At 25.5% G+C, this 57,671-nt stretch carries 46 protein-coding genes, 5 tRNA genes and 1 pseudogene (1 of these 52 running past the window's edge); 24 read left to right on the top strand and 28 right to left on the bottom strand.

Annotated elements, in window-relative coordinates; translation table 11 throughout:
• Positions 1–19 precede the first annotated feature (19 nt).
• From rpoB to purH, 4 genes are all read left to right on the top strand, one after another.
• Positions 20–4,048: a DNA-directed RNA polymerase subunit beta gene (gene rpoB, locus ACOI1G_RS01200; RefSeq protein ID WP_422667507.1), complete on the top strand. Its 4,029-nt coding sequence runs from the start codon at positions 20–22 to the stop codon at positions 4,046–4,048.
• 81 nt (positions 4,049–4,129) lie between these two features.
• Positions 4,130–8,362: a DNA-directed RNA polymerase subunit beta' gene (gene rpoC, locus ACOI1G_RS01195; RefSeq protein WP_422667506.1), complete on the top strand. Its 4,233-nt coding sequence runs from the start codon at positions 4,130–4,132 to the stop codon at positions 8,360–8,362.
• Between the two features lie 501 nt (positions 8,363–8,863).
• Positions 8,864–9,142 (top strand): HU family DNA-binding protein, encoded by a 279-nt coding sequence (locus ACOI1G_RS01190; RefSeq protein ID WP_422667505.1) that lies wholly within the window; start codon positions 8,864–8,866, stop codon positions 9,140–9,142.
• A 115-nt stretch (positions 9,143–9,257) separates the two neighbouring features.
• The gene (gene purH, locus ACOI1G_RS01185) at positions 9,258–10,835 is read left to right on the top strand and encodes a bifunctional phosphoribosylaminoimidazolecarboxamide formyltransferase/IMP cyclohydrolase (protein ID WP_422667504.1); all 1,578 of its coding nucleotides are present in this window, start codon (positions 9,258–9,260) and stop codon (positions 10,833–10,835) included.
• Positions 10,836–10,949: 114 nt separating this feature from the next.
• Here the strand turns inward: purH and metE are convergent, their stop codons facing one another.
• A complete protein-coding gene (gene metE / locus ACOI1G_RS01180) occupies positions 10,950–13,217 on the bottom strand; it encodes a 5-methyltetrahydropteroyltriglutamate--homocysteine S-methyltransferase (protein WP_422667503.1) in 2,268 nt (755 codons plus the stop codon).
• 146 nt (positions 13,218–13,363) lie between these two features.
• On the opposite strand from metE, the gene metR reads away from it, so the two are divergent.
• Positions 13,364–14,287 (top strand): HTH-type transcriptional regulator MetR, encoded by a 924-nt coding sequence (gene metR / locus ACOI1G_RS01175; protein ID WP_422667502.1) that lies wholly within the window; start codon positions 13,364–13,366, stop codon positions 14,285–14,287.
• Positions 14,288–14,316: 29 nt separating this feature from the next.
• Here metR and ACOI1G_RS01170 read toward each other — a convergent pair whose 3' ends face one another.
• Positions 14,317–15,129: a Cof-type HAD-IIB family hydrolase gene (locus ACOI1G_RS01170; RefSeq protein ID WP_422667501.1), complete on the bottom strand. Its 813-nt coding sequence runs from the start codon at positions 15,127–15,129 to the stop codon at positions 14,317–14,319.
• A gap of 165 nt (positions 15,130–15,294) precedes the next feature.
• Here ACOI1G_RS01170 and ACOI1G_RS01165 point away from each other — a divergent pair, with 165 nt between their 5' ends.
• Positions 15,295–16,023 (top strand): sugar phosphate nucleotidyltransferase, encoded by a 729-nt coding sequence (locus ACOI1G_RS01165; RefSeq protein WP_422667500.1) that lies wholly within the window; start codon positions 15,295–15,297, stop codon positions 16,021–16,023.
• A 90-nt stretch (positions 16,024–16,113) separates the two neighbouring features.
• Here ACOI1G_RS01165 and rpoH read toward each other — a convergent pair whose 3' ends face one another.
• Together rpoH and ftsY are read right to left on the bottom strand one after the other, a co-directional pair.
• Positions 16,114–16,971, bottom strand: coding sequence for an RNA polymerase sigma factor RpoH (gene rpoH, locus ACOI1G_RS01160; RefSeq protein WP_422667499.1), 858 nt, complete (start codon positions 16,969–16,971; stop codon positions 16,114–16,116).
• 151 nt (positions 16,972–17,122) lie between these two features.
• The gene (gene ftsY / locus ACOI1G_RS01155; RefSeq protein WP_422667498.1) at positions 17,123–18,256 is read right to left on the bottom strand and encodes a signal recognition particle-docking protein FtsY; all 1,134 of its coding nucleotides are present in this window, start codon (positions 18,254–18,256) and stop codon (positions 17,123–17,125) included.
• 135 nt (positions 18,257–18,391) lie between these two features.
• Here ftsY and rsmD point away from each other — a divergent pair, with 135 nt between their 5' ends.
• The 3 genes from rsmD to dnaC are packed head-to-tail and all read left to right on the top strand — an operon-like array spanning position 18,392 to position 20,243.
• Entirely contained in the window at positions 18,392–18,961 is a 570-nt protein-coding gene (gene rsmD / locus ACOI1G_RS01150; protein WP_422667497.1) for a 16S rRNA (guanine(966)-N(2))-methyltransferase RsmD, read from the top strand.
• 41 nt (positions 18,962–19,002) lie between these two features.
• Positions 19,003–19,503 carry a DnaT-like ssDNA-binding domain-containing protein gene (locus ACOI1G_RS01145; RefSeq protein ID WP_422667496.1) on the top strand — a complete coding sequence of 167 codons (501 nt, stop codon included), beginning with the start codon at positions 19,003–19,005 and terminating at the stop codon, positions 19,501–19,503.
• Positions 19,503–20,243: a DNA replication protein DnaC gene (gene dnaC, locus ACOI1G_RS01140; protein WP_422667495.1), complete on the top strand. Its 741-nt coding sequence runs from the start codon at positions 19,503–19,505 to the stop codon at positions 20,241–20,243. Before ACOI1G_RS01145 ends, dnaC begins: the two co-directional genes overlap by 1 nt.
• Positions 20,244–20,256: 13 nt before the next feature.
• Here the strand turns inward: dnaC and efp are convergent, their stop codons facing one another.
• From efp to ACOI1G_RS01125, 3 genes are all read right to left on the bottom strand, one after another.
• On the bottom strand, positions 20,257–20,820 hold the full coding sequence (gene efp / locus ACOI1G_RS01135; protein WP_422667494.1) for an elongation factor P: 564 nt from the start codon (positions 20,818–20,820) through the stop codon (positions 20,257–20,259).
• A gap of 280 nt (positions 20,821–21,100) precedes the next feature.
• Positions 21,101–22,747, bottom strand: a complete 1,647-nt coding sequence (gene groL / locus ACOI1G_RS01130; RefSeq protein WP_422667493.1) for a chaperonin GroEL — start codon at positions 22,745–22,747, stop codon at positions 21,101–21,103.
• Between the two features lie 57 nt (positions 22,748–22,804).
• Positions 22,805–23,098: a co-chaperone GroES gene (locus ACOI1G_RS01125; protein ID WP_422667492.1), complete on the bottom strand. Its 294-nt coding sequence runs from the start codon at positions 23,096–23,098 to the stop codon at positions 22,805–22,807.
• A 264-nt stretch (positions 23,099–23,362) separates the two neighbouring features.
• Between ACOI1G_RS01125 and ACOI1G_RS01120 the strand changes: the two genes are divergently transcribed.
• Positions 23,363–23,435, top strand: a tRNA-Phe gene (locus ACOI1G_RS01120).
• Between the two features lie 46 nt (positions 23,436–23,481).
• Here the strand turns inward: ACOI1G_RS01120 and mnmE are convergent.
• The 4 genes from mnmE to rpmH form a co-directional block, all read right to left on the bottom strand.
• Complete coding sequence (mnmE, locus tag ACOI1G_RS01115) at positions 23,482–24,840, bottom strand: tRNA uridine-5-carboxymethylaminomethyl(34) synthesis GTPase MnmE (protein ID WP_422667491.1); 1,359 nt, start codon at positions 24,838–24,840, stop codon at positions 23,482–23,484.
• A 28-nt stretch (positions 24,841–24,868) separates the two neighbouring features.
• Positions 24,869–26,479, bottom strand: a complete 1,611-nt coding sequence (gene yidC, locus ACOI1G_RS01110; RefSeq protein ID WP_422667490.1) for a membrane protein insertase YidC — start codon at positions 26,477–26,479, stop codon at positions 24,869–24,871.
• Between the two features lie 184 nt (positions 26,480–26,663).
• The gene (gene rnpA, locus ACOI1G_RS01105; RefSeq protein WP_422667489.1) at positions 26,664–27,008 is read right to left on the bottom strand and encodes a ribonuclease P protein component; all 345 of its coding nucleotides are present in this window, start codon (positions 27,006–27,008) and stop codon (positions 26,664–26,666) included.
• A gap of 12 nt (positions 27,009–27,020) precedes the next feature.
• On the bottom strand, positions 27,021–27,164 hold the full coding sequence (gene rpmH, locus ACOI1G_RS01100) for a 50S ribosomal protein L34 (protein ID WP_422667488.1): 144 nt from the start codon (positions 27,162–27,164) through the stop codon (positions 27,021–27,023).
• 428 nt (positions 27,165–27,592) lie between these two features.
• On the opposite strand from rpmH, the gene dnaA reads away from it, so the two are divergent.
• The 3 genes from dnaA (at position 27,593) to gyrB (ending at position 32,621) form a co-directional block, all read left to right on the top strand.
• Positions 27,593–28,957, top strand: coding sequence for a chromosomal replication initiator protein DnaA (gene dnaA, locus ACOI1G_RS01095; RefSeq protein ID WP_422667487.1), 1,365 nt, complete (start codon positions 27,593–27,595; stop codon positions 28,955–28,957).
• Between the two features lie 4 nt (positions 28,958–28,961).
• On the top strand, positions 28,962–30,062 hold the full coding sequence (dnaN, locus tag ACOI1G_RS01090) for a DNA polymerase III subunit beta (protein WP_422667486.1): 1,101 nt from the start codon (positions 28,962–28,964) through the stop codon (positions 30,060–30,062).
• 150 nt (positions 30,063–30,212) lie between these two features.
• Positions 30,213–32,621, top strand: a complete 2,409-nt coding sequence (gene gyrB / locus ACOI1G_RS01085; RefSeq protein WP_422667485.1) for a DNA topoisomerase (ATP-hydrolyzing) subunit B — start codon at positions 30,213–30,215, stop codon at positions 32,619–32,621.
• A 105-nt stretch (positions 32,622–32,726) separates the two neighbouring features.
• Here gyrB and atpC read toward each other — a convergent pair whose 3' ends face one another.
• The 9 genes from atpC to mnmG all read right to left on the bottom strand — a co-directional run bounded on the left by atpC (position 32,727) and on the right by mnmG (position 41,253).
• Positions 32,727–33,134 (bottom strand): ATP synthase F1 subunit epsilon, encoded by a 408-nt coding sequence (atpC, locus tag ACOI1G_RS01080; protein WP_422667484.1) that lies wholly within the window; start codon positions 33,132–33,134, stop codon positions 32,727–32,729.
• Positions 33,135–33,158: 24 nt separating this feature from the next.
• A complete protein-coding gene (gene atpD / locus ACOI1G_RS01075) occupies positions 33,159–34,550 on the bottom strand; it encodes a F0F1 ATP synthase subunit beta (RefSeq protein ID WP_422667483.1) in 1,392 nt (463 codons plus the stop codon).
• Positions 34,551–34,570: 20 nt separating this feature from the next.
• The gene (atpG, locus tag ACOI1G_RS01070; protein WP_422667482.1) at positions 34,571–35,449 is read right to left on the bottom strand and encodes a F0F1 ATP synthase subunit gamma; all 879 of its coding nucleotides are present in this window, start codon (positions 35,447–35,449) and stop codon (positions 34,571–34,573) included.
• Positions 35,439–36,977, bottom strand: a complete 1,539-nt coding sequence (atpA, locus tag ACOI1G_RS01065; protein WP_422667481.1) for a F0F1 ATP synthase subunit alpha — start codon at positions 36,975–36,977, stop codon at positions 35,439–35,441. Before atpA ends, atpG begins: the two co-directional genes overlap by 11 nt.
• Positions 36,978–36,991: 14 nt before the next feature.
• Positions 36,992–37,525, bottom strand: a complete 534-nt coding sequence (locus ACOI1G_RS01060) for a F0F1 ATP synthase subunit delta (protein ID WP_422667480.1) — start codon at positions 37,523–37,525, stop codon at positions 36,992–36,994.
• On the bottom strand, positions 37,525–38,010 hold the full coding sequence (locus tag ACOI1G_RS01055; protein ID WP_422667479.1) for a F0F1 ATP synthase subunit B: 486 nt from the start codon (positions 38,008–38,010) through the stop codon (positions 37,525–37,527). The genes ACOI1G_RS01060 and ACOI1G_RS01055 overlap by 1 nt, the downstream gene beginning before the upstream one ends.
• Before the next feature lie 74 nt (positions 38,011–38,084).
• Positions 38,085–38,324, bottom strand: coding sequence for a F0F1 ATP synthase subunit C (gene atpE / locus ACOI1G_RS01050; RefSeq protein ID WP_422667478.1), 240 nt, complete (start codon positions 38,322–38,324; stop codon positions 38,085–38,087).
• Between the two features lie 33 nt (positions 38,325–38,357).
• Positions 38,358–39,188 (bottom strand): F0F1 ATP synthase subunit A, encoded by an 831-nt coding sequence (atpB, locus tag ACOI1G_RS01045; RefSeq protein ID WP_422667477.1) that lies wholly within the window; start codon positions 39,186–39,188, stop codon positions 38,358–38,360.
• Positions 39,189–39,363: 175 nt separating this feature from the next.
• Positions 39,364–41,253 (bottom strand): tRNA uridine-5-carboxymethylaminomethyl(34) synthesis enzyme MnmG, encoded by a 1,890-nt coding sequence (gene mnmG, locus ACOI1G_RS01040; RefSeq protein ID WP_422667475.1) that lies wholly within the window; start codon positions 41,251–41,253, stop codon positions 39,364–39,366.
• Positions 41,254–41,718: 465 nt separating this feature from the next.
• On the opposite strand from mnmG, the gene ACOI1G_RS01035 reads away from it, so the two are divergent.
• Positions 41,719–42,321 (top strand): tetratricopeptide repeat protein, encoded by a 603-nt coding sequence (locus tag ACOI1G_RS01035; protein WP_422667474.1) that lies wholly within the window; start codon positions 41,719–41,721, stop codon positions 42,319–42,321.
• Between the two features lie 47 nt (positions 42,322–42,368).
• On the top strand, positions 42,369–43,742 hold the full coding sequence (gene der / locus ACOI1G_RS01030; RefSeq protein ID WP_422667473.1) for a ribosome biogenesis GTPase Der: 1,374 nt from the start codon (positions 42,369–42,371) through the stop codon (positions 43,740–43,742).
• Positions 43,743–43,749: 7 nt separating this feature from the next.
• On the opposite strand, the gene fdx is transcribed toward der, so the two are convergent.
• The 5 genes and pseudogenes from fdx to ACOI1G_RS01005 all read right to left on the bottom strand — a co-directional run bounded on the left by fdx (position 43,750) and on the right by ACOI1G_RS01005 (position 48,012).
• Positions 43,750–44,076, bottom strand: coding sequence for an ISC system 2Fe-2S type ferredoxin (fdx, locus tag ACOI1G_RS01025; RefSeq protein ID WP_422667472.1), 327 nt, complete (start codon positions 44,074–44,076; stop codon positions 43,750–43,752).
• A 169-nt stretch (positions 44,077–44,245) separates the two neighbouring features.
• A pseudogene (gene hscA, locus ACOI1G_RS01020) lies at positions 44,246–45,766 on the bottom strand (Fe-S protein assembly chaperone HscA); the annotation flags it as partial.
• 10 nt (positions 45,767–45,776) lie between these two features.
• Entirely contained in the window at positions 45,777–46,271 is a 495-nt protein-coding gene (hscB, locus tag ACOI1G_RS01015) for a Fe-S protein assembly co-chaperone HscB (protein WP_422667470.1), read from the bottom strand.
• A 101-nt stretch (positions 46,272–46,372) separates the two neighbouring features.
• A complete protein-coding gene (gene iscU, locus ACOI1G_RS01010) occupies positions 46,373–46,753 on the bottom strand; it encodes a Fe-S cluster assembly scaffold IscU (RefSeq protein ID WP_422667469.1) in 381 nt (126 codons plus the stop codon).
• A 44-nt stretch (positions 46,754–46,797) separates the two neighbouring features.
• Positions 46,798–48,012, bottom strand: a complete 1,215-nt coding sequence (locus tag ACOI1G_RS01005) for an IscS subfamily cysteine desulfurase (RefSeq protein WP_422667468.1) — start codon at positions 48,010–48,012, stop codon at positions 46,798–46,800.
• A gap of 176 nt (positions 48,013–48,188) precedes the next feature.
• On the opposite strand from ACOI1G_RS01005, the gene ACOI1G_RS01000 reads away from it, so the two are divergent.
• From ACOI1G_RS01000 to ACOI1G_RS00960, 9 genes are all read left to right on the top strand, one after another.
• Positions 48,189–48,261 (top strand) — tRNA-Trp (locus tag ACOI1G_RS01000).
• Positions 48,262–48,460: 199 nt separating this feature from the next.
• Positions 48,461–50,314, top strand: coding sequence for a dihydroxy-acid dehydratase (gene ilvD / locus ACOI1G_RS00995; protein ID WP_422667467.1), 1,854 nt, complete (start codon positions 48,461–48,463; stop codon positions 50,312–50,314).
• A 48-nt stretch (positions 50,315–50,362) separates the two neighbouring features.
• A complete protein-coding gene (ilvC, locus tag ACOI1G_RS00990; protein WP_422667466.1) occupies positions 50,363–51,832 on the top strand; it encodes a ketol-acid reductoisomerase in 1,470 nt (489 codons plus the stop codon).
• Between the two features lie 51 nt (positions 51,833–51,883).
• Positions 51,884–53,908: a UvrD-helicase domain-containing protein gene (locus ACOI1G_RS00985; RefSeq protein WP_422667465.1), complete on the top strand. Its 2,025-nt coding sequence runs from the start codon at positions 51,884–51,886 to the stop codon at positions 53,906–53,908.
• A gap of 130 nt (positions 53,909–54,038) precedes the next feature.
• The gene (gene trxA, locus ACOI1G_RS00980; RefSeq protein ID WP_422667464.1) at positions 54,039–54,365 is read left to right on the top strand and encodes a thioredoxin TrxA; all 327 of its coding nucleotides are present in this window, start codon (positions 54,039–54,041) and stop codon (positions 54,363–54,365) included.
• A 116-nt stretch (positions 54,366–54,481) separates the two neighbouring features.
• A complete protein-coding gene (gene rho, locus ACOI1G_RS00975) occupies positions 54,482–55,741 on the top strand; it encodes a transcription termination factor Rho (protein WP_422667463.1) in 1,260 nt (419 codons plus the stop codon).
• Positions 55,742–55,844: 103 nt separating this feature from the next.
• Positions 55,845–55,918: transfer RNA gene (locus ACOI1G_RS00970), tRNA-Arg, on the top strand.
• Between the two features lie 33 nt (positions 55,919–55,951).
• A tRNA-His gene (locus tag ACOI1G_RS00965) sits at positions 55,952–56,024 on the top strand.
• 7 nt (positions 56,025–56,031) lie between these two features.
• Positions 56,032–56,108 (top strand) — tRNA-Pro (locus ACOI1G_RS00960).
• 5 nt (positions 56,109–56,113) lie between these two features.
• Here the strand turns inward: ACOI1G_RS00960 and ACOI1G_RS00955 are convergent.
• The 3 genes in view from ACOI1G_RS00955 to hemC are tightly spaced (at most 2 nt apart) and all read right to left on the bottom strand, a layout consistent with a single transcriptional unit that may run on beyond the window.
• Entirely contained in the window at positions 56,114–56,521 is a 408-nt protein-coding gene (locus tag ACOI1G_RS00955; protein WP_422667580.1) for a uroporphyrinogen-III synthase, read from the bottom strand.
• A gap of 2 nt (positions 56,522–56,523) precedes the next feature.
• The gene (locus ACOI1G_RS00950) at positions 56,524–56,871 is read right to left on the bottom strand and encodes a uroporphyrinogen-III synthase (protein ID WP_422667462.1); all 348 of its coding nucleotides are present in this window, start codon (positions 56,869–56,871) and stop codon (positions 56,524–56,526) included.
• Positions 56,868–57,671: the 3' portion of a hydroxymethylbilane synthase gene (hemC, locus tag ACOI1G_RS00945; RefSeq protein WP_422667461.1), read on the bottom strand. It continues 141 nt past the right edge of the window; only the last 804 of its 945 coding nucleotides appear in the window; its start codon lies beyond the right edge, outside the window; it ends in the stop codon at positions 56,868–56,870. Before hemC ends, ACOI1G_RS00950 begins: the two co-directional genes overlap by 4 nt.

Below are 57,671 nucleotides of genomic sequence, written 5' to 3'. Positions count from 1 at the left end.
CAAAGAATTGAGGAACCCCATGGTTTACTCTTACACTGAAAAAAAACGCATTCGTAAGGATTTTGGAAAACGTCCTCAAGTTTTAGATATACCATATCTTCTTTCTATTCAACTAAATTCTTTTAAAAAATTTATACAACAAGATATAAAAGGTCAACATGGATTAGAAGCAGCATTTAGATCTGTTTTTCCAATTAATAGTTATAATGGAAATGCTGAACTACAATATGTCAGTTATAGATTAGGAAAATCTATATTTAATGTAAAGGAATGTCAAATAAGAGGTGCTACTTATTCTTCGCCATTAAGAGTAAAACTCCGACTCATTATCTATGAAAGAGAAACATCCGAAGCAAAAGTTAAAGATATTAAAGAGCAAGAAGTATACATGGGTGAAATACCTTTAATGACTAATAATGGAACCTTTATTATTAATGGTACAGAAAGAGTTGTAGTATCACAATTGCACCGTAGTCCAGGAGTTTTTTTTGACAGTGATAAAGGAAAAACACACTCTTCAGGTAAAGTTTTATATAATGCTAGAATTATTCCTTATCGTGGATCTTGGTTAGATTTTGAATTTGATCCAAAAGACAATTTATTTGTCCGAATTGATAGAAGAAGAAAACTACCAGTAAGTATTATTTTACGTGCACTTAATTATAATACAGAACAAATATTAGATATTTTTTTTGAAAAAAATATTTTTCAAATTAATAATAATATTATTCAACTAAATCTAGTACCAGAAAGATTACGTGGTGAAACTGCATCATTTAACATTGAAAAAAATGATATTATCTATGTCGAAAAAGGGCGTCGTATTACAGCTAGACATATTCAAGAATTAAAAAAAAATAAAATTACATCTATTGAAGTTCCAATAGAATATCTTTTAGGTAGAGTAATATCAAAAAACTATATTAATAAAATTACTGGAGATATAATTGTATCTGCTAATACAGAATTGTCATTAGAAAATTTAACACAATTACAAAAACTTAATTTTTCATCTATTGAAACAATATTTACCAATGATTTAGATCATGGTCCATATATATCTGAAACACTTCGAATTGATTCTTCTTCTGATCGTTCTAGTGCATTGATAGAAATTTATCGAGTTATGAGACCTGGAGAACCTCCTACAAAAGAAGCAACAGAAAATTTATTTGAAAATTTATTTTTTTTAGAAGATAGATATGATTTATCTTCTGTAGGAAGAATGAAATTTAATCGATCTCTATTTCGAGATACAATTGAAGGACCTGGTACTTTAGATAAAAATGATATTATTGATGTTATTAAAAAATTAATTGATATTAGAAATGGAAAAGGAGAAGTAGATGATATTGATCATTTAGGTAATAGAAGAATTAGATCTGTTGGAGAAATGGCAGAAAATCAATTTAGAATTGGATTAGTTCGAGTTGAAAGAGCTGTAAAAGAAAGATTATCTATAGGTGATTTAGATACATTAATGCCACAAGATATGATTAATGCTAAACCTATATCAGCAGCTGTTAAAGAATTTTTTGGTTCTAGTCAATTATCCCAATTTATGGATCAAAACAACCCCTTATCAGAAATCACACATAAAAGACGTATTTCAGCGTTAGGATTAGGAGGATTAACCAGAGAAAGAGCAGGATTTGAAGTTCGTGATGTCCACCCAACACATTATGGTAGAGTTTGTCCAATCGAAACACCTGAAGGACCAAATATTGGATTAATTAATTCTTTATCTGTTTATGCTCAAACTAATTCATATGGTTTTTTAGAAACACCTTATCGAAAAGTACGAAATAATTTAGTCACTAAAGAAATTCAATATTTATCTGCTATTGAAGAAGGAAATTATATTATTGCTCAAGCTAATACTAATCTTGATCAAAATGGTTGTTTTACTCATGATTTAGTAACTTGCAGACATAAAGGTGAATCTGGTTTATTCAATGCAGAACAAGTACATTATATGGATGTTTCAACACAACAAATTGTCTCAGTAGGAGCTTCTTTAATACCTTTTTTAGAACATGATGATGCTAATAGAGCTTTAATGGGTGCTAATATGCAACGTCAAGCTGTACCCACATTAAAAACAGACAAACCTTTAGTGGGTACGGGAATGGAAAGAGCAGTAGCAGTAGATTCAGGTGTTACAGCAGTTGCAAAAAGAGGTGGAGTTATTCAATATATTGATGCATCTCGTATTGTAATTAGGGTTAATGAAAAAGAAATGAATTCAAATGAAGCTGGAATTGATATTTATAATTTAACTAAATATACAAGATCTAATCAAAATACATGTATTAACCAAAAACCTTGTGTAAAATTAAATGAAAAAATTGAAAAAGGTGATGTTTTAGCAGATGGACCATCTACTGATCTTGGTGAATTAGCATTAGGACAAAATATGCGAGTAGCTTTTATGCCATGGAATGGATATAACTTTGAAGATTCTATTTTAGTATCAGAAAAAGTAGTACAAGAAGATCGATTTACTACTATTCATATCCAAGAATTATCGTGTATTTCTAGAGATACTAAACTAGGACCAGAAGATATTAGTTCAGATATACCTAATGTAGGTGAAGCAGCTTTATCAAAACTAGATGAATCAGGAATCGTTTATGTTGGTGCAGAAGTAACAGAAGGAGACATATTAGTAGGAAAAGTCACTCCTAAAGGTGAAACACAACTAACACCAGAAGAAAAATTATTACGTGCTATTTTTGGTGAAAAAGCCTCGGATGTAAAAGATTCTTCATTACGAGTACCTAATGGAATGTCTGGAACAGTAATTGATGTTCAAATTTTTACAAGAGAAGGTGTGAAAAAAGATAAGAGATCTATAGAAATTGAAGAAATGCAATTAAAAAAAGCAAAAAAAGATATTACAGAAGAATTTAAAATATTTGAATGTAGCTTATTTATTCATATAAAAAAAATATTACTATCTTATAATATTAATATAGAAATACTGAATCAATTACCCTATGAAAAATGGTTTACCATAGATATCAAAGATAAAATAAAAAAACAAAAAATAGAAAAACTATCAAAACAACATAGTGCATTAAAAGCTAAATTTAATAAAAAAATTGAAAATAAACGTCGAAAAATAACACAAGGTGATGATCTTTCTCCAGGAATTTTAAAAATTGTTAAAGTATATTTAGCAGTCAAACGTCAAATTCAACCTGGTGATAAAATGGCAGGAAGACATGGAAATAAAGGTGTTATTTCTAAAATTAATCCTATTGAAGATATGCCTTATGATGAACATGGAACACCTGTTGATATCGTTTTAAATCCATTAGGCGTTCCATCTCGTATGAATATTGGGCAAATATTAGAAACACATCTTGGCATGGCAGCCAAAGGAATTGGTGATCAAATTAATGCCATGCTTAAAAAAGAAGAAAAGATATCTAATTTGAGAAAATATATCCAAAAAGTTTTTGATTTAGGTGAAAATTTAAGACAAAAAGTAAATTTAGATACATTTTCTAATGAAGAAGTACTCCAATTAGCAGAAAATTTAAAAAATGGCGTACCAATTGCTACTCCTGTATTTGATGGTGCACAAGAAAATGAAATTAAAAAATTATTAAAATTTGCTAATTTACCTTCTTCTGGACAAATTGTTTTATTTGATGGAAGAACAGGTGAAAAATTTGAAAGACCGGTTACTGTAGGTTTTATGTATATGTTAAAGCTCAATCATCTGGTAGATGATAAAATGCATGCACGTTCTACTGGTTCATATAGCTTAGTTACACAACAACCATTAGGTGGAAAAGCACAATTTGGTGGACAACGTTTTGGGGAAATGGAAGTTTGGGCGTTAGAGGCATATGGAGCATCTTATACATTACAAGAAATGTTAACTGTAAAATCTGATGATGTAAATGGTCGAACAAAAATGTATAAAAATATTGTAGATGGAAATCATCAAATGGAACCTGGTATGCCAGAATCTTTTAACGTACTCTTGAAAGAAATTCGATCTTTAGGAATTAATATTGAACTAGAAAATGAATAATATATTTTTAAAAAATATAAAATTAATCAAAAAATCATAAATTGATCACCTTAAACGTTTCACTCCGACAGGAGCTTTTTCGTGAAAGATTTACTAAAATTTCTAAAAGCTCAAACTAAAAATGAAGATTTTGATGCTATTAAAATTTCATTAGCTTCACCTGACATGATCAGATCTTGGTCATTTGGTGAAGTTAAAAAACCAGAAACTATTAATTATAGAACATTTAAACCTGAACGTGATGGATTATTTTGTGCTCGTATTTTTGGACCAGTCAAAGATTATGAATGTCTTTGTGGAAAATATAAACGATTAAAACACAGAGGTGTAATCTGTGAAAAATGCGGAGTAGAAGTAACTCAAAGCAAAGTAAGACGAGAAAGAATGGGGCATATCGAACTATCCTCTCCTACTGCACATATTTGGTTTTTAAAATCTTTACCATCACGCATTGGTCTATTATTAGATATGCCATTAAGAGATATTGAAAGAGTTTTATATTTTGAATCCTATGTAGTTGTTGAAACAGGTCTTACTAATTTAGAAAAGCGTCAAATTCTTACAGAAGAACAATATCTAGATGCAATTGAAGAATTTGGAGATGAATTTAACGCTAAAATGGGTGCAGAAGCAGTTCAAATTTTATTAAAAGATATAAATTTAATTCAAGAATGTGATTTATTAAAAATAGAATTAAATGAAACCAATTCTGAAACAAAACGAAAAAAATTAACAAAAAGAATAAAATTATTAGAAGCTTTTATACAATCAAATAATAAACCAGAATGGATGATATTAACTGTACTACCAGTATTACCACCTGATCTCAGACCATTAGTTCCTTTAGATGGCGGACGTTTCGCAACATCAGACTTAAATGATTTATATCGGCGTGTAATTAATAGAAACAATAGATTAAAAAGACTATTAGATTTATCTGCTCCAGATATCATTGTAAGAAATGAAAAAAGAATGTTACAAGAAGCAGTTGATGCTTTATTAGATAATGGAAGACGGGGAAGAGCAATAACAGGATCTAATAAAAGACCTCTTAAATCATTAGCAGATATGATTAAAGGAAAGCAAGGAAGATTTCGACAAAATCTTCTTGGAAAACGTGTAGATTATTCAGGACGTTCAGTTATTACAGTAGGACCTTACCTGCGTTTACATCAATGTGGGCTACCAAAAAAAATGGCATTGGAATTATTTAAACCATTTATCTATGGAAAATTGGAAGTACGTGGTTTAGCTACAACTATTAAAGCTGCAAAAAAAATGGTAGAAAAAGAAGAATCAATTGTATGGGATATTTTAGATGAAGTCATTCGAGAACATCCTGTATTATTAAATCGAGCACCAACACTACATAGATTAGGTATTCAAGCATTTGAACCTATTCTTGTAGAAGGTAAAGCCATTCAATTACATCCTTTAGTATGTGCAGCTTACAATGCTGATTTTGATGGTGATCAAATGGCAGTACATGTTCCATTAACTATAGAGTCTCAATTAGAATCACGTGCTTTAATGATGTCAACAAATAATATTCTTTCACCAGCAAATGGAGAACCTATTATTGTACCATCTCAAGATGTAGTTTTAGGATTGTACTACATGACACGTGAAAAAATTAATGGAAAAGGCGAAGGAATGATTTTAAATGGACCAAATGAGGCAGAAAAAGTATATCGATTAAATTTAGCTGAATTACACTCCTTAGCTAAAATTAAAATTATAGAATATGAAAAATGCGACAACAATAATTTTACTAAAAAAATAACAATAATAAATACAACTATTGGAAGAGCAATTCTATGGATGATAGTACCAAAAGGACTACCATTCAGCATTGTTAATAAAACGTTAGGTAAAAAAGATATTTCTAAAATGCTAAATACTTGTTATCGTATTTTAGGATTAAAACCAACAGTAGATTTTGCTGATCAAATAATGTATACCGGTTTTGCATATGCCGCAAGATCAGGCGCTTCAGTTGGTATTGATGATATGGTTATACCAGCAAAAAAAGAAAATATTATTTATGAAGCAGAAGAAGAAGTAGCAGAAATCCAAGAACAATTTCAATCAGGATTAGTTACAGCAGGAGAAAGATATAATAAAGTCATTGATATTTGGGCTGCTGCTAATGAAAGAGTCGCTAAAGCTATGATGGAAAATTTATCCACAGAATCTATTATTAATAAAACCGGAAAAAAAGAAAAGCAAATTTCTTTTAATAGTATATTTATGATGGCAGATTCAGGAGCACGCGGTTCTGCTGCGCAAATTCGGCAATTAGCAGGAATGCGGGGTTTAATGGCTAAACCAGATGGATCAATTATAGAAACACCTATTACAGCTAATTTTAGAGAAGGATTAAATGTATTACAATATTTTATTTCTACTCATGGTGCAAGAAAAGGTTTAGCTGATACTGCATTAAAAACTGCTAATTCTGGATATCTTACACGTCGTTTAGTGGATGTAGCACAAGATTTAGTCATTACACAAGATGATTGTAAAACATATGAAGGTATTGTAATGACATCTTTAATTGAAGGTGATGATGTTAAAGAACCTTTACATGAAAGAGTATTAGGTCGAGTTACTGCAGAAAATATTTTTATACCTCATACTCAGAAAATATTAATACATCGTAATACATTATTAAATGAACAATTATGTGATCTTTTAGAAGAAAATTCTATTGATACTATAAAAGTACGTTCTGTAGTTAATTGTGATACTAATTTTGGTATATGTGCACACTGTTATGGTCGTGATTTAGCCCGTGGAAATTTAGTAAACAAAGGTGAAGCTATTGGTGTCATTGCAGCACAATCTATAGGAGAACCTGGAACACAACTTACTATGCGTACATTCCATATTGGTGGTGCTGCATCTAGAGCAGCTGCAGAATCTAGCATACAAATCAAAAATAAAGGTATTATTAGTCTAAACAATGCTAAATTTGTAACTAATTCTACTGGGAAAATAGTTATAACTTCACGTAATGTAGAATTGAAAATAATTGATCAATTCGGAAGAACAAAAGAAAGTTATAAAGTTCCATATGGAGCTATTATGGCTAAGGGACATGGAGCACAAGCATATTCTGGAGAAACTGTTGCTAAATGGGATCCACACACTATGCCTGTTATTACTGAAGTTAATGGATATGTCCGTTTTATAGATATGATAGATGGTCAAAGTATTACTAGACAAGCTGATGAATTAACAGGATTAACATCTATAGTAATATTAGATACTGCTGAAAGAATGTCAATTGGTAAAGATTTAAGACCAGCATTAAAAATTATAGATAAAAATGGTAATGATGTACTTATTGCAGGAACAGATATGCCTGCACAATATTTTTTACCAGGAAAAGCTATTATTCAGATAGATGATGGTGTTAATATTAGCTCTGGTGATACTTTAGCAAGAATTCCACAAGAATCTGGAGGAACTAAAGATATCACAGGTGGACTACCAAGAGTTGCTGATTTATTTGAAGCACGACGACCAAAAGAATTGGCAATTTTAGCTGAAATTAGCGGAATTATATCATTTGGAAAAGAAACTAAAGGAAAAAGAAGATTAGTCATTACACCCATCAATGGAAATGATCCTTATGAAGAAATGATTCCTAAATGGAGACAATTAAATGTATTTGAAGGTGAAAGAGTAGAACGTGGTGATGTTATTTCTGACGGACCAGAATCACCACACGATATTTTACGATTAAGAGGCGTTCAAGCTGTAACTAGATATATTGTAAACGAAGTACAAGATGTATATCGATTACAAGGTGTAAAAATAAATGATAAACATATAGAAGTAATAATTAGACAAATGTTACGAAAAGCTACTATAGTTAAATCTGGTGATTCTAATTTTTTAGATGGTGAACAAGTAGAATACTCTCGTATCAAAATATCGAATCGTCTTTTACAAAAAAACAACAAAAAAATAGCTACTTTTTCTAGAGATTTATTAGGTATAACCAAAGCATCTCTTGCTACTGAATCTTTTATCTCTGCAGCTTCTTTTCAAGAAACAACACGCGTTTTAACAGAATCTGCAGTAGCAGGAAAAAGAGATGAATTAAGAGGATTAAAAGAAAATGTTATTGTTGGCCGTTTAATTCCTGCAGGTACAGGATATGCATATCACAAAGAAAGGTTAAATCGGCGCCATACAAATAATGACAATTCTTTAGTACCAAATACATCCATTAGCGCTGAAGAAGCATCTGCTAACTTATCAGAACTATTAAATTCTACCCTTATAAATAACAAAAAATATTAATATTTTATATTTTATAAATTAAAAATGCGACAAATAAAAACCAGATAATAAGTATAAATTTATATTTGTTATTTGGTTCATAGAAATATAATATATTTTAAAATAATATTAAAATCCTACGTAATTTTATCATTAAATAAAAAATGTTTCTAATATATTTGTTATGTTATTTTATATAAATCCAATATAAAAATTTATAAATGATCTGATTAATACAATATTTTAAAAATATTTATATATAATAATATATTTTACTTTAAAATTATTACTTATAAATTTTATTTACATTACAAATAATTAATAAAATAATTTAATTTTTTACTCTGAAAACATGGTCATGTAATAAAAATATTTTTATTATATATATCTATCGTATATAAATAATAATATATATTTTATTGTTTTTTCTTAATTTTTATATCATCTTAATATTATTAAGATGCATAAATTTAAATATTAAAAATTATTTATGTTATAAATATTATATAAAAGAGAAAAAAAATGAATAAAACTCAATTAATTCAAGTAATATCTGAAAAATCTAATTTATCTAAAATACAAATAAAATCTACCTTGGAAATGACTTTATCTGCCATTATTGAATCTCTAAAAAAAGGTGAATCTGTTCAAATTCTTGGATTTGGAACGTTTAAAGTTAATTTAAGACCATCTCGTACAGGAAGAAATCCACAAACAGGTGAAGAAATTTGTATACCTGCAACGAAAGTACCAAGCTTTGTATCAGGAAAAACATTAAAAAATGTTATTAAATCATTCTAAGAAATTTTAAAAATTTTTGAAGGGGTATATATATCATGCCCCTGATATACAATATAAATATCATTATATATTAAAATTAATAAAAATTTTTATATTACAATAAAGAAAAAATATTATGTCATCATTGAACATTATTCAAAACGCTTTAATTAGTGTTTCAAATAAATCTAATATTATAGAAATAGCAAAAATATTAATAAATAATAAAATTAATTTATTTTCTACAGGTGGAACAAAAAAAATATTTGATCAATATAATATACCTGTAACATCAGTATCAAATTATACACAATTTCCTGAAATTATGGATGGACGCGTAAAAACATTACACCATAAAATTATGGCAGGAATTTTAGGTCGAAGAAAAAAAGATCAAAAAATTATGCATTTACATAACATAATTCCAATAGATATAGTTATAGTGAATTTTTATCCATTTCCTGAAAAAAACCAAGAAAATTCAAAAAATATAGATAATTTTATAAATAATATAGATATTGGTGGTCCAACATTAGTACGCGCTGCTGCAAAAAATTATAAAGATGTTATAATAATAACAGATCTTTTAGATTTTCAATTAATTATGAATGATATTAATCAAAATATAATAAATTTAGAACATCGTTTTCACTTGGCATGTAAAGCCTTTAAATATACATCATTATATGAAAAAAAAATTGAAAAATATTTTAATAAATATGATGTATTCAATAAAAAAAATAAAAAAAATATTTTTCCAGAAAATTTAAACATAAATTTTATTAAAAAACAAAATTTAAGATATGGAGAAAATCCCCATCAAAAAGCATGTTTATATGTAGAAGAAAATAAATCTCTTTCTGGAACTATCAGTGGATCTTATCAAATTCAAGGAAAATTATTATCTTATAATAATATATCTGATTCTGATATAGCATTAGAATGTGTAAAAGAATTTCAATATCCAGCATGCGTCATTGTTAAACATGGAAACCCATGTGGTGTTGCCATGAGTAAATCATTATATACATCATATTTATCTGCTTATCATGCTGATAGTATTTCAGCATTTGGAGGAGTGATTGCATTTAATGATAAATTAGATACTCTCACACTTGAAACAATTATTCATAATCAATTTGTTGAAATTATTATAGCAACTGATATTGAAGAATCTGCTATAAAAATATTAAAAAATAAAAAAAATATACGAGTACTTATTACAGGAAAGCATAAATATACGAAAGATGGAATTGATTTTAAAAGAATTAATAATGGATTAATAGCTCAAGAATACGATATCTATGATACCACTTTAGATACATGGAATTTTGTTACACATCGATTACCAACATCTGATGAACTGAAAGATTCTATTTTTTGTTGGAAAGTTGCTAAATTTATAAAATCCAATGCAATAGTATATGGAAAAAATAATATTACTCTTAGTATTGGTGCTGGACAAACTAGTCGTATTGATTCAATAAAAATAGCTAATATGAAAATCAAAGAAAAAAATAAAAATATTATAGGTGCAACTATGTCTTCTGACGCATTTTTTCCTTTTAGAGATGGTATAGATGATGCTGCTTCAATGGGTATCAGTTGTATTATTCAACCAGGAGGATCCATACGTGATAAAGAAGTAATAGAAGCAGCTAATCAAAAAAATATTACAATGATTTTTACAAAAATACGCCATTTTAAACATTAATATTTAATTTTTAATTAAATAACAATATTTTAAAATAATTATTAAATCATCATTTAGATTGTAGTAAAAAAAATAATCTAAAAGATGATTCAATATTTATTATTTTTATAAACATTAACTATTATCTATAGTATTTCTAATTTTTTTAGTCATTGTCATCATATTTTGTAAAGATAAAATGGTTTCTTTCCAACTTCGTGTTTTTAAACCACAATCTGGATTAATCCAAAGACGTTTTAAGGGAATATAATTCATCGCTTTTAATAATCTATTTTTCATTTCTTCTATACTTGGTATATTCGATGAATGAATATCATATATTCCAGGACCGATTTCATTTGGATATTGAAAATTTTTAAATGCTTCTAATAATTCCATATCTGAACGAGAAGCTTCGATAGTAATTACATCTGCATCTAATAAAGCAATAGAACTAATAATATCATTAAATTCACAATAGCACATGTGCGTATGAATTTGAGTACTATTTTTTACCCCTGAAGAACTTAATCGAAACGCATTAACTGCCCAAGATAAATATTCATTCCATAATTCTTTACGTAATGGTAAACCTTCACGTAATGCTGGTTCATCAATTTGAATAATATCTATATTTGCTTTTTCTAAATCTTGTACTTCATCACGTAATGCTAACGCTATCTGTTCAGAAATATTTTTTAATGAAATATCTTCTCTTGGAAAAGACCAAAATAAAATTGTAACTGGACCAGTTAACATACCTTTTACTGGATTATTAGTTAAAGATTGAGCATATTGAGACCATTTTACAGTCATAGTATTATGGCGACTAATATCTCCAATAATAATAGGAGGTTTTACACAACGAGATCCATAACTTTGCACCCAGGCATGCTCAGTAAATACAAATCCATCTAAACATTCACCAAAATATTCTACCATATCATTTCGTTCAAATTCTCCATGTACTAAAACGTCTATATCTAATTCTTCTTGTATAGAAATAGCTTTTTTAATATTTTTTTTAATATTTAATTCATATTCTTCAGTGGTGATTAATCCTTGTTTTAAATTATTTCTTAATTGTCTTATATTTTTAGTTTGAGGAAAAGATCCAATAGTTGTTGTAGGTAAAATAGGCAGTTGAAATTTTTTTATTTGTTCTTGTGAACGTATATTATATGTATTTATTCTATTATAATCTTTAGGAAGAATATTAGATAATCTTTCTTGAACATCTTTTTTATGAACATATTTTGAAAAACGTCTTTCATAAATAGGAGAAGTCCAATCTTTAAGCATACTATGATCATTATTATTTAATGCATTACATAATAATGATAATTCTGAACATTTTTGAATTGCAAAAGAAAACCAGCTTTTTACTTCATTATCTAATTTAGTTTCTAATTCTAAATCAATTGGAATATGCAATAAAGAACAAGATGAAGCAATTAGTAATTTTTTACGATCTTTAACAATAGTCATAATAGTATGAAACCATTTTATAAGATCAGAACGCCAAATATTACGACCATTTACTATACCTAAAGATAATATCCAATCTTTTGGTATATAATTATTTAAATCAAATATATTATATTTTCCATAAATAAGATCAATATGAATTCCTTGTACTGGAATTTTACAAATCCAATCAATATTGTGTAAAATACTACTAAAATAAGTTGTTAATAACAATTTAATTTTATTACATAGTCGAGAATATGTATATTGATACGACTTTTTCCATTTTTTTGGTAAATCTAAAACTAAAATAGGTTCATCTATTTGAACAAATTTAATTCCACGATTATATAATTCTTTCAATATATCTTGATATATTGGAATAATTTTATCTAATAAATCTAAACGATCAAATAATTTTCCTTTTACCTTTCCAAGCCATAAATATGTTATAGGACCTAATAATATAGGCTTAACCTTATAACCTAATAATAATGCTTCATCTACTTCTTCTAAAATTTGCTTCCAAGAAAATGTAAAGTTTGATTTTTCAGTAAATTCAGGTACTATATAATGGTAATTTGTATTAAACCATTTTGTCATTTCACAAGCTGCAATATCTGGTGATATACCTTTTGCCAATCCAAATAAAATATCTAAATTAACATGATTTCCATTTGATCTATATCTTTCAGGAATATTACCTAACATCATACTAGTATTAAGAACATGATCATACCAAGCAAAATCACCTACAGAAATATAATCTATACCAGATTCTTTTTGTTTTTTCCAATTATCTTGTCTTAACTGCGATCCAATATTTAATAGTTCTTTTTTTTGAATTTTACCATTCCAATATTTTTCTTGTGCTTTTTTTAATTCCCGATGTAAACCAATTCTTGGAAAACCCAATATATGAGATAAAATTGTCATAATTTATCCTATTATTATTATAAATTTTTATAAAATGATATTTATAAAAATTTATCATTGATTTGTATTTAAAACATACTCTATAATTCTAGTATAAAATAAAATTTACAAGCGTAAATAGTTCATTATGAATATGAAGGAACCTCATGATTGAAATTAAACATCTTCGAACTCTTCAAGAATTAAAAAATAGCGGTTCATTAAGTGCTGCCGCAATTCAATTACATCAAACACAATCTGCAATATCACATCAATGTAATCAATTAGAAAAAAAACTAGGATTTAAACTATTTATTAGAAAAAGTCATCCAATGAAATTTACTCTTCAAGGTAAAATTTTACTAAAATTATCTCAAGAAATTCTACCTAAAATACAAAAAGCTATAAAACATTGTACTAATTCACATCCTATGATGCTACGTGTAGCAATTGAATGTCATAGTTGCATTCAATGGTTAACACCAGCATTAAAAATTTTTCAAAAAAATTGGCCAAAAGTTAAAATAGATTTCTATTCAGATATGATATTTAGCCCACAATTAGCATTACAACAAGGTAACCTAGATCTAGTTTTAACTTCTGAAGTATTACCGAGAAGTAATTTATTTTATGCACCTATATTTGATTTTGAAGTTCGTTTAATTTTATCTCCTAATCATCCTTTGGTAAAAAAAGAAGATGATATTTTACCTAATGATTTAGCTTCTGAAATACTAATGACTTATCCTGTTCAACGTTATAGATTAGATATATGGAAATATTTTTTACAACCAGCCGGTATTATACCTATTTTTAAAAATGTAAATAATACTTTACTTTTAATACAAATGGTATCAGCACAAATGGGTATTACCGCTTTACCACATTGGGTAGTAGATAATTTTGAACGGCAGGGTTTGATAGTAACAAGAAAAATAGGTAATGGAATATGGAGAAGATTATATGCAGCAATACGAAATAGTGAAAAAAAAGAATTAGTCATACAAAATTTTATTAATTACATACAATTACATACTTATACAAATTTAACATTAGTACGAAATGTATTGAAACCTCATTTTTTAAAATAATATATTTTTATAAAAAATAATACTAATAATTATATTGAATTATTTTTAAGAAATGTATTATATAAAAATAAAGCTACACCATCATTGACATTACTTTCAATAATTTCTATATTAGGTAGAATCATTTTTAAACGTGGATCTCCATTTTTCATAATGCATCCTTTTCCAGATATACTAAGCATTTCTTTATCATTCATACCATCTCCAAAAGATATAAAATTTTTTAAAGATACTCCTAAAAGAGAAGATATTTTTTTTAAACCCTCTCCTTTTGATGTTTTTCCTGATACTATTTCCAAACAACCAGGCATAGAATAACTTGCATTAATATTATCACCCCACAAATGTATAATTTCTTCTTCTAAAATATTCATTTTATTTATATTGCAACTAGTAAAAAAAATTTTACTGATATTACTATAATTTAGAGAATTAGGTTTAAAAAATCTATATTTTAATGATGAAAGAGATGGACAAAATTTATTATCAATTTCATTATTATTAATATACCAATTATCATCACAATATACTTGAGTAATAATTTCATTATCAAAATATTTTATTTTACATAAGTTCTGAGCAATATGTATTTCTAAATTTTTTTTAAATATTAATTTTCTATTAAGATCATATACTCGAGCACCATTTGAAGAAATAATAAAAGTCTTTATCTTTAATTTATCTTGAATAGAAGTAATATCTATATAATGTCGTCCAGATGCAAAAATAAAATAAAAATTTTTTTCTATTAAACTTTTAATGATCTTTTCAGTATAATTTGTTATTTCATATTTTGGAGATAACAAAGTACCATCTAAATCCAATGCAATAATTTTGTACATTAAAAAACCTTAAAAATATTAAATATTTATAATTATAATTATTATATAAAATTTTCATTGATAAATCTATCCTCGTTTTATATTATATTTTAAAATTAATACATAATTTAAAAATCATATTATTATAAAAAATTATATAAATAATATAAAAAAAGGATATTTATATTGAATAAAGAAATGAGTATAATTATACTTGCTGCTGGAAAAGGAACAAGAATGGAATCTAATTGTCCTAAATTATTACATAAATTAGGTAATAAAACTATTTTACAATATGTCATTGAAACAGCTCAAAAAATCAATAAAAGAAAAATATTTTTAATTTGTAATCAAAAAATTTTACCAATATCATCTTGTATTAAAGATCATTCAATTGAATGGATTCTACAAAATAAACCATTAGGTACCGGAGATGCAGTTAAACAAGCTGAAAAAAAAATTCTCGATAATGAAGATATATTAGTATTATCTGGAGATGTACCATTAATTTCAAAAAAAACAATAGAAAGATTAAGACAATATAAAAAACAACATAAAATTATTTTATTAACAATGAAAATAAATAAACCATATGGATATGGAAGAATTTTACGTAAAAATGGAAAAATAATAAAAATTATAGAAGATAATGAACTAAATATTAATGAAAAAAAAATAAAAGAAATATATTCAGGAATTTTTATAGTTAATGGAATAGATTTGAAAAAATGGATACAAAAAATTAACAATAATAATTTAAAAAAAGAATACTATATTACTGATATTATTTCATTTGCAGTACAAGAAGGATGCTTTATTCCAACTGTACAACCATATAAAGATCAAGAAATATTAGGTATTAATAATCAATCACAACTTTCTTTTTTAGAAAAAAATTATAAAATAATCACATGATTATTTTTAATAAGAGTAATTTTTAAAAAATATAATAATTTATTACCAACAATGAGATCTTTTAGTATTTATTAAATATATATATTAATATTAATTTTCTATAGCTATTTTTAATTTTTTCATAGCATTTTTTTCTAATTGACGTACTCTTTCTGCAGAAATACCATAATCTTTTGCAATATTTTGAAGAGTATTTTTTTTATTTTCATCTAACCAACGCGCATGAATGATATTTCTACTACGTTCATCTAATCGTAATAATGCATGACTTAATTTAGAAGTTGCATATTGTTCCCAATTATCTTGTTCAATTCCATAAGAAAAATTAGATGTTTTATCTTGTAAATATGGAACAATTCTATGATTTTTTCCGTCTATTATATCTTCTTCAGGAACAGGATTTAATGTTACATCTTGAGCGGACATTCGACATTCCATTTCTTTAACATCTTCACTACTTACACCTAATTCTCGAGCAACTATATCTATTTCTTCTTGATTGAACCAACCTAGTCTTTTTTTTGTTTTTCGTAAATTAAAAAATAATTTTCGTTGTGATTTAGTTGTTGCAACTTTTACAATTCTCCAATTTCGAAGAACATATTCATGTATTTCAGCTTTTATCCAATGTACAGCAAAAGATACAAGACGTACTCCTATTTCTGGATTAAAACGACGAACAGCCTTCATTAAACCAATATTACCTTCTTGTATAAGATCTGCTTGTAATAATCCATATCCTGAATAATGACGTGCAATATGTATCACAAAACGAAGATGAGATAAAATTAAAATTTTCGCAGCATCTAAATCGGTATCATAACGCAAACGTTTAGTAAGAGCTTTCTCTTCTTCTAATGATAGCATTGGCCAAAGATTTGCTAATCTAATATAAGCATCCAAATTACCAATTGGTGTGACAGATAAAATCTGTACTTTGTTGATCATTTTGATTCCCGCATCAAATAATTATTTTTATATCATATATGTGGGATAATATCATTATACTTGAATTAAAAAATAAAATCAAAAATTTATATGTGTAAAAAAATATAAACTATTTTTTATTCTATATCAAAATAATAATATTAAAAAAAAATTATTCTATTTTAGAATCAAATATTGCCTGAACAAAATCTTGGCTATTAAATACATCTAAATCTGTTGATTTTTCACCAATACCAATATATCGAATAGGAATAGAAAATTGATGTGCTAATGCAAAAATTATTCCACCTTTAGCAGTACCATCTAATTTAGTAATAACAATACCTGTTATTTTTAATGCTTGATTAAAAATTTCTGTTTGTTTAATTGTATTCTGCCCATTGCATGCATCAATAACTAACATTATTTCATGAGGGGCAGATGCACTGATTTTCTTAATCACCCTGACAATTTTTTTTAATTCTTCCATTAAATGCACTTTATTATGTAATCTACCAGCAGTATCAATTATTAATACATCCGTCTTTTTAGAGATTGCAGATTTTACTGCATCAAATGTTACTGCTGACGGATCTGAACCAGATTGATGAGATATGACTGGAATATCGTGTAATTCACCTAGTTTTTGAAGTTGCTCTATTCCTGCTGCTCGAAAAGTATCTGCTGCAGCTAACATAACCGATTTTTTTTGCAATTTATATTTTTGTGCCAATTTAATTACTGTTGTTGTTTTTCCTGTTCCATTTACTCCTACTACTAATATAATAAAAGGAATATTATTATTTATATTTAATGGTAATTCTACTCTATATAAAATAGATTTCATTTTTTTTTTTAATAAATTATATACTTTCTCTGAATCACATACATTTTTATGACTTATCTCATCTATTAGACTTTTAATAATATAATTAGTTGTATCTATACCAATATCAGCTAATAACATTTTTTCTTCTAATTCCTCAAATAAAAAATTATCAATTTTTTTTGATAGAAAAATACTACTAATTTGATCACTAAAAATTTTTTTTGTTTTTATTAAAGTGTTTTTTAATTTTAAAAAAAAATTGCTTTTTATAATTGTATGACAATCAATATTATCTTTATTATCACATAATTCTTTTTTTATTTTATTAGAATTATTAACAAGATTATTATTTTTAACAAAAAAATCATCTTTTTTTTGTTCTATTTCTGTATTATATTGTATCTTTTCGATTGTTTTATTTGATTTAATTTTTGACTTTAACCAAGAAAAAAAATTTTTCTTTTTATCATTTGTCATGATATTTTTTCCTATTTTTTATTAATAAATCAAGTTTTTATTTTAATAAAATATTTTTTAAGAATATAAAAAATAATTTCCTATATATATTCATAATATAATCAATTATATCACTAACACTAATAATCTAAAAATATGAATAATTATTTTTTTAAAAAAAATTATGTTTCTATTACTGCTGGACAATTTAAAGGAAAAAAAATATTTTTTTCTAATACATCTAATGTACGTCCTACTATGAGCCGTATACGTGAAACTCTATTTAATTGGTTATCAAAAAACATTAAAAATGCTCATTGTCTTGATTGTTTTGCAGGCAGTGGTGTACTAGGAATAGAATCTATATCTCACTATGCTAAATCAGTTACATCATTAGAAATAGAAAAAAAAACAGTATTAACATTATTGAAAAATATACAAAAATTAAAAATTAATAATATTAATATAATACATACTAATTCTATATATTGGCTAAAAAAAAATGGAACACCATATGATATAATATTTATAGATCCACCTTATAAAATGAATTTACTTAATAAAACAATTATATTATTGAATAAAAATAATTGGATTAAAAAAAATTCAATTATTTATATCGAAAAAGATAAAAAAACACCACTAGTAATACCTAAAAATTGGATTTTACATAAACAAAAAAAAACATCCAAAATAGAGTTTTTTCTTTATATTTTTAACGTATAAATTATTAAAAATTATCATAATAAAAAAAAGGTAAAAATTTAATGAATATATTCATTTCAAAAAATATTAATATTGATCTATTTTGTCAAAACCCTATAAAAATATTAGAAAAAAATGAACATAATATTATTACGGTATTAAAAAAAAATAAACCTATATTTTATGTAATTAATCCTAATATTTTTAAAGATTTTTTTAATATAAATTCTTATTTAAATAATAGTGATCTACAAAAAAAACAAGAAAAATACATAAAAAAATTTTCCATGCATACAGAATGGACTCCTGATAAAGACTTTATTTCTCAATCAAAATTATGGGGTATTCATCTTACAAAAGAAGTATCATCATCTGAATTAGCATATTTTATTTCTTATTGGAAAGCAGAGCGTTGTCTTTTTTATCATGTACAATGGCAACAAAAATTAGCTAGAAGTTTACAAAAAAGTAGATCTATAAATTATTTTAAAAATAAAAAAAGAAATATAAATGAAATACCTATTCCAGATCAAAAAACTCCTGATGGATTTAGAGGTGAATAATGACATTTTATACAGAATTTTTTAAACGTCTTCAACGCATGATGCCACATCATATTAAACCTAAATTTGATAATGATGAAGAATTACTAGCTTGGAATCAAGAACAAGGAAGATTATCTTCTGAATCAATATTACGTGAAAATAAAGCTATGAAAATGCAACGTGTTTTAGGTAGATCAGGTATTAGAGAATTATATATGAATTGTTCATTTGAAAATTATAAAATTGAAAATGATGGACAACGAAAAGTACTAGAGGCTTCTAAACGCTATGCAAAAAATTTTAATAAAAATATTGCTAGTTTTATTTTTTCTGGAAGACCAGGGACAGGAAAAAATCATTTAGCATCTGCTATTGGCAATTATTTAATTTTACATGGAAAAAGTATACTTATTGTTACAGTAGCAGATTTAATGTCACATATGAAAGGCACTTTTAATGGTGCCAGTAATATTACTGAAGAAAATTTATTACATAATCTTAGTAGTGTTGATCTTTTAATGATTGATGAAATTGGAATGCAAACTGAATCACGTTATGAAAAAGTAATTATTAATCAAATTGTAGATAGACGTTCATCATCAAAAAGATCTACAGGAATGTTATCAAATTTAGATCATAAAGGAATGAAGTATCTTTTAGGAGAAAGAGTGATTGACAGAATGCGTTTAGGTAATAGCCTATGGCTAACTTTTGAATGGGATAGCTATCGTCAATATATTAAAGGAAATGAATATTAAAAAATATTAGTTATTAAATTCTAGATACATACTCACCAGAACGAGTATCTACTTTAATAAATGATCCACTATTAATAAAAAGAGGTACTTTAACAACAACACCAGTGCTTAATGTCGCTAATTTTGTACTTGTATTAATAGTATTTCCTTTTAATTTTACTTGTGTATTAATAACTTTCATTTCAACAAAAATATTCGGTGTAACAGAAATTGGTTGGTTATTCCATAATGTAATAACACAAGTATCTTGTTCTAATAGCCATTTTTTTTGAATACCAATAATATTTTTTTCTACAGATATTTCATCAAAAGTATCATTTCTAATAAAATACCAAAAATCATTATCATTATATAAATAAAAAACAGTATATTCTAAAATATCAGCTATTTCTAAAGAATATGTAGACTTAAAAGTTTTTTCTATTAATTGTTTTGTTAATAATTTTCTTAACTTCACTCGAACAAATGCTTGACCTTTACCAGGTTTGACAAATTCACTAGACTCTATTAAACATGGTTCATTTTCAAAAATAATTTTACAACCTAAACGAAAATTATTACTATGATATAGTGGCATAATATCCTCATATTATTAAATAAATATTATTAAATATAATTATTTATTATCTAATAAAAATAAAACATTTCAAATATATTTTATAAATTAATATAATTAAATTATATTTTTTAAAAATAAAAAATATAAAATTTTGAATTCATATTGATAAACATTTTCATTTAAAAAATAATTATAAAAATTTTATTTTGTTAATATGAAAATAAAAATTTCCTCAGACTATATACGTCTGAGGAAATAAATTTGGTATAAATATAAAAAATGTAACAGTAATACAAAATTACATCATTCCACCCATACCACCCATGCCTCCAGCAGGAGCGGAACCTAAATCAGAAGATTTATCTTCTTTAGGTAAATCAGTAACCATACATTCTGTAGTTATCATTAACCCAGCTACTGAACCTGCATATTGCAGTGCAGAACGAGTAACTTTGGTAGGATCTAAAATACCAAAATCAATCATATCACCATATTCATCAGTAGCTGCATTATAACCGTAATTACCTTTTCCATCTTTTACATTATTAGTAACAACAGAAGGTTCTTCACCAGAATTTGAAACAATTTGACGTAAAGGCGCTTCCATAGCACGTAAAGCAACTCGAATACCTACATTCTGATCTTCATTTTGACCGCGTAAATTAGATAATTTTCCAGCTACTCGAACTAAGGCTACACCCCCACCAGCTACTACACCTTCTTCTACAGCAGCACGAGTTGCATGCAATGCATCTTCAACACGAGCTTTTTTCTCTTTCATTTCTACTTCTGTTGCAGCACCTACTTTTAATACAGCTACTCCGCCTGCTAATTTTGCTAAACGTTCATTTAATTTTTCTTTATCATAATCAGAAGAAGCATCTTGAATTTCTTGACGAATTTGATTAATACGCGCTTGAATAGCGTGTTTTTCTCCAACTCCACCAATAATTGTTGTCGTATCTTTACTAATAACAACACGTTTCGCTTGACCTAAATCTTCTAAAGTTGACTTTTCTAATTCCATAGCTAATTCTTCAGATATCACTGTTCCATTAGTTAGAATAGAAATATCTTGTAACATAGCTTTACGACGATCACCAAAACCAGGTGCTTTTACTGCTGCAACCTTAACTATTCCTCTCATAGAGTTCACTACTAAAGTAGCTAATGCCTCTCCTTCTAGATCTTCTGAAATAATTAATAATGGTTTTCCAGATTTCGCAACAGATTCTAATATTGGCAACATTTCACGAATATTAGATATTTTTTTATCAGCCATTAAAATATATGGATTTTCTAATTCAACAATACCAGTCTCTGATTTATTAATAAAATATGGAGATAAATATCCTCGGTCAAACTGCATACCTTTTACGACTTCTAATTCATCTTGTAAACCAGTACCTTCCTCTACTGTAATAACTCCATCATTACCTACTTTTTCCATAGCTTCTGCAATTAAAGAACCAACCTTTTCATCTGCATTAGCAGAAATAGTACCTACCTGCGTAATGGCTTTAGAATCAGAACATGGAACAGATAAATTTTTTAGCTCTTCTACAGCACTAATAACAGCTTTATCAATACCACGTTTCAGATCCATAGGATTCATTCCAGCAGCTACTGCTTTTAAGCCTTCATTTACTATAGATTGTGCTAATAAAGTAGCCGTAGTTGTTCCATCACCAGCTGCATCATTTGCTTTTGATGCAACTTCTTTAACCATCTGTGCACCCATATTTTCAAATTTATCTTCTAATTCAATTTCACGGGCTACTGATACACCATCTTTAGTAATACTTGGAGCACCGAAAGACTTATCTAATACAACATTTCTACCTTTCGGACCTAAAGTAACTTTTACTGCATCTGCTAATACATTTACTCCACGAAGCATTTTTATACGGGCTTCATTTCCAAATTTTACATCTTTAGCAGCCATTTGATGTTTCCTCAAATATGTTTATATTTCTAATGGATATAATATATGGAATATAGATTACTCTTCAACAATTGCTAAAATGTCACTTTCAGTTAAAATTAATAGTTCTTCATTATCAATTTTTTCTGTTTTTGCACCATAACCTTCATTAAAAATAACAACATCACCAATTTTTACATCTAATGATTTTGTTTCTCCATTATCTAATATACGACCTTTTCCTACCGCAATAACAGTACCACGAGTAGACTTACCTGCAGCAGAACCTGTTAAAACAATTCCACCAGCTGATTTTAATTCTACTTCTTGGCGCTTAACAAGCACACGATCATGCAACGGACGAATTTTCATACTGATAATACTCCTGTGAATAATCTTGTTTCATTGTTTTAAAAATATTTTAATATTTTTTATGACTATATTATCTTACTTTTAAATATATGGATGCTTATTAAAACTTTTCAAGGGTAAAAATATTTTTTTATTTATTTATTTTTATATTTTTAAAATAAAAATTAAAATATCTTAAAAAGATAAAAATAAATCGTAATGCAATCATCATTATATAAAAAAATATTGACAATGTTTTATCTTTGATGATTTAATATAAAAATTGCCCGGATAGCTCAGTCGGTAGAGCAGGGGACTGAAAATCCCCGTGTCGGTGGTTCAATTCCGCCTCCGGGCATATTTATTAAAAATATTTAAAAAAATAGATTAAAAAATATATTCAATTATTTTCCAATACAAAATTCAGAAAAAATACGATTTAATAAATCATGAGATTTAAATTGACCTATTATTTCACCCAATAATTGACTAATAATATTTAATGAATTAGCTAATAATTCAATATTTTTATTATTTTTCCATTGTTTTTTAGCCATATTGAATTCATTAAAAGATAAATCTATTTGATGAAGATGACGTCGACGAGCAATAAAAATAGATTCGTTATTTTTATTTTTTTCAATATTATTTAAATGATTACGTAATAAATCTATTCCTTGACCTGTATGAGCTGAAATAGTAATAAAAAACATATCTTCTATTTTTTCTATTTTATATTGATCTTTTACAATATCATTTTTATTTAAAATAAAAGTAATTTTTTTATCATTTGAAAAATTTTTAATAAAGTCATCACATATCTTTTTCTGTTCCAACTTATTTATTGTATTATCAATCACAAATAAAACATGATCAGCTGTTTTAATTTCGTTCCATCCACGTTTAATACCAATACTTTCTACTTCATCTTTAGTCTCACGTAAACCAGCCGTGTCAATAATTTTTAATAACATGCCATCAATATTAATGTATTCATATAGTACATCACGTGTAGTTCCAGGAATTGTTGTTACAATAGCTCTATCAGAATAAGATAAAATATTAAATAAACTAGATTTTCCTGCGTTAGGTAAACCAGCAATAACTATATTTTTACCTTCTTTTAATATTTTTCCATTCTGAACTAATTTTCTAATTTTTTCAAATTTATCGTATAATACTTTCATTTTAAGTGATATAATATTTTCCAAATTAATATTAATATCTTCTTCTGAAAAATCTATATCAACTTCAATATTAGTACGAAGATCAATTACAATAGACATTAAATCTTTAATGTAAAATGAAAATATGCCTTGTAAAGAATTTAATGATGAACGTACAGATTCTTCTGTTTCTGAATTAATTAAATCATCTATTGCCTCAGCTTGAATTAAATCTATTTTTCCATTTAAAAATGCACGTTCAGAAAATTCACCTGGTTTTGCAAGCCTAACATTATTAATTAATAAAATTCTCTTTATTAATAAATCTACAATTATTGGACTACCATGTCCTTGTAATTCTAAAATATCTTCGCCTGTAAATGAATTCGGCGAAGGAAACCATATTGCAATACCTTGATCTAATATTTTTTTGTTTTGATCTAAAAAATGTGAATACGTTGCTAACCGAGAAAATGGTATCTTTCCTAAGACAGCTAAAGCTACTTTATGTGCTTGAGATCCTGATATTCTTAATATACTAACAGCACTTTTTCCAGAAGCAGTGACTAAAGCAATGATGGTATCAGTATGGGTCATAAATTTTTTCTTCTTTATAAAAATATATTTATTTATTTTCTTTTTTATTTTTTTTATCCAAATTGGACAAAATAAATCTTTGTTGTATAATAGTAACTATATTACTAACAATGTAATATAAAACTAATCCAGAAGGAAACCATAAAAAAAATACAGTAAAAATAACAGGCATAAAATTCATAATTTTTTGTTGTAAAGGATCAGAAATATTATCAGAAGACATTTTATGAATAAAAAACATTGTGAAACCCATTAATATAGGCAAGATATAATATGGATCTTCGCTAGACAAATCTTTAATCCATAATATAAAAGGTGCATGACGTAATTCTATAGAACTCATAAGCATATAGTATAAAGCAAGAAAAATAGGCATTTGAATTAATACAGGTAAAAAACCGCTTAAAGGATTGATTTTTTCTTTTTGATACAAAAGCATAACTTCTTGACTTAAACGTTTTTTATCATTTTTAAATCTTTCTTTTAAAATGTTAATTTTAGGTTGTAAAATACGCATTTTAGATACAGAAATATATTGAGCTTTAGTTAAAGGATATGTTATAGCTCTCATGATAAATGTAATAAAAATAATTGAAAAACCCCAATTACCTATAATTTTATATAAAAAACTTAATAAATTAAATAAAGGTTGTGATAAAAACCAAAGCCACCCATAGTCTACTGTTAAATCTAAATTAGGCGCAACTAATGCCATTTTATTCTGAATTTCTGGTCCAATCCATACAGTTGATCCTATTGTTTTTTTTGAATGAGCTAAAATATTAATAGAAGAAGATTTATATCCAATTGATACTGTTCCATCTTCTAAATAAGAAGTATATAAAGTATTTTTATAAAAACTATTGGGAATCCAAGCAGTAGAAAAATATTGCTGTAACATTGCAACCCAACCATTTTGGGTTATGACATGCAAATTTTCATTTTTTGCAATTGTATCAAATTTATATTTTTTGTATTTTTCATTAATACTAGAATAAGCAGCACCTCGAAAAGTTTGAAGAACAAAATTACCACTATAAGCATTTCTTGTTTTAGGTACATGCATTGTTTGTTTTAATTGACCAAACATATTTAATTCTAATTTTTTATTTGTAGAATTATATATATCATATTCAACTTTAACATCATATTCTCCAGATTTTAAAATAAATCTTTTAATATATACAATACCGTTTTTTCCAATATAAGTAATAGGAACAGATATTGTATCATCATCATATGATAATTCAAAAATGCGTTTTTTTGAAAAATAAAGAGGTCTTTCATTATTATCTAAATGATCTATACCATCTTTTCCCGATAATCCACTTTGAGCTTGATAAATAAAATTAGATGTTGTTTCTAATAATTTAAAAGGCTTTGACGTATATAATTTTTCTTTATATGCTAATAAACTTGCTTCCTCTATATCACCTCCATACATATTAATCATTAAATTCATTACATCATTTTTAATAAAAATATAATTTTTTTTCTTATTTTTATTTATTAAATAAGATGATGAATCATTTTTTTTATTATTTTGATTGTTTAATATTAACTGATTTTGCCATGCTTGCCATAATAAAAAAGAAACAAATAAAAAAGCAAAAATAAAAAAATTACGTTGACTTGACATAATTAATATTCGCTTTTATCTTTAATCTTTATTGACATATAATTAAATTTATATATATACAAAAATTGATGAATAGAAAAATATCTCAATATAAATATAAACTGTCTAATAATATTATATTTATATAAAAATAAAATTATAAAACATTGATTAATACACATTATATAAAATAAAATAAAAAAAACTATCGACAATAATGCAACCATAAATTCCCCAATATATTTAGTATTCTTTTATTATTTAAATAAATAATATTTTTTTTTGCAATAACAATAAAATCCATAGACACTAATTTATATTGCAATAAACGAAATGTTTCACGAATTAATCGTTTAATTAAATTACGCTGATAAGCATATTTAATATTTTTACGGGATATGCTCAACCCTAATCTTGGATATCCTAAGATATTATTTCGTCCCAAAATACATACTTCAAAAGTATTTTTTTTTAAAGGCTTTTCAAAAACATATTTAAATTCTGTAGAATGGAGTAAACGTAACTGTTTACTAAAAAAATAATTTAACACTATATTAACCTATTATTTACTAGACACTGTTAAACGTGTTCTCAATTTAGAGCGTCTACGTGATAAAATATAACGGCCATGTTTTGTCGCCATACGAGCTCTAAACCCATGAGAACGATTACGTTTTAATATCGATGGTTGAAAAGTACGTTTCATTGAAATTTTTACCTAATATGTTTAAAAATATGATATTTAAAAATTAATTATTTATAAAAAACTATTCTTATTTTGATATAATCAACTTTACCCTAACTTCATCGATCTACAACAGATTAATCTATATTAATTCAAAATAAACTTATTCAAAAAAAATATTTTTCATATTTTTATTCTGATATAATATTAAAATATTTATTTAAAATAGTAAAAACATATTCTAATATCACTTCTGTAACATATATCACAATCTAAAAATATATATTATATCCTTTTTGTTATACTCACCCATCTTAGATTGTATAACTTTTAATGTAAAAAAATATTATTTTTTATATTATTTTATATAAAAATATAAAAATATATATAAAAAAAATAATATTTTTAAATTTTAGCTATTTATTAATTTTGTTCGCCTGGAGTCTACCGTGTCACTTTCTCTTTGGAAACAATGCCTTGACCGGTTGCAGGATGAGCTACCTACTACAGAATTCAGTATGTGGATACGCTCTCTGAAAGCCGAACTAAAAAATAATATTTTAGAAATATATGCTCCAAATAAATTTGTATTAGACTGGATTAAAGAAAAATATTTAATTTATTTTCAGTCAATACTTCAAGAATTTTGTGGTATTAATATGCCATCTATTCAGTTAAAAATATATAATAATTCGATCAATAAAAAGCATAAAGAAATTATTTCTTATTATTATCCAGATGATAATATTAAACCCATATGGGATAAGATACCAGTTTTTAAAAAATCATCCTTCTCCTCTAGTATTAATATAAAAAATACTTTTGAAAATTTTATAGAAGGAAAATCAAATCAACTTGCACGTGCTGCAGCATATCAAGTAGCACATAATCCTGGTAACTCATATAATCCATTGTTTATATATGGAGGAACAGGGTTAGGAAAAACACATTTACTACATGCTATAGGAAATAATATTTTACAAGATAAATATAATATTAAAATTATTTATATGCATTCCGAACGTTTTGTTCAAGACATGGTTAATGCCCTGCATAATAATACTATTGAAAAATTCAAACTATATTATCGTTCAGTCAACGTATTATTAATTGATGATATTCAATTTTTTGCTAATAAAGAAAGATCACAAGAAGAATTTTTTCATACATTTAATGCTTTATTAGATGGTAATCAACAAATTATTTTAACTTCAGATAGATATCCAAAACAAATTAATGGAGTAGAAGATAGATTAAAATCACGATTTGGTTGGGGATTAACAGTATGTATTAATCCACCAGATTTAGAAACCAGAGTAGTTATTTTAATTAAAAAAGCTCAGGAAAAAAAAATTCTCTTATCTAATGATGTAGCTTTTTTTATCGCAAAAAAATTAAAATCTAATATACGTGAACTAGAAGGTGCTTTAAATAGAATAATTGCAAATTCTAACTTTACTCATCGTATTATTACCGTAGAATTTGTTCAAGAAGCTCTTCAAGATATTTTAGCATTAGAAGAAAAAATTATTACTATTAATAATATTCAAATAAAAGTATCAGAATATTATAAAATTCAAATTTCAGATTTACTTTCTCGGAAACGATCACGTTCCATAGTACGACCTAGACAAATAGCAATGGCAATAGCAAAAAAATTAACTAATCATAGCTTATTAGAAATCGGACATGCTTTTAATGGAAGAGATCATACAACAGTATTACATGCTTGTCGTACAATTAAAGAACTATGTGAAAAAAATCATAATATTAAAGAAGATATTTTATATTTAATTAGAACCATAGAAGAATAATTTTATGAAATTTACAATTCAAAATACAATATTAATGAAACATTTACAAAAAATAAATCGTTTATTAATCAAAAATATTTCTTTACCTATACTAGAAAATATATTATTTGAAATAAATGATGGAATATTATCATTAACAGCTAGTAATTTAGAAATAGAATTAATTTCTAATATTATAATCAACACACACTATGAACCAGGAAAAATTACTATATCTGGTAGAAAAATATTAGACATTTGTCGAAATATACCTAAATATTCTAATATTACTATGGAATTAAAAAAAAATAAAATGTATATTAATTCCAATTCCATCAGTTATATATTAGCTACATTAGCATCTGATAATTTTCCAAAAAAAAAACAATTTCAATGTATTTCTGAATTTTTTATAAATTCTAGTATTTTAAAAAACATGATAACAAAAACAGAATTTGCCATGGGAAAACAAGATGTTCGACATTATCTAAATGGTATGCTGTTTACAAAAAAAAATGAAACACTTTATAGTATTTCTACTGATGGTTATCGTTTAGCTTTATCCAATACTACCATACAAAAAAAAATAATTGATTTTTCAATAATTATTCCTCGAAAAGGAATAATTGAATTATCTCGTTTACTTAATATAGAATCAGAACCAGTACATATTATTATTGGAAATAATAATATCAGATTACATATTAAAAAATTAATCTTTACTGCTCAATTAATAGACGGAAAATATCCAGATTATAACAGTGTATTACTAAAAAAATTAGACAATCCTATTATATTTGATACTTTTTTATTAAAAGAATCATTATCACGTGTTTCTATTTTGTCACATGAAAAATTTCATGGTATTGATATTTATATTCATAATGGTAAATGTAAAGTAATGTCTTATAATCAAGAAGAAGAAATAGCAGAAGATACATTTAAGATAAATTATTATAATGATAAAATAGAATTTTCTATTAATGTTTACTATATATTAGATATATTAAATGTTATAAAAAATAAAAATATTATATTATTTGTAAATTTATCTCAGTCTTCAATACAAATTATAGAAGAAAATAATACTTCCAGCCTTTATGTTATTATGCTTTTAAAACGTTAATTTATATATAATACAATCATACTATTAAAATAGTATGATAATTAATATTTATTTAACAATCTATTTACTTAATAATATTATATTTATATTTCAAAATTAAAAAACTAATATATTTTTAATAATATCCAATTATGAATCTAAGGACTATATATGCCCAATCTGTATAACTCTTCCAGTATAAAAATATTACGTGGATTAGATGCTGTTCGTAAACGACCAGGCATGTATATTGGTGATACTGATGATGGAAGTGGACTTCATCATATGGTTTTTGAAGTTGTTGATAATTCTATAGATGAAGCATTAGCTGGTTATTGTAAAGAAATTATAGTTACTATTCATGCTGATAATTCTGTTTCTATACAAGATGATGGTCGCGGTATTCCAACTGATATTCATCCTGAGGAAGGTATTTCAACAGCAGAAGTAATTATGACTGTCTTACATGCAGGGGGAAAATTTGATAATTCTTCTTATAAAATATCAGGTGGATTACATGGTGTAGGTATATCAGTAGTGAATGCTTTATCAGAAAAACTAGAATTAATTATTTATAGAAATAAAAAAAAATATCAACAAATATATAAAAATGGAAAACCTAAATCTGATTTATCTTTGGTTGGTACGACTAATATTACTGGAACATATATAAGATTCTGGCCAAGTTATAAAACATTTACTAACAATATTACATTCCAATTTGAAATTTTATCAAATCGATTACGTGAATTATCTTTTCTTAATTCTAATGTTTCAATTAATTTAAAAGATAAACGCACTAATATACAAAAATGCTATTATAATAAAGGTGGATTAAAATCTTTTATTAAATTTTTAAATAAAAAAAAAATACCTATACACATTCATATATTTCATTTTCACTGTATAAAAGATTCTATAGAATTAGAAGTTGCTATGCAATGGAATGATTCTACACAAGAAAATATACATTGTTTTACTAATAATATACCCCAAAAAGATGGAGGAACACATTTAGCTGGTTTTCGTTCTGGAATGACAAGAACATTAAATCTTCATCTTGAACGTGAAGGATATAATAAAAAAAATAAAACTACAATTATTGGAGAAGATGCTCGAGAAGGATTATCTGCAATTATTTCTATTAAAATACCTGATCCCAAATTTTCCTCTCAAACAAAAGATAAACTAGTATCATCAGAAGCAAAACCTATTATAGAATCATTAATTAATGAAAACCTTATTGAATATCTTCTAGAAAATCCTATTGATGCAAAGTCTATTATTAATAAAATTATTGATTCTGCTAAAGCACGAGAAGCAGCACGGAGAGCACGAGAAATCAATAAGAAAAAAAATATGTTAGATTTAGGTGCTTTACCAGGAAAGTTATCTGATTGCCAAGAAAACGATCCAAAATTATCAGAAATTTATTTAGTAGAAGGTGATTCAGCAGGAGGATCTGCAAAACAAGGAAGAAATCGAAAAAATCAAGCTATTCTTCCTTTAAAAGGAAAGATATTAAATGTTGAGAAAGCTACTTTTGACAAAATGATTTTATCTCAAGAAATTACTTCACTTATAACAGCATTAGGATGCGGAATAGGAAAAAATGAATATAATTTAAATAAATTACGATATAATAGTATTATTATCATGACTGATGCAGATGTAGATGGTGCACATATTAGAACACTACTGTTAACTTTTTTTTATCGTCAACTACCAGAACTGATTGAAAAAGGATATATTTATATTGCACAACCACCTTTATATAAAGTAAAAAAAGGTAAACAAGAAAAATATATTAAAAACGATGAAGAAATGAAAAAATATCAAACTAAAATTGCTTTACATGGAATTACCTTAAAAAAAACAATTAATTCAAATAATGATCAAGATATTAAAAAATTAAAAAAAATTATATTAAAATACAATGATATTCACATGAGAATGAAAAAAAATAAATATTTTTTTCCAATCTGTATATTAGATGCACTAATATATCATTCACAAATAAATGATTTCACTCATGAAAAAGAAGTAGAAATATGGATTACTCAATTAGTTAAAAATTTAAATCAAAACAACAATAATTTTTTTTATACAGCAATAGTGAAAAAAAATATTAATAAAAACATTTTTGAACCAACTATACAAGTATCGACATATGGATACAATAAAGAATATGATTTAAAATATAATTTTTTAACAAGTCAAGAATACCTTTCAATGACATTATTAGGAAAAGAATTCAAATATTTTTCTACAAATAAAATGTTTATCCAAAAAGGAGAAAAAATATGTTTAATAAAAGATATTCAAAAAATATTAGACTGGCTAATATTAGAATCTAAAAAAGGATTATCAATACAACGCTATAAAGGATTAGGTGAAATGAATCCAGAACAATTATGGCATACCACTATGAATCCAGAAACAAGAAATATGTTACAAGTAACTATTCAAGATGCCGAATCAGCAAATAATTTATTTAATACATTAATGGGTGATGCTGTAGAACCTAGAAGACAATTTATACAAATCAACGCTTTAAAAGCAGAAAATATTGATATATAAAATACATATATTATTAATATTTTTAAATTAATCATATTTTTTAAAATACCTGCGGCAGGAAAAAACCAGCCGCCAAATGTTATATATTACATGATTCCAATGATTTTATTTTTTTATCATATCTAAAATACGTAATTTTTCTTTTATTTTAGATAATTCTAATAACATATGCTCTTTGTTTATTTTAATAGATGTATTTTGAATATTTTCTTCAATTTGTTTTTTTTCTTCCAATATTACTGTATAATTTAAATCATTTGAATGAATAGCAACATCTGCCAGAATAGAGACAATAGAAGGTTGAACTTCTAGTATTCCTCCGGATATATAAATATATTCTTCTTGATTATTTGTATGGAAAATATATATTAAACCAGGTTTAATAATACTTAATAACTGAACATGTCCTGCATGGATACCTAATTCACCTTCACTACCAGATACTCTTATTTTTGTAACTAAACCAGAAAATATTCTTTTTTCAATACTGACTATATCTAAATAAAAATCCATTAATATATCCAATATATTTAATTATTATAATTTTTTTGATTTTTCTATTACTTCTTCAATAGAACCTACCATATAAAAAGCTTGTTCTGGTAAAGAATCATATTCACCATTAAGAATTCCTTGAAATGCACGAATATTATCTTTTAAAGATACATACTTTCCTGGAAAACCAGTAAATACTTCTGCAACAAAAAAAGGTTGAGATAAAAACTTTTGTATTTTTCTTGATCTTGTTACTAATAGTTTATCTGATTCAGACAATTCATCAATTCCTAATATAGCAATAATATCTTTTAATTCTTCATATCTTTGTAAAATAGATTGTATACTTCTAGCTGTTTTATAATGTTCTTCTCCTACAATTTCTGGATCTAGCTGACGACTAGTAGAATTTAAAGGATCAATAGCTGGATATATTCCTAATGATGCTATTTGACGACTTAATGTAATAGTAGAGTCTAAATGTGCAAAAGTAGTAGCTGGTGATGGATCAGTTAAATCATCAGCTGGTACATATACTGCTTGAACAGAAGTAATTGAACCAGTTTTTGTAGAAGTAATACGTTCTTGAAGAAGACCCATTTCTTCAGCTAAAGTGGGTTGATAACCAACAGCAGATGGCATTCTACCTAAAAGTGCAGAAACTTCTGTTCCTGCTAATGTATATCGATATATATTATCAATAAATAATAAAACATCTTTTCCTTCATCACGAAATTTTTCTGCAATAGTTAAACCTGTAAAAGCAGCACGCAATCGATTACCTGGAGGTTCGTTCATTTGACCATATATTAATGATACTTTATCTAAAACATTAGATTCTTTCATTTCATGATAAAAATCATTTCCTTCACGAGTACGCTCCCCTACACCAGTAAAGACAGAATAACCAGAATGTTCAATAGCAATATTCCTAATTAACTCCATCATATTAACTGTTTTTCCTACACCAGCGCCTCCAAATAAACCAACTTTTCCACCTTTAGCAAAAGGACATATTAAATCAATTACTTTAATACCTGTTTCTAATATTTCTTGAGAACTAGCCTGTTCTTTATATGAAGGAGGAGATCTATGAATTTCCCAATATTCAATAGAATCATGATTTTTTAAAGTACCTTTACCATCTATTGCTTCACCCAATACATTAATAATACGACCTAATGTAATTTCTCCAACAGGAACTTTTATATAATGACCTAAGTCAGTAACAAATAACCCTCTTTTTAAACCATCAGAAGAACCCATAGCAATAGTTCTTACAATACCAGATCCCAATTGTTGTTGTACTTCTAAAATTAATTTTATATTTCTATTTTGCACTTCCAAAGCATTATATATTTTTGGTACTTTATGTTGTGGAAATTCTACATCCACCACGGGACCAATAATTTGGATAATTTTCCCAACAGACATTTTAAAACCTCTAAAAATTTCTAATTCACGGATACTGCTGAAGCTCCTGCAACAATTTCAGTAAGTTCCTGAGTAATATTAGATTGACGTACTTTATTATAAATTAATTGCAAATCTTTAATAACATTACCACTATTATCAGTTGCAGTCTTCATTGCTACCATACGTGCAGCTTGTTCACTTGCTATATTTTCTAAAATACTTTGATATACTTGAGATTCAATATAACGCTCAAATAACAAGTTTAAAATTAATTTTGATTCTGGTTCATATAAATAATCCCATTTTTTTGTTTTAATGGCAGAATTTTTTGATTTTGAATTACCCAAAGGTAATAATTGATTAATTGTAGGATATTGTAATAATTTATTATGAAATTTATTATAAGCAATATAAATGCGATCAATTTCATTATTTTGATATTTTTTTAATATAATTTTTACATCACTGACTAATTCTAATAATATAGGATGATCACCTATGTTACTTTTTTTTGATAAAATATTTTCATTATACAATGAAAAGAAAGAAAAACTTTTTAATCCAAATAATATTAAATCACAAAGAACATTATTTTTTTTCCAATCTTCTATTTTTAAAATAGATTTCTTAAAAAGATTAGTATTTAAACTTCCACATAAACCTCGATCTGTAGATACTATAATCATACCAATACGATTGACTACTCTATTCTCTAAATAACTATGTTTATATTCTAAACTACCCGCCATAACATGATTAATTACATTTTGAATAATATCAGAATATGGTCGGCCCGCGCGCATTCTATATTCAGTTTTTCTCATTTTGGAAACTGCTACCATTTCCATAGCTTTCGTAATTTTTTGTGTATTCGTTATACTTTTAATTTGATTTCTTATTTCTTTTTTACCCTTCATCTTTTTTAAAATCTTCTATTAATTTAATAAATTTATTTTTTATATCATTATTAAAATCACCTGAATTATTAATAGCTTGTACTAAATTAGAATGATAAGTATTAAAATAATTTAATATTTTACTTTCAAAAATCATAATTTGATCTAAAGAAATATCATCTAAAAAATGATTTTCTGCTATAAAAAGTAAAAGACTTTGTTCAGCAATAGACATTGGTGAATACTGTTTTTGTTTTAGTAATTCAGTAATTTTTTGACCATATATTAATTGTTTTCTCGTAATATCATCTAAATCAGAAGAAAATTGTGAAAATGCAGCTAGTTCTTGATACTGCGCCAAAGCTGTACGAATACCTGCAGATAACCTCTTAATAATCTTAGTTTGGGCTATACTTCCTACACGAGATACAGAAATACCTGGATTTACTGCTGGACGAATACCAGAATTAAATAAATTTGATTCTAAAAATATTTGACCATCAGTAATAGAAATCACATTTGTAGGTACAAATGCAGAAACATCTCCTGATTGTGTCTCAATAATAGGCAAAGCTGTTAGTGAACCAGTTGTATTAATATTAGAATTTTTAGTTAAACGTTTTACTCGATCTACTGTAACACGCGAAGATCGTTCTAACAAACGTGAATGAAGATAAAAAATATCACCTGGAAATGCTTCTCTGCCTGGTGGTCTACGTAATAATAAAGAAATCTGACGATATGCTATTGCGTGTTTTGAAAGATCATCATAAACAATTAAAGCATCTTTTCCTCTATCACGAAAATATTCTCCCATAGAACAACCAGCATAAGGTGCTAAATATTGTAAAGTAGCTGCTTCTGAAGATGACGCTACTAGTACAACTGTATTAGACATAGCATTATTTTCTTCTAGTTTTTTTACAACATTAATAATTGTAGAAAATTTTTGTCCAATTGCAACATAAATACATGGAATTCCAAAGTTTTTTTGATTAATAATAGTGTCTACAGCTAGAGCGGTTTTACCAGTTTGACGGTCACCAATAATTAATTCACGCTGCCCTCTGCCAATAGGAATCATAGTATCAATAGATTTATAACCTGTTTGAATCGGTTGATTAATCGTATAACGCTCAATTACTCCAGGTGCATCTTGTTCTATTGGTAAATATCCATCGTTATTAATAGACCCTTTTCCATCAATAGGTAATCCTAAAACATTCACAACACGTCCTAGCATTTCATAACCTACTGGTACTTCTAAAATTTTACCAGTACATTGTACTGCAGTTCCTTCTGTAATATGAGTATAAGGACCCATTATTACTGCGCTAACTATATCTCTTTCAATATTTAATGCAAGGGCATATTCATGATTAGGTAATTGAATCATTTCTCCTGACATTACATTAGATAAACCATTAATTCTAATAATACCATCAATAACAGAAACAATAGTACCTTCATTATACGATTGATTAAAAACTTCAAATTTGGAAATTCTTTCCTTAATTAATTGACTTATTTCTGTAGAGTTTAATTGCATACATTATTATTCTCTTAAGACTTCAAAATATAAGATAACTGTTTTAAATGATTACGAATTGAAAAATCAAATACTGTATTACCTATTTTTATTATTATACCATCTAGTATACTTTTATCTATTTTACATGTAAAACTAATTCTGCCAGATAAAGATTTTTTTAAAATATTATGAATACGTTTAATTTGATATTCCTGTAAAGAATAAGATGAAGTTAATTGAACACAAATAATATTTTCATATGATAGCTCTAGTAGCAAAAATTGTTTTAATATTTCATTTAATATATTAAAACGTTTATTCAAAGCTAATAATTTAATAAAATTAATTCCATATTGATCAAATTTTTCTTTCCCAATACAAATAAAAAAAGATGATAAATATTTAGGTGATACTGATCCTGATAAGAAATGTTTTATATTTTTATCACACGCAATTTGATTCATTAAAATTAACATATTCTTCCATTTTTTAATGGAATTTTTTGAAATAGCAAACTGAAAAATTGCTTGAGCATAAGGTCTAGCAATAGTCTGTAATGATAACATTAATTTTTCACCTTAGATAAAGACGAAATTAACATATCTGTTAAATTTAATGTCTCTTTATTTTTAATCTTTTGTTTAATAATTTTTTCTGCGATTAACAATCCTAAATCTACTGTTTCTTTATGTAATTTTTTACGTGCATCAATAATTTGCATTTGAATTTCAGATTTTGTTTTTATAAGAATTTTATTTGATTCTTTTATTGCCATATTTTTAGCATTCTCTATAATTAATACCTTTTGTTTATGTGCTTCATTCATAATAATAGCAGCTTTTTCTTTAGCTTCTATAATTTCTTTACTAATTTGGTTTTTAATAACCTGTAACTCTTCCTGGGCTTTTTTTGCGCAGAGTAATGATTCATTAATTTCTTTTTGTCGTGTTTCTATAGCTAAAATAATAGGTGGCCATATATATTTCATACAAAACCAAACAAATAAAATAAATGAAATAACTTGTCCAAAAATTGTGGCATTAAGATTCACAAAAATACCTTTCATATTTTAATAAAAAGAATAATCTTTACGTTATCTAAAAAACGTAAAGATTTTACTAAAAACTAAGAAATAGCAAACAACATATACAAACCAAGACCAACAGCAATCATTGGAATAGCATCTACTAATCCCATTACAACAAAAAATTGAGTTCTTAATAAAGGTATTAAATCAGGTTGTCTTGCTGCACCTTCTAAAAATTTACTACCTAGAATACCTATGCCAATAGAAGCTCCAATAGCCGCTAATCCAATCATAATCCCTGCTGCCATATATAACATATCAATATTTACTTTATCCATGATAAAATCTCCAATGCTTTATTATAATTATAATTAATATTCATTTTCATGAGACTGAGAAGCCATTGATAAATAAACAATTGTTAATACCATAAAAATAAAAGCCTGTAGAAAAATAATTAAAATATGAAAAATAGCCCATGGTACATGTAAAAAACATTGTGACCACCATGGGAGTAATGCAGCAATTAAAATAAAAATCATTTCTCCTGCATACATATTTCCAAACAGTCGTAATCCTAAAGAAATAGGTTTTGATAATAAAGAAACAAACTCCAAAATAAAATTAAAAACAGAAAAAACAGGATGATTGAATGGATGTAATGTTAATTCCTTAAAAAAACCAAAAATTCCTTTGATCTTAATACTATAGAACAAAATAAGAATAAAAACACCTAATGACATCGATAATGCAATATTTACATCTGCAGAAGGTACAATTTTAACTGAAGATAATGCAAATAACTTTTCAAAAAAAAATGGAAAAAAATCTATTGGAATTAAATCCATTAAATTCATTAAAAAAACCCACACAAAAATAGTTAATGATAAAGGAGCAATTAAATAACTAGTACCTTGATACATATTTTTAACATTATTATTCACAAATTCAAATATTAATTCAACACCAGTCTGTAATTTACCAGGCACACCAGTAATAAAATTTTTTGATACTATATAAAATACACTTAAAAAAAAACACCCCAAAAAAAGAGAAAATATAATTGAATCTAAATTAATAACAAAATAATGAGAAGAAAAACTATGTGATTTTATAATTTTAAAAGTATGCAAATCCATCTGCAAATGATTTAAATGATGAGTAATATATTGTTGAGGATTAAATATTTTTTTTAGAACCATAGTATTTTTTATGCCTTTTATATAATTTAATCACAGATTATATAATCAAGATTATATAATAAAAAATATCTATTAAACTATATCATTTTTTTAGAAAAATATTTTATATTAATCAATTATTTAGATAAAAAATATACCTTCAATTATATATTATAGTTTGAATAATTATAAAATATTAACACATAAATTTCTGATAAGATTCTTTTTTTAAATGTATTAATAAAATGGATATTGCAGCTGGTGTTATACCAGGAATACGAGATGCCTGACCAATAGACATTGGTTTTACATCATTTAATTTTGAAGCTACTTCAAAAGACAATCCTTGTATTTTATTATAATCACAAGATGGTGATAAAAAAGTATTTTCATTTTTTATATGACGTTGAATCTCTTCTAATTGTCGTTTAATATATCCTTCATATTTGATCTGATTTTCTATTTGTTCTTTCACTGTAATATCTACAATATCAGAATATAATATTTTCATTAATTCTAATTTTTTATATGTAATTTCTGGACGTTTTAATAATTCTCTCATAGTAACTTCTTTAGTCAAATGAATGTTTAAAGTAGAATTTAAAATTGCAGCATCAGAAGATAAAGGATGTATTTTTAAAGTATTTAATCGATTCATTTCACAATTTATATTAAATAATTTTTTATTATAACATTTCCATCTTAAATCATTAATTAAACCTAAGTTACGCCCAATTTCAGTTAGTCGTAAATCTGCATTATCTTCTCGTAAAGTCAATCTATATTCAGCTCTAGAAGTAAACATACGATATGGTTCTTTAGTACCTTGAGTAGAAAGATCATCAATTAATACTCCTAAATATGCTTGATCACGTCTAGGAAACCAATGTTGTTGATCTAGTGAACGTAAAGCTGCATTAATGCCTGCTAATAATCCTTGAGCTGCAGCTTCTTCATAACCAGTTGTACCGTTAATTTGACCAGCAAAAAATAAACCTTCAACAAACTTACTTTCTAAGGTTAACTTTAAATCTTTAGGATCAAAAAAATCATATTCAACAGCATATCCTGGAGTTAAAATGATTGCTTCTTCTAAACCTTTAATAGATTGTACTATTTTTTTTTGAATATCTAAAGGAAGACTTGTAGAAATTCCATTAGGATAAATAATATTACTGGATAAACCTTCAGGTTCTAAAAACACTTGATGTGCATTTTTATTTTTAAAACGTATTATTTTATCTTCAATAGAGGGACAATATCTAGGTCCAAAACCTTTTAAAAAACCAGTATACATAGGGCTTTTATCTAAATTATTAAAAATAATTTCATGTGTTTGTTCATTAGTATGAGTTAAATAACAAGGAATTTGATTAGGATGTTCGGAAACATTTCCAGTAAAAGAAAAAACTGGTGTTGGAATATCACTATGTTGCGATAATAAATTCTTAAAATTAATACTATTTTTATCAATACGAGGAGGCGTTCCAGTTTTTAATCGATTGACACGCAACGATAAATTTCTTAAGCGCATAGATAAAGCTACAGAAGATTTATCTCCTATTCTTCCAGCTGCATAACTATGTAATCCTATATGAATTTTACCTCCTAAAAAAGTACCAGTAGATAATATAACAGATCTAGCATAAAAACTGTTTTCTTCTTTAGTAACTATTCCTAATATTATATTGTTTTTAATAATTAAATCTTTTACTTCTTGTTCTAAAATAATCAAATTTATTTGTTTTTTTAACATTTTTAATAAATGAAATCTATATAAAAATCTATCTGCTTGTGCTCTAGTAGATCTAACAGCTGGACCTTTTTTAGAATTCAATATTCTAAATTGAATACCTGAACGGTCAATCACTTTTGCCATTATCCCTCCCAATGCATCAATCTCTTTTACTAAGTGACTTTTTCCAATACCTCCAATTGCTGGATTACAAGACAATACACCTAAACCAGAAATTTTTTGTGTTAATAATAAGGTCTGACAACCCATTCGTGCTGATGCCATAGCAGCTTCAGTTCCAGCATGACCTCCACCAATAATAATTACATCAAAATTTTTTAAATTTGACATTTTATGAACCTTTCATAATATCCGAAAATTATTCTATATAGTATTACTATTTAATTCAAGATAAAATATGTTAAATATTATAGATAATTTTAAAAAAAATCTTTTTTTGTTTGTAGAGATTGTTTTTTTTATTTTATTTAAAAAAAAAATAAATATAATAGTATTTATTATTATTAGTAAATACTAAACCTGTGGATAAGTCATCTTTGTCATTGATAATTAAAGAATTTATGAGGTTAATTACCTGTGCATAATATGTGATTTGTATATGGATAACTTTTTTTATATGTTATTATTTTTCTAAAATTCAAAAAAAAAATACGTTTTTCTTTAAAAAATATATTTTTTTTGAATTTTAGAAAAAAATATCATGATTTTTAAAAAAAAATATCTATTTAAAAATATTTATATGCATATTGAAAATTATAAATTTAATAATATAAACACATTTAAAAAGGTAATAAAATGTCTCATTTATTTAAAAAAAATATTTTTTTTTCAAAAAAAAATATTTATGTAATACTTTTTTTAATTTTTTGTTTAGTAATTTTTTTATTTCTTAAAAAAACTTTGAATATATATTCCTTAAACAATATAAAATATCAATTACCTTCTATTAAATATGAAAAAATTATTAAAACAATTGATATAAAAAAACCATTAACATTAATTCAAGCAGAAGATTTTATTAAACAGAATAAAAATATTAACGGTATCTTTATTTCCTTTTTTTTAGCAAAGCAATATGTTTTAAATAATCAATTAAAAAAAGCAATAACAACATTGGATAATAGTTTAAAATATGCACAAGAAGAAAATTTAAAAAATCTTTTATTATTAAAGATTGCTACTATAAAAATAGAACAACATGATTATCAACATGCAATAAATATACTTAATAAGATAAAAGATCATAGTTGGGATAATATTATTAAAAATTATAAAGGCGATATTTTTAAACAATTACATAATAATAAGAAAGCAAAACAAGAATGGGAAAATAGTCAAGAAATAGAAGAATCTAATATAATTAAAAAAATAATTCAAATTAAAATAAATAATGCATAATAAAAAATTTTTTATAAATCATGTTTGAAAAAGGACTATAATTTAAAATGTTACCTATTATTACTTTAATTGGCCGTACTAATGTTGGAAAATCAAGTATATTTAATATATTAACAAAAAGCAGAAATGCTTTGGTAGCAAATTATGAGGGACTAACAAGAGATAGACAATATGGTATTTGTCATTTAGAAAAAAATAAAAAAATTATTTTAGTAGATACGGCAGGATTAGATATTAGTTTAAAAAATATAACTGATATAGCCATTCAAAAAACACTTATGGCTATAGAAGAATCTGATATCATATTATTTGTTGTTAATGCACGTGAAGGCATTGTACCTCAGGAATATGATATAGCTGAAAAAATACGATTTTATAACAAAAAAATTATACTTATTATTAATAAAATCGATGGAATAGAAAATACGTTAATCATCAATGAATTTTATAATTTAGGGTTTAAATATAATCACGTTATTTCTGCTAGTCATAAAAAAGGTATTCATACTTTAATTAATGAATATTTACTTCCATTATTTAATGTATATCATTTATCTCATGAAAAAAAAAATGATTATTTAACAAATATTAATGACGTGGAAAATGATACAGTAAAAATTGCGTTTATAGGACGACCAAATGTTGGTAAATCTACTTTAATTAATGCTTTTTTAAAAAATGATAGAATGCTTACTTCTAACGAACCTGGAACAACTCTTGATAATATTTTTATTTCTATGAAATATAATAATAAAAATTATACTTGCATTGATACTGCAGGAATTTCAAAAAATAAAAAAATAAATAATAATATTGAAAAATTTTCAATAATTAAAACATTGCAAACAATAGAAAAAACCAATGTTGCTTTTTTAATAATTGATGCACATATTTCTATTTCAAGTCAAGATTTATTTTTAGCTAATTTTATTATTAATGCTGGAAAAGCAATAGTAATCATAATAAATAAATGGGATTTACTTAATGTTTTAGAAAAAAAAACACTAAAAAATACGATAAAAAAAAAGTTAAATTTTCTTTTTTTTGCTAGAATACATTTTATATCAGCACTATATCCAGTAAAAATATTTACATTATTTAAATCCGTTGATGAAGCACATCAATTTTCAAAAAAAAAAATAAATACTTCAATACTAACAAAAATCATGTATCAAGCTATTCAAAAACATGAACCTCCCATGATAAAAGGACGTCGAATAAAGCTAAAATATGCGCATTTAGGAAGTTCTACACCACCTAATATTATTATACATGGTAATCAAGTAAAATTTTTACCTGCTTCTTATAAAAAATATTTGATTAATTTTTATTATGATATTCTTCAGATTAAAGGAACTCCTATTACAATACAATTCAAAGATAATTTTAATCCATATATTGCTCAGAAAAAAAAATATTAATCTTTTTTTAAGTACAATGAACATTGTATAAAGGTATTTCTACTTCAATATCTGAATTACTGATTATTGCTTGACAGCTTAAACGACTTTCAGATTCGAGACCCCAAGCTTTATCTAAAATATCTTCTTCTTTTTCAGATTTTTCAGATAATGTTAAAAAACCTTTTCTAATAATACAATGACATGTACTACAAGCGCATGCTTTTTCACATGCATGTTCTATTTGAATATTATAACGAAGTGCAATATTTAAGATGCTTTCTCCTGTATTGGCTTTAAATATACCACCTTCTGGTAAAATAAATTTATGCGGTAAAAATGTAATTATTGGCATTGTATGTGTTCTCACATTAAAATTGTTTATAAATATGATTTTAAACCATTGAAAAATACATGATAAAAACTGTTTTTCACTATTCTTAGTTGATTCATAAAAATTTAATTTGATACTTAATATATTTTTTAAAATTCTACAAAAATAATTTTTTAAGATATTTTTATTATTCTTTTATTATTTTTGTAGTATTGTATTTTAATAATGTCATTTTTTGATCAATATTGACTTTTTTTTCTATACCACTCAATTTTTCTAATGCCGTAATATTAATCAAACCTTCAGCGTCAATTTCAAATGTTACTAAAATTCTAATTATCCCAGCTTTTTTAGATGGAAGATTTTTTAAAATAAAACGAGATAAAGAAACACAATCTTTTACAAGTTCTTTTTCTCCTTGCAAAATATGAATTAAAATACTAGTTTGTCCATCTTGAAATGTTGTAAATTCTTTGGTTTTAGAAATTGGAATAGCTGTATTACGATAAATAATTTTTTCTACAAAACCACCCATTACTTCAATTCCAAGAGAAATAGGAACAACATCTAATAATATTGTTTTATTAATATTATTATTTTTCATTAACATATTAATTTGCATTGCTGCACCTAGAGCTACTACTTGATCAGGATTTATAGAATTTAATGGAATTTTTTTAAAAAAATGTAAAACTTCTTTATATACTAAAGGAATACGAGTAGATCCTCCTACCATAATTACTTCTTGAATGGATTCGATTTTTAAATCAATATCTTGTAATATATTTGAACAGATAAATAAAGTTTTTTTTATGAAATATGTGATAATTTTATCAAATTCATCACGGCTAATATAGCCTTTCCAATTACAAAACTGAACTGGTACTATATTATATTTTGTTAATTGTAATTTCGTTTTTTTAGCAATATCTAATAATATAGATTGAGAAAAAATATTATATTCATTTTTTACTTGAGATTTTTTATAAATGTATTGTGCTAAAGCACAATCAAAATCATCACCTCCTAAATTAGAATCTCCTCCAGTTGCTAAGACTTCAAATATACCTTTTTTTAATTTTAGTATAGAAATATCAAATGTACCACCACCAAGATCATAAACTGCAATAATACCTTTTTTATTACTTTCTAAACCATATGCAATAGCAGCTGCTGTTGGCTCATTTAACAATCTCATTAAATTAATTTTTGCTAAAGAAGCGGATTTTTTAGTTGCAATTCTCTGATCGTTATTAAAATAAGCAGGAACAGTAATAATAGTTGCATCAATTTTTTGAAAAAACAAAGAATATACTTGTTTTTTTAAAAATTTCAATATTTCACTAGAAACATCAATAGGTGTTACAGTACCAAAATGAGTATGAAACTCGATTCCTCCATCTTTATTTTCTTTTATTATATATGGTAATGAAGAAAAGTTATTTTTAACAAAATCTATAGATCGACCTATTAATCTTTTTACAGAACTAATAGTATTTATAGGATCTTTAATGGTTTTTTTATATGCATCCCAGCCAACTAATATATTATTTTTTTGATAATGCACTATAGATGGTAGCAAAAAATTTTTATTTTTATTTAATGGCAATACAATAGCTTTTTTATCTACTGTAGATACTAAAGAATAAGTAGTTCCTAAATCAATACCGAGTGTTAATCTTTTACTATTTCTTTTTCTTAAAACAATCATTAAAAAATCCTTATTTTTTTAAATTTTTTTCTATTTTTAAAAAAAATAATAATTCTAATATAATTTTTTCTGCATTTGTCCAATTTTTCTCATCTAATTCTATTACAATAGAATATTTATATTTTTTAATTATATTTTTTATTTTTTCTTCTAGTTTACTAAATGCTATTTGATCATTTTTATTTTTTTGTACATAATCTAATTCTTCATATAAAGAAAAATATTTTGATAAAAATATATTATCATTAGATAATATTTTTTTTTTATTAATATTAATGTTATTTAATAATAGTAAATACATTGCTCGATCAAGAAAATTTTTTAATGTTTTATAACCTTTATTAATTGCAATAGATTTTTGTAAAATATTTTTTTTTTGTAATGAGGATGCATTAATAAATAAATCAGGATGATAAGTTAATTGTAATTTATAAAAATTTTCTGAAAGTAATTTTTTATTAATTTTAATTTTTTTTGGTAAATTAAATAGTGTAAAATAATCCATATAAACCTTGGTATATTTTAAATAATAAGTAAAATGAATTAGACGTTGAAACAAAATAATATTTTTCAACATCTAATTTAATGATAAAAAATAAAATTAACTTATATTTTTTTATTTTTATAGTCAAAAATAGCTGCTTTAATAGCATCTTCTGCTAAAATTGAACAGTGAATTTTAACTGGTGGTAATTCTAATTCTTCTACTATAGAAGTATTTTTAATAGATTCTGCTTCTTGAATAGACTTTCCTTTTATCCATTCAGTAACTAATGAACTAGATGCAATTGCTGAACCACAACCATATGTTTTAAAACATGCATCTTCAATAATTCCTTTTTCATTGACTTTAATTTGTAATTTCATTACATCACCACAAGCAGGTGCACCAACTAGCCCGCTTCCAACATTAGTATCAGAACTAGAAAAAGATCCTACATTACGAGGATTTTCATAATGATCCATTACTTTTTTACTATAAGCCATTTTAAATACCTTAATTTTTATTGTGTATTTATAAAATATAAATTTTAATTATGATCCCATTCTATACTATTTAAATCAACTCCTGATTTAAACATTTCCCATAATGGTGATAATTCACGAAGTCGATCAATTGATTTATGTATTAACTGGATAGTATATTGAATTTCTTTTTTTGTGGTAAACCGTCCAAGAGAAAAACGAATAGAACTATGAGCTAGTTCATCTTTTATACCTAATGCTTTTAATACATAAGATGGTTCTAAACTAGAAGAGGTACAAGCAGATCCAGAAGAAATAGCTAAATCTTTTAATGCCATAATAAGTGATTCGCCTTCAACATAGTTAAAACTTACATTTAAAATATGTGGTGCTCCTTGTTTAAGATCGCTATTTAAATATACTTCTTCAATATTTTTTATACCATTCCATAATTCATTCCTTAATGTTATCGTATGTTGAAAATCATTTTCAATTTTTTTCTGGGCTAACATACATGCTTCACCCATACCTACAATCTGATGAATTGGTAATGTTCCAGAACGCATTCCTCTTTCATGACCTCCTCCATGTAATAAAGATAATAAACGAACTCTTGGTTTCCTACTAACATATAAAACACCTATACCCTTAGGTCCATAAATTTTATGAGCTGAAAAAGACATTAAATCTATATATGAATTTTTTAAATTAAAGTTTATTTTTCCTACACTTTGAGTTGCATCGACATGAAAAAAAATACCATTTGACCGACATATTTTCGATATATTATGAATATCTTGTATAATTCCCGTTTCATTATTTACATGCATTATAGAAACTAATATAGTATTCTTTTGTATATTTTTTTTTAAATCATTTAAATCAATAATACCATTATTATTTGGTTTTAAATAAGTAACAGAAAAACCTTCACTTTCTAAATATCTACATGTATCTAAAACAGATTTATGTTCTGTTTTACTAGTAATAATATGATTACCTTTTTTCTTATAAAAATAAGAAATTCCTTTAATAGCTAAATTATTTGCTTCAGTTGCTCCTGAAGTAAAAATAATTTCCCGTGAATCTGCATTTATTAATTCAGATATTTGATTTCGTGCAATATCAATACTTTCTTCTGCATCCCAACCAAATTTATGAGAACGAGAAGCAGAATTTCCAAAAATTCCGTCTATTGTTAAGTAATTCATCATTTTTTGTGCAACAGACAATTCTACTGGTGTAGTTGCTGCATAATCTAAATAAATTGGAGTTTTCATAAAAATATATACCTCACATACATATTAAAATTAAAGAATAATAAAGTAGACTTTATATCAAATAAATAAAAATTTTTTAATGCTTTTATTATGTTAAAATCAATATAAAATATATAGTAGACTTTTTTAAATATTAAGAATATAATTCAAATTATAGTTTTTATATATTAACAAATAGGGGTGTAGTTCAATTGGCAGAGCATCGGTCTCCAAAACCGAAAGTTGTAGGTTCAAATCCTTCCACCCCTGAAAAATATGTTAAATAATATTCTATTTTTAATACCTTTCTCATCATAAAAATACTTTTTTAAAAATATTATTATTTTTTATATAAAAGTACCATTTCTATATTTTTTTATATTATCTCAAAACAAATAACAACAATACTAAAAAAATTCATTTTATATTATATTTTAATTAACAAAATAAATTTTTAGGAATCTAAATTATGCCAAAATATCGTTCTTTAAAAACTACTCATGGTAAAAATATGGCAGGAGCAAGAGCTTTATGGCGAGCTACTGGTATGAATGATGAAGATTTTAAAAAACCTATTATTGCTGTAGTAAATTCATTTTCTCAATTTGTTCCAGGTCATATTCATTTACAATCTGTTGGACAATTAATTTCTAAAGAAATAAATTTATTAGGCGGTGTTGCTAAAGAATTTAATACTATAGCTATAGATGATGGTATCGCAATGGGTCATGAAGGTATGTTATATTCTTTACCATCGAGAGAATTAATTGCTGATTCTATTGAATATGTTATTAATGCACATTGTGTAGATGCTATGATTTGTATTTCTAATTGTGATAAAATTACACCGGGTATGTTAATGGCATCATTGCGTTTAAATATTCCTTCTGTATTTGTTTCAGGAGGACCAATGGAAGCTGGAAAAATTAAAAAAAATAATAAAATAATAAAAATTGATTTAGTAGATGCCATTATAAATAGTGCAAATCCGCATCAGTCTCAAAATGTTATTAATGAAATTGAACATTTAGCATGCCCAACATGTGGATCTTGTTCTGGAATGTTTACAGCGAATTCTATGAATTGTCTTACTGAGGCTATTGGTTTATCTTTACCGGGTAATGGAACATTATTAGCTACTCATATTGATCGTAAAAAACTATTTTTAGATGCTGCAAAAAAAATAGTAGATATTACTGAATATTATTATAAAAATAATAATATTAATTATTTGCCGCGAAATATTGCTAATAAAGAATCTTTTGAAAATGCGATGATATTAGATATTGCTATGGGAGGATCTACTAATACAATTTTACATTTATTAGCTGCAGCACAAGAAGCAAATGTTAATTTTAGTATGTTAGATATAAATAGATTATCTAAAATAATACCACATATTTGTAAAGTAGCACCAAGTACATCTTTATATCATGTTGAAGATGTACATCGTGCTGGTGGGGTTATGGGTATTATGGGTGAATTAAATAGATCTAATTTACTACATAAAAATACAAAAAATATATTAGGATTATCTTTAGAAGAAACATTAAATAAATATGATATTATTTCAACTCAAGATTCTAATATACTTAAAATGTTTTGTGCAGGACCGGGAGGGTATCGTACAGTTAAACCATATTCTCAAAATTATAGATGGAAAAAATTAGATTCTGATCGTAAAAAAGGTTGTATTAGATCATGTAATTATGCCTATACAAAAGACGGTGGACTAGCTGTTTTATATGGTAATTTAGCGAAAAACGGTTGTATAATAAAAACTGCTAGTGTTGATAAAAAAAATTATATTTTTTCAGGTCCAGCTAAGGTATATGAAAGCCAGGAAGAAGCGGTTTATGCTATTTTAAATAATCAAATCACATCAGGAGATGTTATTGTTATTCGCTATGAAGGTCCAAAAGGTGGCCCAGGAATGCAAGAAATGTTATATCCAACTACATATTTAAAATCAATGAATTTAGATAAAACATGTGCATTAATTACTGATGGTAGATTTTCTGGTGGTACATCTGGATTATCAATTGGACATATTTCTCCAGAAGCTGCAAATCAAGGTATTATTGCTTTAGTACAAAATAACGATATTATTGATATTAATATTCCACAAAGAAAAATTCATTTAAATATTACAGAAAAAGAATTAAATATCCGAATAAATAATGAACAATCAAAAGGTCAAAAATCTTATACTCCCCTTCATCGTAAAAGAAATATTTCTGCTGCATTAAAAACATATTCTTTTTTTGCTACTAGTGCAGATCAAGGAGCTGTAAGGGATAAAAATAAATTATTTTCTATTTAAAATATTTTATTTTTTATGACATTTATTAAATATATTAAAGGTAATTATATGAATTATTTTAATCAATTAACTTTTAGTCAACAAATTAATCAAATAAAACAATGTCGTTTTATGAAAAAAAAAGAATTTAAAAATAAAAATAATATCTTAAAAGAAAAAAAAATTGTTATCATAGGCTGTGGATCACAAGGTTTAAATCAAGGATTGAATATGCGCGATTCTGGATTAAATGTTTCTTTTGCATTAAGAAAAGATAGTATTTTAAAAAAAAATCAATCTTGGATGAATGCTATTCAAAACCATTTTCAGGTAGATACTTATGAAAAATTAATACCTGATGCTGATTTAGTCATTAATTTAACACCAGATAAACAGCATAGTAATGTAGTAAAAGAATTACAACAATTAATGAAAAAAAATGCTTTTTTAGGATATTCACATGGTTTTAATATTGTTGAATGTGGTGAAATAATACGTAAAGATATTACAGTTATCATGGTTGCACCAAAATGTCCAGGTACAGAAGTTAGAGAAGAATATAAAAGAGGTTTTGGTGTTCCTACATTAATTGCAGTACATAATGAAAATAATTTACAAAAAATAGGTTTAGATATTGCAAAAGCATGGGCTTTTTCTATTGGAGGGCATCGAGCTGGTGTATTAGAATCTTCTTTTATTGCTGAAGTAAAATCTGATTTAATGGGTGAACAAACAATTTTATGTGGAATGTTACAAACTGCTTCATTAGTCTGTTATGAAAAATTAATTCATGATCAATATGATGCCTCTTATGCAGGAAAATTAATACAATATGGATGGGAAACACTTACTGAATCCCTAAAACATGGTGGTATTACTTTAATGATGGATAGATTATCAAATACAGCAAAAATAAGAGCATTTATATTGTCTCAAAAAATTAAAAAAATATTCTTACCTCTATTTGAAAAACATATGAATAATATTATTTCTGGAAAATTTTCTATAGATATGATGGAGGATTGGAAACAAGAAGATAAAAAGTTATTATTTTGGCGTATGCAAATAAAAAATACATCTTTTGAAAAAGCTCCAATTTCTACATATAATATAAAAGAACAAGAATATTATGATCATGGTATATTAATGATTGCTATATTAAAAGCAGGAATTGAACTATCTTTTGAAACAATGATTAATTCTGGTATTATTGCAGAATCAGCTTATTATGAATCATTACATGAATTACCTTTAATTGCTAATACCATTGCTCGGAAAAAATTATATGAAATGAATGTAGTTATTTCTGATACAGCTGAATATGGAAGTTATTTATTTTCAAATACAGCTTATCCACTTTTAAAAGAAATGGTTATGAAACTTCCTAATAATGATCTTGGTTCTTCACTAAGAAATAAATCTATTGATAATTCTGAGTTATATAATATTAATGAGTGTATTCGCAATCATCCTATTGAAATTATTGGTCGAAAGTTAAGAAAATATATGAAAAATATGAAAAAAATTGTTATTTCTTAATAAATTGTTATTTTTTCTTAAAAATATTTTATTCATTTGATATTACTGATTATGTCACTTAATTTAATTCAAAAAAATGCCATTCATTTTATAGATGGTCCCTGTTTCATATTAGCAGGGGCTGGTTCTGGAAAAACTAAAGTTATTATTAATAAAATCATTCATTTAATACATAATTGTCAATATAAACCTGATAGTATTATTGCTGTTACTTTTACAAATAAAGCTGCTCATGAAATTAAAACTCGTCTTGCACAATATTTAGATTTACTACAAATAAAAAGTATGATTATTTCAACTTTTCATGCATTGGGTTTAGAAATTATTAAAAAAGAAATTAAATCATGTAATTTTAATGAAAATTTTTCTTTATTAGATGAAAAAGATCAAATAGTATTATTAAAAACAATTATTAATGAAAAATTAGAATTTAATAAAAAATTTTTAAAAAAAGTTATGTTCATGATTTCTTATTGGAAAAATAAATTTTGGACACCTCAAAAAGTTGAATTATTAGCTCAATCTACAATAGAAAAAAATTTTTCTTGGATTTATAAAAAATATGATTCTTATTTGCGAATATCTAATGTATTAGATTTTGATGATTTAATTTGTATACCTGTTTTATTATTAAAAAATAATAAAAAAATAAGAACTTATTGGAGGGATAAAATTGCTTATTTATTGGTAGATGAATATCAAGATACTAATAATAGTCAATATGCTTTATTAAAAAATCTAACTAATAATAATTCTCATTTTACTTTAGTAGGAGATGATGATCAATCAATTTACTCTTGGCGCGGTGCAAAATTAGATAATATATTATCATTAAAAAAAGATTATCCTAATCTGAAAATTATAAAAATGGAACAAAATTATCGTTCTTCTGGAAGAATATTAAAAGTTGCAAATAGTTTGATTTCTAATAATATTAATAATTTTCAAAAAAAATTATTTTCTAAATTAGATTATGGTAATCGTATTACTGTTATTATTGGTGATAATGAAGAAAAGGAAGCAGAAAAAATAGCAGATAAAATTATTTACACAAAAAAGATAGACCAAATAGATTATAATGATTATGCAGTCTTATATCGTAGTAATTACCAATCAATAATTCTTGAAAAAGTTTTTATTAAAAAAAATATTCCTTATCATATTTCTGGTAATACATCTTTTTTTTTACGTCCTGAAATTAAAGATTTAATTGCATATTTACGAATAATTATCAATCCACATGACGACTATGCATTTATGAGAATAATTAATATTCCTTCTCGTCAAATTGGTCTTATAACTTTAAATAAATTAAAAAATATTGCATATCAAGAAAAAAAAAGTTTATTTTTAATTAGTAAAGAAATAAAAAAATATTCTTTATTTACAAAAAATACAATAAAAAAAATAAATATTTTTGTTATTTGGATAGAAAAAATAACAACAATCTGTTTTTTACAACCTATCATAGCAATTGATACAATTATAGATGAGATTCAATATAAATTATGGTTATCAAAAACTATAAAAGAATCAGATAAATTAAATAAAAGTATAAAAAATATATCTATTCTATCAAACTGGATTTCCGGTCTTTTATCTGGTAATGATTTAGAACCACCTATGACATTATCACAAATTATTACAAAAATGACACTACGTGATATAACGGAAAACAATAAAGAAAAGAATTTAGATAACAAAGTGCAATTAATGACTTTACATGCTTCGAAAGGACTAGAATTTTTATCAGTTTTTATTATTGGCATGATCGAAGGTATTCTTCCAAATTATAGAAGTATTAATGATAATAATATTCAAGAAGAACGCCGTTTAACATATGTTGGTATAACTAGGGCGAAAAAAAATTTATTTTTTTCTTTATGTCGTAAACGTATTGAATATGGTAAAATATTGAATTCTGAACCAAGTCGTTTTTTATTTGAACTGCCTCAAGAAGATTTATATCTAGAAAATAATATGATATTAAGTAAAAATTATAATTTTTTGGATAATAAAAAATATAGAATAAATAATTTCAAAAAATTGTTGTATAATTTTAAAAAAAATAGTTAATTTAATCAAAATAAAATTCTGTAATTTTAGTTTAAATCAATTCTTAAAAATGATATTATTATTATATAATATTTAAATAATACATATTCTTTTAAATTAAAAATTTATACTTTATGAGCAAACAAATAAAATGAATAAAATAATTGAGTTAACTGATCAAAATTTTGAAATTGAAGTATTACAAGAAAAAAATTTTGTTTTAGTAGATTTTTGGGCTGAATGGTGTAATCCATGTAAAATGATTTCTTTGATATTAGAAGAAATAGCGAATGAATATTCTAATAAAATTAAAGTAGGAAAATTAAATATTGAAAAAAATCCGAATACTCCTCCAATTTATTCCATCAGAAGTATTCCAACATTATTATTATTTTCTAATAATGCAGTTATTGCAACTAAAGTGGGAGCTATCTCTAAAATTGAACTTAAAACATTTTTAGATGAAAATATTCATTAAATTTGTATTAATTTTATTTTTTATATATTATCATTAATAGACATAAATAAAAATTATCTATTATGTCACAATTTTTATTTCAAGATTTACCCCGATTTTACTAAGAACCCACCATTATGAATCTTACCGCACTGAAAAATATGCCAGTTTCTGAATTAATTACTCTTGGTGAAAAAATGGGGTTGGAAAATTTAGCGCGTATGCGTAAACAAGATATTATTTTTGCCATCCTAAAACAACATGCAAAAAGTGGAGAAGATATATTTGGAGACGGTGTTTTAGAGATATTACAAGATGGATTTGGATTTTTGCGTTCTGCAGATAGCTCTTATTTAGCTGGTCCTGATGATATATATGTTTCACCTAGTCAAATCCGTAGATTTAATTTACGAACTGGTGACACTATTGCTGGAAAAATCCGACCTCCTAAAGAAGGAGAGCGATATTTTGCTTTATTAAAAGTTAACGCAGTAAATTATGACAAGCCTGAAAATGCAAGAAGTAAAATTTTATTTGAAAATTTAACACCATTGCATGCTAATTCTAGATTAAGAATGGAAAGAGGTAATGGTTCTACTGAAGATTTAACTGCTCGAGTATTAGACTTGGCATCACCAATTGGCAGAGGACAAAGAGGCTTAATAGTAGCACCACCAAAAGCTGGAAAGACTATATTGTTACAAAATATAGCACAAAGTATTGCTTATAATCATCCAGATTGCGTGTTAATGGTATTGCTAATTGATGAAAGACCTGAAGAAGTAACAGAAATGCAAAGATTAGTTAAGGGCGAAGTAGTAGCATCTACTTTTGATGAACCAGCATCAAGACATGTTCAAGTAGCAGAAATGGTTATTGAAAAAGCAAAAAGATTAGTTGAACATAGAAAAGATGTTATTATTTTGCTTGATTCTATTACACGTTTAGCAAGGGCTTATAATACAGTTGTACCTGCATCAGGAAAAGTTTTAACTGGAGGTGTAGATGCTAATGCTTTACATCGACCTAAACGATTTTTTGGTGCAGCACGCAATGTAGAAGAAGGTGGTAGTTTAACAATTATTGCAACTGCCCTAGTAGATACAGGTTCGAAAATGGATGAGGTAATTTATGAAGAATTTAAAGGAACTGGTAATATGGAATTGCCTTTGTCTAGAAAAATAGCAGAAAAACGTGTTTTTCCAGCTATTGATTATAACCGGTCTGGTACGCGTAAAGAAGAATTATTAACATTACCTGATGAATTACAAAAAATGTGGATTTTAAGAAAAATTATTCATCCTATGAGCGAAATTGATGCTATGGAATTTTTACTTAATAAATTATCTATGACTAAAACAAACAATGAATTTTTTGATATGATGAAACGTTCTTAAATTATTCTATATATTAAATATTGAGATAATATATAAAATATTTGAAAAAAAGCTGGACAATTAATATTATTAATCTTAAAATTAAACTGGATTTAATACTAATGCGCTCGTAGCTCATTTGGATAGAGCACTACCCTCCGAAGGTAGAGGCGTCAGGTTCAAATCCTGTCGAGCGCAATTTTTTTCAATATTTTATAATATATATTTTTGGTGGCTATAGCTCAGTTGGTAGAGCTCTGGATTGTGATTCCAGTGGTCATGGGTTCAAATCCCATTAGCCACCCAAATTTCGGCGAATAGCGCAGCTTGGTAGCGCAACTGGTTTGGGACCAGTAGGTCAGAGGTTCAAATCCTCTTTCGCCGACCAAAAATCTATATTTTACATTTTATTTGTTTTATAAATTCGATTAAATATTCATTATTTGCATAATTAGCAATAATTATATGTTTCCATCCTATTTTTTTTGCTATCTTTGATAATCTTGATTCAACAACTAATATTTTACATTTTAATAACCATGCATAATAATCAGAATTATAAAAAATACGATTTAATTCATACATTGTTTCTGAATTTGTTATTAATAAAGTATTAATTTTATCAGTACTCCATTTTTTTCCTTTTTTAATTACATTAAATTTTTTAAAAATTCTTTTATAACATTCAATTACAAAAACGTTAATATTATTTTTTTTTAATGTTTTTTCTATTAGTTTTCTTCCATTCTTTCCTTGTAATAATAATATTTTTTCATATTTCATATCTTGTTCATATAAAATTTTTAATAAAGATTCACTATTTTCTTGTTTTTGTGGTATAAAAATTTTTTTTTAATATATTTTTGTAAAAGTAAACCTGTACTTTTACCAATAGTATAATATTTTGGTTTTGATGGCCAATTAAGATTTTTACTTTTTAAATATAAATGAGTATAATATATTGCTTTTTGAGAAAAAATAATAATTTTATCTGCTTGATACAATTGATTTATATTTTTTGATAATCCTCTTTCATCATTGTTAAAAATAAAATTAAATAAAGAAAAATGATAAGCAATAATACCTATATTATTTAAAGCATTGACTAATTTTTCCCCTTGAGGAGATGGTCTTGTAATAAGTATTTTCATAGATAATATGGATTTTTAATATAAAGATTTTTAAGTATTTTATGAGCTCCATTACTTAATAATTCATTTGCAAGTGAGTAACCCATTTTTTCACCTGTATTATACAAACCTATTCTCTCACCTTTTAAAATTATTTTACCGTTTGGAGATCCGACTAATCCTCTCAGCCAAATTTTATTTTTTTTAAGAATAGCATAAATTCCAATAGGAATATGACATCCTGCTTCTAATTTTTTACAAAAAGCTCTTTCTGCATTAATTTCAATGACTGTATTAGAATGATTTAAACGAGATAAAAAAAATGATATTTTTTTATCATGTAATCGAGATTGAATTCCAATAGCACCTTGACCGCATGATGGTAATGATAATTCTGCTGGTATAATTTGAGTAATGCGATTTTTTAAACCTAATCTATTTAATCCTTCAGTAGCAAGAATAATTGCATCATATTTTCCTTGATCTAACTTTGCAATTCTAGTTTCAACATTTCCTCTGATTGGCACAATAATTAAGTCAGGTCGATAAGTAATTAATTGACATTGTCTTCTTAAGCTAGATGTTCCAATTATGGCGCCTTTGGGTAAATGATTAATAGATTTATAGTGATTTGATACTAAACTATCCAGTGCATTTCCTCTTTTACATATACTGACTAAGCATAATTCTTTTGTTATTGTTACAGGTAGATCTTTCATAGAATGTATAGCAATATCTGCTTTGTTTTCTAATAAAGCAATTTCTAATTCTTTGATAAATAATCCTTTTCCTCCTTCTTTTGACAAAGATTTGTTTAAAAT

Source organism: Buchnera aphidicola (Pterocomma populeum), from assembly GCF_049314985.1.
GTDB classification, from domain to species: Bacteria; Pseudomonadota; Gammaproteobacteria; order Enterobacterales; family Enterobacteriaceae; genus Buchnera; species Buchnera aphidicola_BQ.
This window is presented reverse-complemented; position numbering and strand designations above follow the sequence as displayed.

Bases quoted from the DNA above. Each gene is read 5' to 3' on its own strand.
- purH (WP_422667504.1), top strand. From the start codon at position 9,258: ATGTCATCATTGAACATTATTCAAAACGCTTTAATTAGTGTTTCAAAT.
- fdx (WP_422667472.1), bottom strand. From the start codon at position 44,076: ATGCCAATAATTACATTTTTACCGCATAAATTTATTTTACCAGAAGGT.
- atpD (WP_422667483.1), bottom strand. From the start codon at position 34,550: ATGTCTGTTGGGAAAATTATCCAAATTATTGGTCCCGTGGTGGATGTA.
- yidC (WP_422667490.1), bottom strand. From the start codon at position 26,479: ATGTCAAGTCAACGTAATTTTTTTATTTTTGCTTTTTTATTTGTTTCT.
- atpB (WP_422667477.1), bottom strand. From the start codon at position 39,188: ATGGTTCTAAAAAAAATATTTAATCCTCAACAATATATTACTCATCAT.
- rpmH (WP_422667488.1), bottom strand. From the start codon at position 27,164: ATGAAACGTACTTTTCAACCATCGATATTAAAACGTAATCGTTCTCAT.
- ACOI1G_RS00950 (WP_422667462.1), bottom strand. From the start codon at position 56,871: ATGAAAATACTTATTACAAGACCATCTCCTCAAGGGGAAAAATTAGTC.
- rpoB (WP_422667507.1), top strand. From the start codon at position 20: ATGGTTTACTCTTACACTGAAAAAAAACGCATTCGTAAGGATTTTGGA.
- ACOI1G_RS01005 (WP_422667468.1), bottom strand. From the start codon at position 48,012: ATGAAAACTCCAATTTATTTAGATTATGCAGCAACTACACCAGTAGAA.
- rho (WP_422667463.1), top strand. From the start codon at position 54,482: ATGAATCTTACCGCACTGAAAAATATGCCAGTTTCTGAATTAATTACT.
- atpC (WP_422667484.1), bottom strand. From the start codon at position 33,134: ATGGATTTTTATTTAGATATAGTCAGTATTGAAAAAAGAATATTTTCT.
- mnmE (WP_422667491.1), bottom strand. From the start codon at position 24,840: ATGACCCATACTGATACCATCATTGCTTTAGTCACTGCTTCTGGAAAA.
- dnaN (WP_422667486.1), top strand. From the start codon at position 28,962: ATGAAATTTACAATTCAAAATACAATATTAATGAAACATTTACAAAAA.
- efp (WP_422667494.1), bottom strand. From the start codon at position 20,820: ATGCCACTATATCATAGTAATAATTTTCGTTTAGGTTGTAAAATTATT.
- ACOI1G_RS01035 (WP_422667474.1), top strand. From the start codon at position 41,719: ATGTCTCATTTATTTAAAAAAAATATTTTTTTTTCAAAAAAAAATATT.
- atpA (WP_422667481.1), bottom strand. From the start codon at position 36,977: ATGCAATTAAACTCTACAGAAATAAGTCAATTAATTAAGGAAAGAATT.
- ilvC (WP_422667466.1), top strand. From the start codon at position 50,363: ATGAATTATTTTAATCAATTAACTTTTAGTCAACAAATTAATCAAATA.
- ilvD (WP_422667467.1), top strand. From the start codon at position 48,461: ATGCCAAAATATCGTTCTTTAAAAACTACTCATGGTAAAAATATGGCA.
- ACOI1G_RS01060 (WP_422667480.1), bottom strand. From the start codon at position 37,525: ATGTTATCATTACAGACTATTGCTAGACCTTATGCTCAAGCAATTTTT.
- ACOI1G_RS01125 (WP_422667492.1), bottom strand. From the start codon at position 23,098: ATGAAAATTCGTCCGTTGCATGATCGTGTGCTTGTTAAGCGCCAAGAA.
- gyrB (WP_422667485.1), top strand. From the start codon at position 30,213: ATGCCCAATCTGTATAACTCTTCCAGTATAAAAATATTACGTGGATTA.
- ACOI1G_RS00985 (WP_422667465.1), top strand. From the start codon at position 51,884: ATGTCACTTAATTTAATTCAAAAAAATGCCATTCATTTTATAGATGGT.
- mnmG (WP_422667475.1), bottom strand. From the start codon at position 41,253: ATGTCAAATTTAAAAAATTTTGATGTAATTATTATTGGTGGAGGTCAT.
- ACOI1G_RS01190 (WP_422667505.1), top strand. From the start codon at position 8,864: ATGAATAAAACTCAATTAATTCAAGTAATATCTGAAAAATCTAATTTA.
- trxA (WP_422667464.1), top strand. From the start codon at position 54,039: ATGAATAAAATAATTGAGTTAACTGATCAAAATTTTGAAATTGAAGTA.
- atpE (WP_422667478.1), bottom strand. From the start codon at position 38,324: ATGGATAAAGTAAATATTGATATGTTATATATGGCAGCAGGGATTATG.
- der (WP_422667473.1), top strand. From the start codon at position 42,369: ATGTTACCTATTATTACTTTAATTGGCCGTACTAATGTTGGAAAATCA.
- metR (WP_422667502.1), top strand. From the start codon at position 13,364: ATGATTGAAATTAAACATCTTCGAACTCTTCAAGAATTAAAAAATAGC.
- ACOI1G_RS01145 (WP_422667496.1), top strand. From the start codon at position 19,003: ATGAATATATTCATTTCAAAAAATATTAATATTGATCTATTTTGTCAA.
- iscU (WP_422667469.1), bottom strand. From the start codon at position 46,753: ATGGCTTATAGTAAAAAAGTAATGGATCATTATGAAAATCCTCGTAAT.
- atpG (WP_422667482.1), bottom strand. From the start codon at position 35,449: ATGAAGGGTAAAAAAGAAATAAGAAATCAAATTAAAAGTATAACGAAT.
- ftsY (WP_422667498.1), bottom strand. From the start codon at position 18,256: ATGACAAATGATAAAAAGAAAAATTTTTTTTCTTGGTTAAAGTCAAAA.
- rsmD (WP_422667497.1), top strand. From the start codon at position 18,392: ATGAATAATTATTTTTTTAAAAAAAATTATGTTTCTATTACTGCTGGA.
- ACOI1G_RS01170 (WP_422667501.1), bottom strand. From the start codon at position 15,129: ATGTACAAAATTATTGCATTGGATTTAGATGGTACTTTGTTATCTCCA.
- rpoH (WP_422667499.1), bottom strand. From the start codon at position 16,971: ATGATCAACAAAGTACAGATTTTATCTGTCACACCAATTGGTAATTTG.
- metE (WP_422667503.1), bottom strand. From the start codon at position 13,217: ATGACAATTTTATCTCATATATTGGGTTTTCCAAGAATTGGTTTACAT.
- hscB (WP_422667470.1), bottom strand. From the start codon at position 46,271: ATGGATTATTTTACACTATTTAATTTACCAAAAAAAATTAAAATTAAT.
- groL (WP_422667493.1), bottom strand. From the start codon at position 22,747: ATGGCTGCTAAAGATGTAAAATTTGGAAATGAAGCCCGTATAAAAATG.
- dnaC (WP_422667495.1), top strand. From the start codon at position 19,503: ATGACATTTTATACAGAATTTTTTAAACGTCTTCAACGCATGATGCCA.